The 57,671-nt window shown below is 71.9% G+C and carries 41 protein-coding genes (1 of these 41 running past the window's edge); 21 read left to right on the plus strand and 20 right to left on the minus strand.

Going from position 1 to position 57,671, the window contains the following annotated elements; all coding sequences use genetic code 11:
• The 4 genes from JL475_RS23550 to JL475_RS23565 all read left to right on the plus strand — a co-directional run.
• The coding region (locus JL475_RS23550) for a non-ribosomal peptide synthetase (RefSeq protein ID WP_202279839.1) at window positions 1–6,513 on the plus strand (6,513 nt) is incomplete at its 5' end.
• A 14-nt stretch (window positions 6,514–6,527) separates the two neighbouring features.
• Window positions 6,528–16,859, plus strand: coding sequence for a non-ribosomal peptide synthetase (locus tag JL475_RS23555; protein WP_202279841.1), 10,332 nt, complete (start codon window positions 6,528–6,530; stop codon window positions 16,857–16,859).
• A 14-nt stretch (window positions 16,860–16,873) separates the two neighbouring features.
• The gene (locus JL475_RS23560) at window positions 16,874–17,857 is read left to right on the plus strand and encodes an ATP-binding cassette domain-containing protein (protein ID WP_202279843.1); all 984 of its coding nucleotides are present in this window, start codon (window positions 16,874–16,876) and stop codon (window positions 17,855–17,857) included.
• The gene (locus tag JL475_RS23565; RefSeq protein ID WP_202279845.1) at window positions 17,854–18,645 is read left to right on the plus strand and encodes an ABC transporter permease; all 792 of its coding nucleotides are present in this window, start codon (window positions 17,854–17,856) and stop codon (window positions 18,643–18,645) included. The genes JL475_RS23560 and JL475_RS23565 overlap by 4 nt, the downstream gene beginning before the upstream one ends.
• A gap of 201 nt (window positions 18,646–18,846) precedes the next feature.
• On the opposite strand, the gene JL475_RS23570 is transcribed toward JL475_RS23565, so the two are convergent.
• Complete coding sequence (locus JL475_RS23570) at window positions 18,847–19,392, minus strand: hypothetical protein (RefSeq protein ID WP_202279847.1); 546 nt, start codon at window positions 19,390–19,392, stop codon at window positions 18,847–18,849.
• Window positions 19,393–19,858: 466 nt separating this feature from the next.
• Here JL475_RS23570 and JL475_RS23575 point away from each other — a divergent pair, with 466 nt between their 5' ends.
• On the plus strand, window positions 19,859–20,119 hold the full coding sequence (locus JL475_RS23575; RefSeq protein WP_202279849.1) for a hypothetical protein: 261 nt from the start codon (window positions 19,859–19,861) through the stop codon (window positions 20,117–20,119).
• Between the two features lie 402 nt (window positions 20,120–20,521).
• Here JL475_RS23575 and JL475_RS23580 read toward each other — a convergent pair whose 3' ends face one another.
• The 3 genes from JL475_RS23580 to JL475_RS23590 form a co-directional block, all read right to left on the minus strand.
• Entirely contained in the window at window positions 20,522–20,905 is a 384-nt protein-coding gene (locus tag JL475_RS23580) for a DUF6269 family protein (protein ID WP_202279851.1), read from the minus strand.
• 750 nt (window positions 20,906–21,655) lie between these two features.
• A complete protein-coding gene (locus JL475_RS23585) occupies window positions 21,656–22,525 on the minus strand; it encodes a DUF3558 family protein (RefSeq protein WP_202279853.1) in 870 nt (289 codons plus the stop codon).
• 131 nt (window positions 22,526–22,656) lie between these two features.
• Window positions 22,657–23,556 carry a DUF3558 domain-containing protein gene (locus JL475_RS23590; RefSeq protein WP_202279855.1) on the minus strand — a complete coding sequence of 300 codons (900 nt, stop codon included), beginning with the start codon at window positions 23,554–23,556 and terminating at the stop codon, window positions 22,657–22,659.
• A gap of 215 nt (window positions 23,557–23,771) precedes the next feature.
• Here JL475_RS23590 and JL475_RS23595 point away from each other — a divergent pair, with 215 nt between their 5' ends.
• On the plus strand, window positions 23,772–24,965 hold the full coding sequence (locus tag JL475_RS23595) for an RtcB family protein (RefSeq protein ID WP_202279857.1): 1,194 nt from the start codon (window positions 23,772–23,774) through the stop codon (window positions 24,963–24,965).
• A gap of 62 nt (window positions 24,966–25,027) precedes the next feature.
• Here the strand turns inward: JL475_RS23595 and JL475_RS23600 are convergent, their stop codons facing one another.
• Window positions 25,028–25,804, minus strand: a complete 777-nt coding sequence (locus tag JL475_RS23600) for an SDR family NAD(P)-dependent oxidoreductase (protein WP_202279859.1) — start codon at window positions 25,802–25,804, stop codon at window positions 25,028–25,030.
• A gap of 101 nt (window positions 25,805–25,905) precedes the next feature.
• Window positions 25,906–26,241: a YnfA family protein gene (locus JL475_RS23605; RefSeq protein WP_109377578.1), complete on the minus strand. Its 336-nt coding sequence runs from the start codon at window positions 26,239–26,241 to the stop codon at window positions 25,906–25,908.
• A gap of 106 nt (window positions 26,242–26,347) precedes the next feature.
• On the opposite strand from JL475_RS23605, the gene JL475_RS23610 reads away from it, so the two are divergent.
• The 7 genes from JL475_RS23610 to JL475_RS23640 all read left to right on the plus strand — a co-directional run bounded on the left by JL475_RS23610 (window position 26,348) and on the right by JL475_RS23640 (window position 33,817).
• Window positions 26,348–27,433, plus strand: coding sequence for an LLM class flavin-dependent oxidoreductase (locus JL475_RS23610; RefSeq protein ID WP_202279862.1), 1,086 nt, complete (start codon window positions 26,348–26,350; stop codon window positions 27,431–27,433).
• A gap of 5 nt (window positions 27,434–27,438) precedes the next feature.
• Window positions 27,439–28,113, plus strand: a complete 675-nt coding sequence (locus tag JL475_RS23615; protein ID WP_202279940.1) for a CE1759 family FMN reductase — start codon at window positions 27,439–27,441, stop codon at window positions 28,111–28,113.
• A gap of 207 nt (window positions 28,114–28,320) precedes the next feature.
• A complete protein-coding gene (locus tag JL475_RS23620; protein ID WP_307825134.1) occupies window positions 28,321–29,139 on the plus strand; it encodes a response regulator transcription factor in 819 nt (272 codons plus the stop codon).
• Window positions 29,140–29,262: 123 nt separating this feature from the next.
• Window positions 29,263–30,672, plus strand: a complete 1,410-nt coding sequence (locus JL475_RS23625; protein ID WP_202279944.1) for a HAMP domain-containing sensor histidine kinase — start codon at window positions 29,263–29,265, stop codon at window positions 30,670–30,672.
• A gap of 196 nt (window positions 30,673–30,868) precedes the next feature.
• Entirely contained in the window at window positions 30,869–32,137 is a 1,269-nt protein-coding gene (locus tag JL475_RS23630; protein WP_307825135.1) for an ArgE/DapE family deacylase, read from the plus strand.
• Between the two features lie 105 nt (window positions 32,138–32,242).
• On the plus strand, window positions 32,243–32,938 hold the full coding sequence (locus JL475_RS23635; RefSeq protein ID WP_202279866.1) for a hypothetical protein: 696 nt from the start codon (window positions 32,243–32,245) through the stop codon (window positions 32,936–32,938).
• Window positions 32,939–33,151: 213 nt separating this feature from the next.
• Window positions 33,152–33,817, plus strand: coding sequence for a sigma-70 family RNA polymerase sigma factor (locus JL475_RS23640; protein WP_202279868.1), 666 nt, complete (start codon window positions 33,152–33,154; stop codon window positions 33,815–33,817).
• 73 nt (window positions 33,818–33,890) lie between these two features.
• On the opposite strand, the gene JL475_RS23645 is transcribed toward JL475_RS23640, so the two are convergent.
• Window positions 33,891–36,221 carry a heavy metal translocating P-type ATPase gene (locus JL475_RS23645; protein ID WP_202279870.1) on the minus strand — a complete coding sequence of 777 codons (2,331 nt, stop codon included), beginning with the start codon at window positions 36,219–36,221 and terminating at the stop codon, window positions 33,891–33,893.
• Between the two features lie 478 nt (window positions 36,222–36,699).
• Complete coding sequence (locus JL475_RS23650) at window positions 36,700–37,671, minus strand: ferritin family protein (protein WP_307825136.1); 972 nt, start codon at window positions 37,669–37,671, stop codon at window positions 36,700–36,702.
• Between the two features lie 427 nt (window positions 37,672–38,098).
• Here JL475_RS23650 and JL475_RS23655 point away from each other — a divergent pair, with 427 nt between their 5' ends.
• A complete protein-coding gene (locus tag JL475_RS23655) occupies window positions 38,099–38,491 on the plus strand; it encodes a DUF302 domain-containing protein (protein WP_202279872.1) in 393 nt (130 codons plus the stop codon).
• Between the two features lie 140 nt (window positions 38,492–38,631).
• Here JL475_RS23655 and JL475_RS23660 read toward each other — a convergent pair whose 3' ends face one another.
• Window positions 38,632–39,207: a rhodanese-like domain-containing protein gene (locus tag JL475_RS23660; protein ID WP_202279874.1), complete on the minus strand. Its 576-nt coding sequence runs from the start codon at window positions 39,205–39,207 to the stop codon at window positions 38,632–38,634.
• Between the two features lie 296 nt (window positions 39,208–39,503).
• On the opposite strand from JL475_RS23660, the gene JL475_RS23665 reads away from it, so the two are divergent.
• Window positions 39,504–40,667, plus strand: a complete 1,164-nt coding sequence (locus JL475_RS23665; RefSeq protein ID WP_307825137.1) for an MFS transporter — start codon at window positions 39,504–39,506, stop codon at window positions 40,665–40,667.
• Between the two features lie 82 nt (window positions 40,668–40,749).
• Here the strand turns inward: JL475_RS23665 and JL475_RS23670 are convergent, their stop codons facing one another.
• A complete protein-coding gene (locus tag JL475_RS23670; protein WP_202279878.1) occupies window positions 40,750–41,067 on the minus strand; it encodes a transcriptional regulator in 318 nt (105 codons plus the stop codon).
• Complete coding sequence (locus tag JL475_RS23675; protein WP_202279880.1) at window positions 41,064–41,528, minus strand: hypothetical protein; 465 nt, start codon at window positions 41,526–41,528, stop codon at window positions 41,064–41,066. The genes JL475_RS23670 and JL475_RS23675 overlap by 4 nt, the downstream gene beginning before the upstream one ends.
• Before the next feature lie 398 nt (window positions 41,529–41,926).
• Here JL475_RS23675 and JL475_RS23680 point away from each other — a divergent pair, with 398 nt between their 5' ends.
• Entirely contained in the window at window positions 41,927–42,331 is a 405-nt protein-coding gene (locus JL475_RS23680) for a GNAT family N-acetyltransferase (protein WP_202279882.1), read from the plus strand.
• A gap of 79 nt (window positions 42,332–42,410) precedes the next feature.
• Here the strand turns inward: JL475_RS23680 and ccsB are convergent, their stop codons facing one another.
• The 7 genes from ccsB to hemL all read right to left on the minus strand — a co-directional run bounded on the left by ccsB (window position 42,411) and on the right by hemL (window position 50,321).
• The gene (ccsB, locus tag JL475_RS23685; protein WP_202279884.1) at window positions 42,411–43,571 is read right to left on the minus strand and encodes a c-type cytochrome biogenesis protein CcsB; all 1,161 of its coding nucleotides are present in this window, start codon (window positions 43,569–43,571) and stop codon (window positions 42,411–42,413) included.
• Complete coding sequence (locus tag JL475_RS23690) at window positions 43,568–45,340, minus strand: cytochrome c biogenesis protein ResB (RefSeq protein ID WP_202279886.1); 1,773 nt, start codon at window positions 45,338–45,340, stop codon at window positions 43,568–43,570. Before JL475_RS23690 ends, ccsB begins: the two co-directional genes overlap by 4 nt.
• Window positions 45,341–45,345: 5 nt before the next feature.
• Entirely contained in the window at window positions 45,346–46,140 is a 795-nt protein-coding gene (locus tag JL475_RS23695) for a cytochrome c biogenesis protein CcdA (protein ID WP_202279888.1), read from the minus strand.
• 1 nt (window position 46,141) lies between these two features.
• Entirely contained in the window at window positions 46,142–46,771 is a 630-nt protein-coding gene (locus tag JL475_RS23700) for a TlpA disulfide reductase family protein (protein WP_202279890.1), read from the minus strand.
• Between the two features lie 88 nt (window positions 46,772–46,859).
• Entirely contained in the window at window positions 46,860–48,134 is a 1,275-nt protein-coding gene (locus JL475_RS23705) for a hypothetical protein (RefSeq protein WP_202279948.1), read from the minus strand.
• 184 nt (window positions 48,135–48,318) lie between these two features.
• Window positions 48,319–49,008, minus strand: coding sequence for a histidine phosphatase family protein (locus tag JL475_RS23710; RefSeq protein WP_202279893.1), 690 nt, complete (start codon window positions 49,006–49,008; stop codon window positions 48,319–48,321).
• Window positions 49,005–50,321, minus strand: coding sequence for a glutamate-1-semialdehyde 2,1-aminomutase (gene hemL / locus JL475_RS23715; RefSeq protein WP_202279894.1), 1,317 nt, complete (start codon window positions 50,319–50,321; stop codon window positions 49,005–49,007). The genes JL475_RS23710 and hemL overlap by 4 nt, the downstream gene beginning before the upstream one ends.
• Before the next feature lie 478 nt (window positions 50,322–50,799).
• Between hemL and JL475_RS23720 the strand changes: the two genes are divergently transcribed.
• The gene (locus JL475_RS23720) at window positions 50,800–51,414 is read left to right on the plus strand and encodes a hypothetical protein (protein ID WP_109377564.1); all 615 of its coding nucleotides are present in this window, start codon (window positions 50,800–50,802) and stop codon (window positions 51,412–51,414) included.
• Between the two features lie 67 nt (window positions 51,415–51,481).
• Here JL475_RS23720 and JL475_RS23725 read toward each other — a convergent pair whose 3' ends face one another.
• Together JL475_RS23725 and JL475_RS23730 are read right to left on the minus strand one after the other, a co-directional pair.
• The gene (locus tag JL475_RS23725; protein ID WP_237408069.1) at window positions 51,482–52,825 is read right to left on the minus strand and encodes a tyrosine-type recombinase/integrase; all 1,344 of its coding nucleotides are present in this window, start codon (window positions 52,823–52,825) and stop codon (window positions 51,482–51,484) included.
• The gene (locus JL475_RS23730) at window positions 52,818–53,135 is read right to left on the minus strand and encodes a helix-turn-helix domain-containing protein (protein WP_202279898.1); all 318 of its coding nucleotides are present in this window, start codon (window positions 53,133–53,135) and stop codon (window positions 52,818–52,820) included. The genes JL475_RS23725 and JL475_RS23730 overlap by 8 nt, the downstream gene beginning before the upstream one ends.
• A 386-nt stretch (window positions 53,136–53,521) precedes the next feature.
• Here JL475_RS23730 and JL475_RS23735 point away from each other — a divergent pair, with 386 nt between their 5' ends.
• From JL475_RS23735 to JL475_RS23750, 4 genes are all read left to right on the plus strand, one after another.
• Entirely contained in the window at window positions 53,522–53,758 is a 237-nt protein-coding gene (locus JL475_RS23735) for an AlpA family transcriptional regulator (RefSeq protein ID WP_202279900.1), read from the plus strand.
• 688 nt (window positions 53,759–54,446) lie between these two features.
• Window positions 54,447–55,712, plus strand: a complete 1,266-nt coding sequence (locus JL475_RS23740) for a DUF3631 domain-containing protein (protein WP_202279902.1) — start codon at window positions 54,447–54,449, stop codon at window positions 55,710–55,712.
• Between the two features lie 319 nt (window positions 55,713–56,031).
• On the plus strand, window positions 56,032–56,550 hold the full coding sequence (gene mobC, locus JL475_RS23745; protein WP_307825138.1) for a plasmid mobilization relaxosome protein MobC: 519 nt from the start codon (window positions 56,032–56,034) through the stop codon (window positions 56,548–56,550).
• On the plus strand, window positions 56,547–57,671 hold the 5' portion of the coding sequence (locus tag JL475_RS23750; protein WP_202279906.1) for a mobilization protein. The gene runs 588 nt beyond the window's last position; 1,125 of the gene's 1,713 nt are visible here — the first part of the coding sequence; its start codon is at window positions 56,547–56,549; its stop codon lies off the right edge, out of view. Before mobC ends, JL475_RS23750 begins: the two co-directional genes overlap by 4 nt.

Consider the following 57,671-nt stretch of genomic DNA (forward strand, 5'->3'; position numbering starts at 1 on the left):
TTCGTGGTGCTGGAGGCGCTGCCGCTGACCGCCAACGGCAAGCTGGACCGCAGGGCGCTGCCGGCCCCCGACTTCGGTTCTCTGGTCACGGGGCGGGAGCCGCGCACCGAGCGTGAGGAGCTGTTGTGCGGGCTGTTCGCGGAGGTGCTGGGGCTGGAGCGGGTCGGCGTCGAGGACGGCTTCTTCGAGTTGGGTGGGGACAGTATCGTCTCGATCCAGTTGGTGAGCCGGGCGCGTAAGGCGGGGCTGGTGCTGACGCCGCGGCAGGTGTTCCAGCACAAGACGGCCGCGGCGCTGGCCGAGGTGGCCGAGGTGGCCGTGGTGGGCGGGGCGGCCGGGCCGGATCCGCTGGACGGGCCGGGGCCGGTGGCGGTGACGCCGATCATGCACTGGTTGCGGGAGCTGGGTGGTCCGGTCGACGGGTTCAACCAGTCGATGTTGGTGCGTGCTCCGGCCGGGTGTGCGCGGGCGGACCTGGTGGCGGCGCTGCAGGTGGTGCTGGATCACCATGATGCGTTGCGGATGCGGCTGGGCCGTGGGGACGGCGAGTGGTCGCCGCGGATACAGCCGAAGGGCGTGGTGCGGGCCGAGGACCTGCTGGAGCGGGTGGATGTCGCCGGGCTGGGTGCGGCGGGGCTGCGGGCTGTGGTGGCCGGGCTTTCCCGGGCGGCGCAGGGCCGGCTCTCCCCGGAGGCCGGGGTGATGGTGCAGGCGGTGTGGTTCGATGCCGGGCCTGCCGTGGCGGGTCGTCTGTTGCTGGTGGTGCATCACTTGGTGGTGGACGGGATCTCGTGGCGGGTGCTGCTGCCGGATCTGGCGGCGGCGCACGCGGCGGTGGCGGCGGGGCGGGAGCCGGTGCTGGAGCCGGTGGGCACCTCGCTGCGGCGGTGGGCCGCGCTGCTGGCCGAGTCGGCCGGCGGGCCGGAGCGGGAGGCCGAGCTGGCGGTGTGGACCGGGATGCTGGAGGGGCCGGATCCGCGGTTGTCCGCGGGTGGTCTGGATCCGGTGCGGGATGTGGCCGGGGCGGTGGAGCGGGTGTCGTTGAGCCTGTCCCCGGAGGAGACCGAGCCGTTGCTGACCCGGGTGCCGGCGGTGTTCCACGCCGGGGTGAACGATGTGCTGCTGACCGGGTTCGCGCTGGCGGTGGCGGACTGGCGGCGTCGTCGGGGGCAGGGGGCCGCCGGTGGGGTGCTGCTGGATCTGGAGGGGCACGGTCGGGAGGAGATCGCCGAGGGGGTGGACACGTCCCGGACGGTGGGCTGGTTCACCAGTCTGTTCCCGGTGCGGCTCGATCCCGGGGTGGCCGAGGGGGAGTGGGATGAGGTGTGGGCCGGGGGTCCGGCCGCGGGCCGGGCGATGAAGACGGTCAAGGAGCAGTTGCGGGCGCTGCCGGACAACGGGGTCGGGTACGGGCTGCTGCGGCACCTGAACCCGCGGACCGGTCCGGAGCTGGCCGGGCTGCCGGTCCCGCAGCTGGGGTTCAACTATCTGGGCCGGTTCGACACCACCGCCGGTGACGACGCCACCGCCGCCGACTGGTCGGTGTGCGCCGACGTCGACCTCGGCGACGGCCACGACCCGGCCGGCCGGGTCGCGCACGCCCTGGAGCTGAACGCGGTGACGCAGGACCACGCGGACGGGCCCCGGCTGGTGGCCGGCTGGTCCTGGCCGGGCGCCCTGTTCGGCGAGGCGGAGGTGCGGGAGCTGGCCGAGGGCTGGTTCCGCGCCCTGCGCGCCCTGACCGCGCACGCGGAGAAACCGGAGGCGGGCGGTTACACGCCCTCCGACCTCCCCCTGGTCAACATCACGCAGGAGCAGATCGACCGGCTGGAGTCCGAACGGCCCGGGCTCGCCGACGTCCTGCCGTTGTCGCCGCTGCAGCAGGGTCTGCTGTTCCACGCGGTGTACGACGAGCAGGCGGCCGACGTCTACACCGTCCAGTTCGCCTTCGAGATCGAGGGCGCGCTGGACGCCGGGGCGCTGCGCGCCGCGGCGGACGCCGTGCTGCGCCGCCACGCCAACCTGCGGGCCTGCTTCGTGCACGCGGACCTGGACCAGCCGGTGCAGGTGATTCCCCGCGCGGTGGAGCTGCCCTGGGCCGACGTCGACCTGTCCGGCCTGCCCGGCGAGGCCGAGCGGGAGGCCGAACTCGCCCGCTGGCTGGCCGAGGACCGTGCCCGCCGCTTCGACCTGGCCCGCCCGCCCCTGATGCGCTTCACGCTCATCACCATGGGCCCGGACCGCTACCGATTCGTCATCACCAACCACCACATCCTGCTCGACGGCTGGTCCATGCCGCTGGTGCTGGACGAGCTGTTCCGGCTGTACGGCAACGGCGGGAACGAGTCGGTACTCCCGCGGGTCACCCCGTACCGGGACCACCTGGCCTGGCTGTCCCGGCAGGACCGGGCCGCGGCGGAAGCCACGTGGCGGGAGGCGCTGGCCGGAGTGGAGGAGCCGACCCTGCTGGCCGTGCCGGATCCGCTGCGGGAGCCGGTGGCGCCGGAGCGGGTGCGGCTGGAGCTGCCGGAGGAGCTGACCGCGGCGCTGGCGGAGTGGGCCCGCGGCCGGGGCGTGACCGTCAACACCGTGGTGCAGGCTGCCTGGGCGATGGTCGTCGGGCAGCTCACCGGCCGGGACGACGTGGTCTTCGGCGCGACCGTCTCCGGCCGGCCGCCGGAGATCCCGGGCATCGAGTCGATGGTCGGCCTGTTCATCAACACCCTGCCGGTCCGCGTGCGGCTCGACGCCGCGGAGACCCTGGAGGGCCTGCTGGCCCGGCTCCAGGACCAGCAGGCCCGGCTGATGGACCACCAGTACCTGGGCCTGGCCGACATCCAGAAGCTCACCCCTGTCAGCGGTGAACTGTTCGACACCGTCGTCATCTTCGAGAACTACCCCGTCGATGCCGCCAACCTGCAGCGGTCGGCGGGCGGGCTGGGCATCGTCGACGGACAGAACCACGAGGGCACCCACTACGCGCTCAGCCTCACCGTCGGCCTCGGCAGCTCCCTCAGCCTGGACTTCGGCTACCGGCCCGACCTGTTCGACCGGGAGCGGATCGAATCCCTGGGCGACTGTCTGCTCCGCCTGCTCCGGGAGGCCGGGCCCAACGCCGGACAGCCGGTCGGCCGGATATCGCTCCTGGCACCGCGGGACGAGCAGCGGGTGCTGAAGGAGTGGAACGACACCGCCCATCCGGTGCAGCCGATTCCGCTGCTGGACCTCCTTGAGACGCGGGTGGCCTGGACTCCGGGCGCCGCCGCCGTCCTGTACGAGGACACGGTCGTGACCTACGCGGAGCTGAACGCCAGGGCCAACCGGCTGGCGCATCTGCTCATCGCCCGCGGCGCGAGCCCCGAGCGGTACGTGGCCGTCGCCCTGCCCCGGTCGGTGGACATGGTCGTGGCGCTGCTGGCGGTGCTCAAGTCCGGGGCGGCCTACATCCCGCTGGACCCGGAGCACCCGGCCGAGCGACTCGGCCACATCCTCGGGGACGCCCGGCCCTCCCTCCTGCTGACCACGGCACAGACCGCCGCGGCCCTCCCGGAGAACGAGACGCGGACACTGCTCCTCGACGTCCCGGAGACCGTGGCGGACCTGGCCGGGCGGCCCGACGGGAATCCGACGGACGCCGACCGCACCGTCCCGCTGTCCGGGGAGCACCCGGCGTACGCCATCTACACCTCGGGGTCCACCGGCCGTCCCAAGGGCGTGGTGATCCCCCGGAACGCCCTGGACAACTTCATGGCGGCGATGGCCCTGCGGGTCCCCATGGGGGCGGGCGACCGGCTGGTCGCGGTCACCACGGTGTCCTTCGACATCGCCGCCCTGGAGCTGTACCTGCCGTTGCTGGCGGGCGCCGGCGTGGTCCTCGCGAACAAGGACGCCGTGCACGACCCGGCGGCCATGGCCGCCCTCGTCGCCCGGCACGGCGGCACCGTGCTGCAGGCCACGCCGTCCCTGTGGCAGGCGCTGGTCGCACACGACGCCGAGGCCGTCCGGGGCCTGCGGATGCTGGTCGGCGGCGAGGCCGTCCCGGTCTCCCTGGCCGCGGCGATGACCGACGTCGCCGCGGAGGTCGTCAACGTCTACGGGCCGACGGAGACCACCATCTGGTCAACGACGGCCGGCCTGGACGGCGGGCCGGGCACCCCGTCGATCGGTCGGCCCATCCTGAACACCCAGGTGTATGTGCTCGACGGTGCGCTGCGTCCGGTGCCGTCGGGGGTGGCGGGCGAGCTGTACATCGCGGGTACCGGTCTGGCCCGCGGCTACCTGGGCCGTCCGGAGCTGACCGCGGAGCGGTTCGTGGCCAACCCCTTCGGCGGGGCCGGTGACCGGATGTACCGCACCGGCGACGTGGTGCGCTGGACGGACGAGGCCGAGCTGGAGTACCTGGGCCGTACGGACTTCCAGGTGAAGGTCCGCGGCTTCCGGATCGAGCTCGGCGAGATCGAGACCGTCCTGGCGGAGCACCCGCAGGTGGCGCAGGTTGCCGTGGTGGTCCGGGAGGACCAGCCGGGGGTCAAGCGGCTCGCGGCGTACGTGGTGCCGCAGCCCGGCCGGGAAGCGCCCGGGGCGGAGGAGCTGCGGGCCCTTGTGACCGGGACGCTGCCGGAGTACATGGTGCCGTCGGCGTTCGTCACCCTGGACGCGCTGCCGCTGAACACCAACGGCAAGCTGGACCGCAAGGCCCTGCCGGCCCCCGACTTCGGCACCCTGGCCGCCGGGAGGGAGCCGCGCACTCCGCGCGAGGAGCTGCTGTGCCGGCTGTTCGCGGAGGTCCTGGGCCTGGAGCGGGTCGGTGCGGAGGACAGCTTCTTCGCCCTGGGCGGCGACAGCGTCCTGTCGATCCAGCTGGTGAGCCGGGCCCGGCAGGCCGGCCTGGTGCTGACCCCGCGCGAGGTGTTCCGTCACAAGACGGTGGAGGCGCTGGCCGCCGCCCTGCCCGAGGGGCCGGGGGAACCACGGGTCCCGGAGGATCCCGAGGACGCCGACCCGGCGGTCGGTGTCGTGCCACTGACGCCGATCATCCACTGGTTGCGCGAGTCCGGCGGCCCGGTGGACGGCTTCAACCAGTCGGCCGCCTCGCCCGTCCCCGGTGACCTCACCCGGGAGCAGCTTGCCGCCACGCTGCAGGCCGTTCTCGACCACCACGACGCGCTGCGGATGCGGCTGGACCGCACCGCCGGCGAGTGGACGCTGCGGATACAGCCGAAGGGCGCGGTGCGGGCGGAGGACGTGATCCATCGCCTCGACGTGGCCGGTCTGGACGCCGACGAACTGCAGGCGGAGACGGCCCGGCAGGCACAGGCCGCCCAGGAACGGCTCTCCCCGGACGCCGGGGTGATGGTGCAGGCGGTGTGGTTCGACGCGGGCGCCGACCGGATGGGAGGGCTGCTGCTGGTCGTCCACCACCTGGTTGTCGACGGCGTGTCCTGGCGGATCCTGATGCCCGACCTGATGGCCGCACACGAGGCGGTCGTCACCGGCCGGAAGCCGGAGCTGGAGCCGGTGTGGACCTCCTTCCGCCAGTGGGCCAAGGGCCTGTCGGCGGAGGCACTCTCCCCAGCCCGGACGGCGGAACTGCCCGTGTGGACCGGGATGCTGCAGGGGGCCGAGGAGCCACCGCTGGGCACGCGGCGGCTGGACCCGGCACGGGATGCCGCGGCCACCGGCCGACGGCTCGAACTGACCCTGCCCGCCGAGTGGACGGGGCCGCTGCTCACCCGGGTGCCGACGGTGTTCCACGCCGGGGTCAACGACGTGCTGCTCACCGCGTTCGCGCTGGCCGTGGCGGACTGGCGGCGGCGCAGGGACCGGGGAGCCGGCTCCGGGGCGCTGATCGACCTCGAGGGCCACGGACGGGAGGAGATCCTGGGCGAGGTCATGCCCGACGCGGACGTCTCCCGGACGGTCGGCTGGTTCACCAGCCTCTTCCCGGTCCGGCTCGACCCCGGCGTCGGCGCCGGGGAGTGGGAAGAGATCTGGGCCGGCGGCCCGGCGGTGGGCCGGGCGCTGGAGGCGGTCAAGGGACAGCTGGAGGCCCTGCCGGACAACGGGGTCGGCTACGGCCTGTTGCGGTACCTGAACCCGCGGACCGGGCAGGTGCTGGCCGGCCTGCCTGTTCCGCAGATCGGGTTCAACTATCTCGGCCGGTTCGTGGTCGGGGCGGAGGAGAACGACGGCGGCGCCGGTGACCCGGCCGCGGGCGGAGGCTCCGGCGGCAGCGACGCTGACATGCCGTTCCGCCACGCGTTGGAACTGAACGCGCTGACCCGGGACCACGCGGACGGGCCGCGGCTGGTGGCCGGCTGGTCCTGGCCGGGCGCCCTGTTCGGCGAGGCGGAGGTGCGGGAGCTGGCCGAGGGCTGGTTCCGGGCGCTGAAGGCCGTCGTGGCACACGCCGAGCGGCCGGACGCGGGGGTTTCCACCTCGTCGGGTCTGTCCCTGATGGTCGATCTGTCGCAGGACGAGATCGACGAGTTCGAAGACGAGTTCGGGTTCTGAGCGGAGAGAGTGAAATGAAGAAGTCACGGATCGAGGACGCGCTCCCCCTCTCGCCGCTGCAGCAGGGACTGCTGTTCCACGCGCAGTACGACGAGCAGGGCCCGGACGTCTACACCATGCAGTTCGTCTTCGAGATCGAGGGCGCGCTGGATGCCGGGGCGCTGCGCGCCGCGGCCGCCGCGGTGCTGCGCCGCCACGCCAACCTGCGGGCCTGCTTCCGCTACCGCAAGAACGGCGACCCGGTGCAGCTCGTCCTGAGCGAGGTGGAGCTGCCCTGGACCGACGTGGACCTGTCCGGTCTGCCCGGCGAGGCCGAGCGGGAGGCCGAACTCGCCCGGGTGACGGCCGAGGACCGGGAACGCCGCTTCGACCTGGCGCAGCCGCCCCTGATGCGCTTCACGCTCGTCACCATGGGGCCCGGCCGCTACCGCTTCTTCTTCACCAACCACCACATCCTCCTCGACGGTTGGTCGAAGACCCTGCTCGTCGGCGAGCTGTTCGGGCTGTACGGACTGCACAGGAGCGGCGGGGACGAGTCGGCACTGCCGCGCGTGACCCCCTACCGCGACTACCTGGGCTGGCTGACCAGACAGGACCGGGCGGCGGCCGAGACCGCCTGGCGGGAGGTCCTCGGCGGCGTCGAGGAGCCCACGCTGCTCGCCGCCCCCGACCCGCTGCGGGAGCCGGTGGCGCCGGAGCGGGTGCGGATGGCACTGTCCGAGGAGTCGACCGCGGCACTGGTCCGGTGGGCACGCGACCGGGGCATCACCGTCAACACCGTGGTGCAGGCGGCCTGGGCGATGGTGCTCGGCTGCTTCACCGGCCGCGGTGATGTGGTGTTCGGCGCGACCGTCTCCGGCCGGCCGCCGGAGATCCCGGGCATCGAGTCGATGGTCGGCCTGTTCATCAACACCCTGCCGGTCCGTGTGCGGCTCGACGCCGCGGAGACCGTGGACGCGCTGGTGGACCGGTTGCAGGACCAGCAGGCCGGGCTGATGGACCACCAGTACCTGGGCCTCACCGACCTTCAGCGGTTCACCTCCGTCGGCGGTGAACTCTTCGACACCCTCCTGGTCTTCGAGAACTACCCCGTCGACGCGGAGGGGCTGCAGAAGTCCGCGGGCGGTCTGGGCATCGTCGACGGCCGGACCGAGGAGGGCACCCACTACCCGCTCAGCCTCCTGACCCACGTCGGTGCCGCGCTCGGCCTCGAGATCAGCTACCGCCCCGACCTCTTCGACCGGCACCGGATCGACGACCTGGGCACCGCCCTGCTGCGGCTGCTCGAGAGGGTTCCGGGCCACGGACAGCGGCCCGTCGGCCGGCTGTCCCTCCTTGCCCCCCGGGACGAGCAGCGCGTCCTGGAGGAGTGGAACGACACCGCCCGGACGGTGCGGCAGGTCCCGCTGCCGGAGCTGTTCGCGGCGCAGGTGGCCCGCACCCCGGAGGCCGCCGCCGTCGTGCACCGGGACACGTCCCTGGGCTACGCGGAGCTGAACACCCGCGCCAACCGGCTCGCCCACGCGCTGATCGGGCGCGGCGTGGGGCCGGAGCAGATCGTCGCCCTGGCCCTTCCCCGCTCGCCGGAGATGATCGTCGCCCTGTGGGCGGTGCTCAAGACCGGAGCCGCCTACCTTCCGGTGGACCCGGACTACCCGGCCGACCGGATCGTCCACATGCTCACCGACGCCCGGCCCGCCGTCGTCCTGACGGACCGGGAGACCGCGGCCGTCCTGCCGGAGACGGACGGCGATGCGGTGCCCCGGCTCGTCCTCGACACCCCGGAGGCCGCGGAACTCCTGCGGGACCGGCCGGAAACCGACCCGACGGACGCCGACCGCACCGCGCCGCTGTCCGTGCGGCACCCCGCTTACGTGATCTACACCTCCGGTTCCACCGGCCGCCCCAAGGGCGTGGTCATGCCCGGTGCTGCCCTGGTGAACCTCTTCGCCTGGCACGACGAGGCCCTCCCCGGCGGACCGGGTGTCAGGACCGCCCAGTTCACCGCCATCAGCTTCGACGTCTCCGCCCAGGAGATCCTCTCCACCCTGCTCTCCGGCCGGACCCTGGTCATCCCCGACAACGATCTCCGGCGGGACCCGGCCGCCTTCGTCCGCTGGCTCGACCAGTACGAGATCAACGAGCTGTACGCACCGAACCTGGTGATCGACGCGCTGTGCGAGGAGGCCAACGAGCAGGGACTCGCCCTGCCCGCTCTCCGCCACATGGCGCAGGCCGGCGAAGCACTGGTGCCCAGTGGGCAGATCCGCGGGTTCCACGCGGAAGACGGCACGGAGCGCCGACTGCACAACCACTACGGCCCCACCGAGACCCATGTGGTCACGGCGGGCACGCTGCCCGAGCGCGCGGCCGACTGGCCGGACCGCCCCACGATCGGCCGGCCCATCGCCAACACCCAGGTGTACGTGCTGGACGCCGCGCTGCGCCCGGTTCCGCCGGGGGTGGCCGGCGAGCTGTACCTGGCGGGCGTTCAGCTGGCCCGCGGCTATCTGGGCCGTCCGGCCCTGACCGCGGAGCGGTTCGTCGCCAACCCGTTCGGCACACCGGGCGAGCGGATGTACCGCACCGGCGACGTCGTGCGCTGGACGTCCGAGGGCGAGCTGGAGTACCTGGGCCGGTCCGACCACCAGGTGAAGGTGCGTGGTTTCCGGATCGAGCTGGGCGAGATCGAGACGGCACTGGCCGTGCACCAGGCGGTCGGGCAGGTTGCTGTGGTGGCCCGCGAGGACCGGCCCGGCTCCAGGCAGCTCGTCGCCTACGTCGTGCCGGCTGCCGGCCAGGAGGCTCCCGGTGCCGACGCCCTGCGCGCCCACCTCAACGGAGTACTTCCCGACTACATGGTCCCGGCCGCGTTCGTCGCCCTCGACGCGCTGCCGCTGAACCCCAACGGCAAGCTGGACCGCAGGGCCCTGCCCGCCCCGGACTTCGGCACCCTGGCCACGGGCCGGGAGCCGCGCACGGCGCTGGAGAAGGAGCTGTGCGGGCTGTTCGCCGAGGTGCTGGGCCTGGAGAAGGTCGGCATCGACGACGGCTTCTTCGACCTGGGCGGGCACTCGCTGCTGGCCACCCGGCTGGTCTCCCGCATCCGCACCGTCCTCGAGGTCGAACTGCCGGTGCGGGCGCTGTTCGAGGCGCCGACGCCGGCCGCGCTGGCCGAGCGGCTCGGCGATGCCGCCGGTGCCCGTCAGGCGCTGCGTCCCATGGAGCGGCCGGCGGAGATCCCGCTGTCGCCGGCCCAGCGGCGGCTGTGGTTCCTCGGCCGTTTCGAGGGGACCAGCGCGACGTACAACCTGCCGATGGCGGTGCGGCTGAGCGGCGGGCTGGACGTGGCGGCGCTGGCCGCGGCGCTGGGCGACGTGGTGGCCCGGCACGAGAGCCTGCGTACCGTCTTCCCCGATGTCGACGGCCGGCCCCGGCAGCTGGTGCTGGACGCGGAGGCCGCCCGGCCCGAACTGCGTGTCGTGGAGACCACCGCCGGGGAGTTGGACGCGGTGCTGGCGGAGGCGGCCGGGGAGGGCTTCGACCTGGCGACCGGGATCCCGCTGCGGGCCCAGCTGTTCGCCCTGGGCCCGGACGAGCACGTGCTGCTGGTGGTGGTGCACCACATCGCGGGTGACGGCTGGTCGATGGCCCCGCTGGCCCGGGATCTGTCGGCCGCGTATGCGGCCCGCTGTGCGGGTCAGGCGCCGGTGTGGGCGCCGCTGCCGGTGCAGTACGCGGACTACACCCTGTGGCAGCGCGAGGTCCTCGGCGACGAGGAGGACGCGGACAGCGAGCTGGCCCGCCAGGTGGGCTACTGGCGGGACACGCTGGCCGGCCTGCCCGAGGAGCTGGCGCTGCCCGCCGACCGGCCCCGCCCGGCGGAGATGAGCCACCGCGGCGACAGCGTCCCGTTCCGGATCGGCGCCGGCCTGCACCGTTCGCTGGCCGCCCTGGCCCGCGAGACCGGCACCAGCCTGTTCATGGTGATGCAGGCCGGACTGGCGGCGCTGCTGCACCGGCTCGGCGCGGGCGAGGACATCCCGATCGGTTCGCCGATCGCGGGGCGGACCGACGAGGCGCTGGACGAGCTGGTCGGGTTCTTCGTCAACACCCTGGTGCTGCGCACCGACGTCTCCGGTGACCCGACCTTCCGCGAGCTGGTGGAGCGGGTGCGGGAGGCGGACCTGGCGGCCTACGCCCACCAGGACGTGCCGTTCGAGCGGCTGGTCGAGGTCCTCAACCCGGCCCGCTCCCTGGCCCGCCACCCCCTGTTCCAGGTGATGCTGTCCTTCCAGAACAACGCCGAGGCCGCCCTGGAGCTGCCCGGCGTGCGGACCGCCGCCCGGCCCGTCGCCCTGGACGCCTCCAACTTCGACCTGTCGGTCGCCCTGGAGGAACGGCACGCCGCGGACGGCAGCCCGGCCGGTATTGACGGAGGCGTCGAGTACGCCACCGACCTCTTCGACCGGGAGACGGCGGAGGAATTGGCTGCCCGGCTGGCGCGGCTGCTCGAGGCAGTCACCGCCGACCCCGACCGCCCGGTCGGATCGGCCGAGATCCTGGACGCGGCGGAGCGCGAGCGGATACTCGTCGAGTGGAACGACACCGCTCTCGCCACCGCACCGGCCACGCTGCCGGAGCTGTTCGAGGCGCAGGCGGCCCGCACTCCGGACGCCACCGCGCTGGTCTTCCACGACACCTGGCTGTCCTTCGCCGAGTTGAACGCATGGGCCAACCGGCTGGCCCACCACCTGGTCGGTCAGGGCGTCGGCCCCGAGCAACTGGTGGCCATCTCGCTGCCGCGCTCGGTGGAGAGCATCGTCGCCCTGCTGGCCATCATGAAGGCGGGAGCCGCCTACGTGCCGGTCGACCCGGACTACCCGGCCGACCGGATCGCCCATATGCTCACCGACTCCGCCCCCGCGGTGGTACTGCGGGACCTGGCGCAGGTGCGCGACCTGCCGGAGCGGCTGTCAGGAGCCGACCTCACCGACGCCGACCGGCTCGCCCCGCTCACCCCGTCCCACCCGGCCTACGTGATCTACACCTCTGGCTCCACCGGACGCCCCAAGGGCGTGATCATCGAACACCGCAGCATCGTCAACCTCTTCCGCGCCCACCTCGAGCGGCTGCATGCGCCCGAACTCGAGGCGGCCGGCCGCCGCTACCGGGTGGCCCTGCAGGCGGCGCTGTCCTTCGATGCCTCGCTGGACCCGCTGATATGGGCGGTCGGCGGTCACGAACTGCACCTCATCGACGACGACACCCGGCACGACGCCGCGGCCTACGTCGAGTACGTGCAACGTGCCGGGATCGACATGCTCGACATAACCCCCTCGCACTTCCAGCAGCTCATGGAGCACGGACTGCTCCGTGACGGGAAGCCGGCCCCACGGTTGGTCGGACTGGGCGGCGAGGCCACCGGCGAGGCCCTGTGGGAGGAGTTGCGGCAGGTCCCCGGCCTCACCACCTACAACCTCTACGGCCCGACCGAGTTCACGGTGGACGCCCTGGGCGCCCGATTCGACGAGTCGGACCGTCCGGTGGTGGGCCGACCGCTCGCCAACGGCCGTGCCTATGTGCTCGACGCCGCGCTGCGGCCGGTGCCGCCGGGGGTTCCGGGCGAGCTGTACCTGGCCGGCGTCCAGCTGGCCCGCGGCTACCTGAACCGCCCCGGCCTGACCGCGGAGCGGTTCGTGGCGGATCCGTTCGGCGGGCCGGGGGAGCGGATGTACCGCACCGGCGACCTGGCGCGCTGGACCCGCGATGGCCTCATCGACTACCTGGGCCGGGTCGACGACCAGGTCAAACTCCGTGGCTTCCGCATCGAGCTGGGCGAGATCGAGGCGGCCCTGGCCGCCCATCCGGCGATGGGGCAGGTGGCCGTGATCGTCCGTGAGGACCGGCCCGGCATCCGGCAGCTGGTCGCCTATGCGGTGGCCGCCCCCGGACACACCGTTCCCGAAGCCGCCGAACTCCGTACCCACCTGGCCGGACAGCTGCCCGAGTACATGGTCCCGGCCGCCTTCGTCGCCCTCGACGCCCTGCCGCTGAATCCCAACGGCAAGCTGGACCGCAAGGCCCTGCCCGTCCCCGATGCCGAGGCCCTCACCACGGGCCGGGAGCCGCGCACCGCGCAGGAGAAGAAGCTGTGCGGGCTGTTCGCCGAGGTGCTGGGCCTGGAGAAGGTCGGCATCGACGACAGCTTCTTCGACCTGGGCGGGCACTCGCTGCTCGCCACCCGGCTGGTCAGCCGCATCCGCACCGCACTCGGCGCCGAACTGCCGGTGCGGGCGCTGTTCGAGGCACCCACCGTCGCCGCGCTGGCCGAGCGGCTCGGTGACGCCGCCGGCGCCCGGAAGGCGCTGACGGTGCGGGAGCGGCCGGCGGAGATCCCGCTGTCGCCGGCCCAGCGGCGGCAGTGGTTCCTCGGCCGGATCGAGGGCCCCAGCGGCACCTACAACCTGCCGATGGCGGTGCGGCTGACCGGCGGGCTGGACGTGGCGGCGCTGGCCGCGGCGCTGGGCGATGTGGTGGCCCGGCACGAGTCGCTGCGCACCGTCTTCCCCGAGGTCGACGGCCGGCCCCGGCAGCTGGTGCTGGACGCCGAGGCCGCCCGGCCCGAACTGCGTGTCACCGAGACCACCGCCGGGGAGCTGGACGCGGTGCTGGCGGAGGCCGCCGGGGAGGGCTTCGACCTGGCGACCGAGATCCCGCTGCGGGCCCGGCTGTTCGTGCTCGGGGAAGCCGAGCACGTGCTGCTGGTCGTCCTGCACCACATCGCGGGTGACGGCTGGTCGATGGCCCCGCTGGGGCGGGACCTGTCGGCGGCCTATGCGGCCCGCTGTGCGGGTCAGGCGCCGGTGTGGGCGCCGCTGCCGGTGCAGTACGCGGACTACACGCTGTGGCAGCGGGAGGTCCTCGGCGACGAGGAGGACCCGGACAGCGAGCTGGCCCGCCAGGTGGACTACTGGAAGCAGACCCTGGCCGGTCTGCCGGAGGAGCTGGCGCTGCCCGCCGACCGGCCCCGCCCCGCGAAGGCGAGCCACCGCGGCGACAACGTCCCGTTCAGCCTCTCCGCCGAGGTGCACCAGCGACTGCTGTCGCTGGCGCAGGAGAGCCGGAGCAGCCTGTTCATGGTGGTGCAGGCCGGACTGGCGGCGCTGCTGCACCGGCTCGGCGCGGGTGAGGACATCCCGGTCGGCACCGTGATCGCGGGGCGTACGGACGAGGCGCTGGACGAGCTGGTCGGGTTCTTCGTCAACACCCTGGTGCTGCGCACCGACCTGTCCGGTGACCCGACCTTCCGTGAGCTGGTGGAGCGGGTGCGGGAGGCGGACCTGGCGGCCTACGCCAACCAGGACGTGCCGTTCGAGCGGCTGGTCGAGGTCCTCAACCCGGCCCGCTCCCTGGCCCGCCACCCCCTCTTCCAGGTGCTGCTCGCCTTCCAGAACAACGGCGAGGCCACTCTCGACCTGGCAGGCGTGCAGGCCGGACCGCAGAACATCGGCCTGAGCAGCGCCAAGTTCGACCTCGCCTTCCAGCTGGGTGAGTGGTTCGGTGAGGACGGTTCGGCCGGCGGCATCGCCGGCAACGTCGAGTACGCCACCGATCTGTTCGACCGGGAGACCGTGGAGGCGCTGGCGGCCCGGCTGGTGCGCCTGTTGGAGAAGGTCGCGGCCCGGCCCGATGCCCGGGTCGGCGCGGTGGAGGTGCTCTCCGACGAGGAGCGGCACCGGGTGCTGGAGCAGTGGAACGACACCGCCCGCCGGGTGCCGACCGGCACGGTGCCGGAACTGTTCGAGGCGCAGGTGGCCCGCACCCCGGACGCCACCGCGGTGGTCCACGAGGACACCGTGCTCACCTACGCGGAGCTGGACGCACGGGCCAACCGGCTGGCCCGGCTGCTGATCGCCCGCGGCGCCGGCCCGGAGCGGCTGGTGGCCGTGGCGCTGTCCCGCTCGGTGGAGAACGCGGTGGCGCAGCTCGCCGCGGCCAAGGCGGGCGCGGCGTTCCTGCCGGTCGATCCGGCCTATCCGGCCGACCGGATCGCCTACATGCTCACCGACGCCGCCCCCGCGCTGGTGGTCACCACCACCAGCGGCGCTGCGGGCGTACTGACGGCCGGCACCGCGACCGTGGTGCTGGACGACGCCGCCACCGTGGCGGAACTGGAGCGGCAGTCGGCCATCGCGCCGCGTGACGCCGACCGGCTCGCCCCGCTGTCCGTGCACCACCCGGCCTACGTGATCTACACCTCCGGCTCCACCGGCCGCCCCAAGGGCGTGGTGGTCACCCATGTCGGAGTGGGCAACCTCGCCTCGGCGCAAGGAGAGCGGTTCGCCGTGGACTCCTCCAGCCGGGTGCTGCAGTTCGCCTCGCCGAGCTTCGACGCCGCGGTCTCGGAGCTGTACGTGGCCTGGTTCTCCGGCGCCGCCGTGGTCCTGGCCCCGGCGGACCGGCTGGCCCCGGGTGCGCCGCTGGCCGAGCTGGTCGAGTGGCAGGAGGTGACGCACGCGACCATCCCGCCCGTGGCCCTGACGGCGATGGAGCCGGAGCAGTTGACGCCGGTGCGCTCGCTGACCGTGGCCGGCGAGGCCTGTTCCGCTGAGACCGCCGACCTCTGGGCGGCGGGTCGCCGCATGGTCAACGCCTACGGCCCGAGCGAGACCACCGTCTGCGCGACCATGAGCGCGCCCCTGGCCCCCGGTGGCGGCACCCCGACGATCGGCCGGCCGATCACCAACACCCGGGTGTACGTCCTCGACGCCGGACTGGGCCCCGTGCCGCCCGGCGTGGCCGGTGAGCTGTATGTCGCGGGCGTGGGCCTGGCCCGCGGCTATCTGGGCCGCCCGGCCCTGACCGCCGAGCGGTTCGTGGCGTGCCCGTTCGGCGCGCCGGGGGAGCGGATGTACCGCACCGGCGACCTGGCCCGCTGGACCGCCGACGGTGAGCTGGAGTACCTGGGCCGGGCCGACGACCAGGTCAAGCTGCGCGGTTTCCGCATCGAGCTGGGCGAGATCGAGTCGGTGCTGCGCTCCCACGAGCGGGTGGCGCAGGCCGTGGCCGTCGTCCGCGAGGACCGGCCCGGCGACCGGCGGCTGGTCGCCTACACGGTGTCGGCCGACGGCCGGACGCCGGAGGCGGCGGAGCTGCGCGCCCACGTGGCCGCGGCGCTGCCGGAGTACATGGTGCCGGCGGCCTTCGTGGCCCTGGACGCCCTCCCGGTGACCGCCAATGGCAAGTTGGACCGGCGGGCGCTGCCCGCCCCCGACTTCTCCGCCACGGCCGTCGGACGGGGACCGCGGACTCCGCAGGAGGAAATCCTGTGCGGCCTGTTCGCCGAGGTCCTCGGAGTCGAGCGGGTCGGGATCGACGACAACTTCTTCGAGCTGGGAGGGGACAGCATCTCCTCGATCCGGCTGGTGAGTCGTATCCGCTCGGTCCTGGGGGTGAAGGTCGGTAACCGAGGCATCTTCGAGGCGCCGACCGTGGCCCGGCTGATGGAGGGGCTGGGCACCGGTGCAGGCGGGGACGGCTTCGAGGTGCTGCTGCCGCTGCGCACGGGCGGGGACCGCCCACCGTTGTTCTGCGTGCACGGCGCCGGCGGGCTCAGCTGGCCCTACGCCGAGTTCACGAAGCACATCCGCGGGGATCACCCCATCTACGGTCTGCAGGCGCGTGGCCTCGACGGGACGGAGGGGATCCCGACGACCATCGAGGAGGTGGCGGCCGACTGCATCCGGGAGATGCGTACGGTCCGGCCGCACGGTCCGTACCACCTCGTCGGATGGTCCTTCGGCGGACTGGTGGCCCACGCGATCGCCACGGAGCTGCAGGCGGCGGGGGAGGAGGTCGGCCTCCTGATCAATCTCGACCAGCCGCCCCACGACGAGGACCAGGACGAGGAACCCGTCATTCCCGAGGAGCGGGACGTCCTCGCCACGCTGCTGGACTTCGTGGGTTATGACATCTCTCAGCTGGATGACGGTCCCCTCGACCACGCGGAGGTCATGCGGATCATCCGGGAGCACGACAGCGCGCTCGCGACCCTCGAAGAGAACCACATCACGGCCTTCACGAAGGTCGGGATCAACAACCACCGGCTTGGTGCCGGATTCAGGCCCGCTCCCTTCCACGGCGACCTACTGCTGTTCGTGTCGACCGTGGGCACGGAGGACCCGGAGCGCAAGATTTCCGGTTCGGCCGCCTCATGGCGACCGCACGTGAGGGGTGAGATCTCCACCCACCCGATCGCGGCCCACCATGCGCATCTGCTGCAGCCGGGACCCGCGGCCGAAATCGGCAGGGTCGTCCATGAAAAGCTCCTCGAACTCCACTAAAGGAAAGCGCAGTTATGACAACAGCGATACTCGCGGAAGGTCTGTGCAAACGCTATGGAAAGCATGAGGCGCTGAAGGGCGTCGACCTTTCCGTACCGGCCGGGACGGTCCTCGGGGTGCTGGGCCCCAACGGCGCTGGCAAGACCACCACCGTCCGCATCCTCGCCACGCTGCTGGAGCCCGACGCCGGACGTGCCACGGTCGCCGGCTTCGACCTGGCCCGGCAGGCCCACGAGGTCCGCAAGAACATCGGCCTGACCGGCCAGTACGCGGCGGTCGACGAGCGGCTCACCGGACGGGAGAACCTCCATCTGATCGGCGTGCTGCTGCACCAGGGCCGGCGCAACGCCAAGGCCCGTGCCGTCGAACTGCTGGAGCAGTTCGACCTCACCGAGGCCGCCGACCGCCCGGCCAAGACCTACTCCGGAGGAATGCGGCGCCGCCTCGACCTGGCGGCGAGTCTGGTCACCCGTCCGAAGGTGCTGTTCCTCGACGAGCCGACCACTGGTCTCGACCTGACCAGCCGTCTGGTGCTGTGGCGGATGATCCGTGAGCAGGTGGACAACGGGGTGACGGTGCTGCTGACCACGCAGTACCTGGAGGAGGCGGACCAGCTGGCCGACCAGATCGTGGTCATCGACACCGGCCGGGTCATCGCCGACGGCACCCCGGACGAGCTGAAGCGGAGGGTCGGCGGGGACCGGCTGGAGGTCACCGTGGCCTCCCCCGCCGACCTCGCGGCGGCGACCCGGGCGCTGGCCGCGGTGTCTCTGGACGAACCCTCGGTCGACGAGACGGAACGGCGGGTCTCGGTACCGCTGGCCGGTGGTGTCAAGGCCATCGCCGCGGTTGCCTCCGAGCTCGAGGCGGCCGGTGTCGAACCGGAGGACTTCGCGGTGCGCCGCTCCTCCCTCGACGATGTCTTCCTTGCCGTGACCGGGCAGACCAACCCCGCCACCGCGGAGAACCCCGCGGAGAAGAAGGAGCAAGCGGCATGATCCAGGCGGTCGGCGACTCGTTCGCACTGATGGGCCGGCAGCTGAAGCACATCCGGCGGATGCCGGAGCAGTTGCTCGGCCTGACCATCATGCCGGTGGCATTCGTCGTGGTGTTCGGGTACCTCTTCGGCAGTGCCATGCAGGTGCCGGGTGAGGGCGGCTATCAGGAATACATCATGGCGGGCATCTTCGTGCAGGTGATGCTCAGCAACATCCTTTCCACGGCGGTCGGCGTCGTCGGCGACCTGAACAACGGGCTGATGGACCGTTTCCGCTCGCTGCCCATCGCCCGCAGCTCCGTGCTCCTCGGCCGTACGCTCTCCGACGCCGTGCTGGCCGCCTGGACCTGCGCCGTGATGGCCGGCGTGGGATACCTCATCGGATGGCGGGCGCACAACGGCATCCTGCAGACGCTGGCCGGCTTCGGCCTTCTGCTGCTGATGGGCTTCGCGATGTCCTGGGTGGGCGCCCTGCTCGGCCTGGCACTGCGGAACGCGGAAACAGTCAGCGCCATGTCCAGCGTCATCATGATGCCGCTGGCGTTCCTGTCCAACGCGTTCGTGCCGACGGACGGGCTGCCGGGCTGGCTGCGGAGCATCGCCGAATGGAACCCGGTGACCGCCGTGGTCTCGGCCTGCCGTCAGCTGTTCGGAAACGAGCTGGGCACCACCGGTGAAGCGCTCACCGCCCAGTACCCGATCCAGAGCGCCCTGGTGATCCTGGCGGTCCTGCTGGCGGTCGTGATCCCGCTGGCCGGAAAGACGTACCGTTCCGCCTCCAGCCGCTGAGCCGTACCGACCGGCACCGGGGATCGCGGTCCGTGCCGAAATGATCAGGACCGGTGCCGGTCGGCACCGGTCCTGATCGACGTTCGGCGGCGCGTGGTCCGTCCCGGGCACGACGCAGGAAGCCGCCGCGCTCCGGGCCCGACGCGAAGAGGGAGGCGTCGGCGGTGGGCGCGGCGGCTGGAAGCGGACGGAAGGGGTGGGTCAGCGGGATCTGCGGTGCCGCAGATGGTAGGAGACCGTGACGGCCATGAGCAGGGGCCCCCAGGCGAGCAGCGGCGCGTAGACGGTGCCCATCACCGTGAGGCCCGTGCCGGAGAGGTTCCCGTGGTCGACCTGGTTCCATATCAGCAGCTGACTGAACGACACCAGGGTCATGGCCAGGGCTCCGAGTGAGGCCACGACGACGGGGAACACGGGCGGGATCCTCCTCCCTCCCACGAGGGGGACGGCGCGCGGCAGCCGTTCGCCCCAAGGGCTCACGAGGCCCAGGGTGAGCAGGGCGAGGCACTCGACGAGCAGGCTGAGCCCGATCAGGTTGAGCGTCCCCCAGCCGGGGACGTCGTAGTCCCGGCGCAGTGCTTCCGCGGTGAACCCGACGGGTATGCCGACGGCCATGGCGATGCGCCACAGGCTGGAGGGCAGGGCGCACAACGGCACCGCGTGAGCGGCCCACCGGGCCCATCGTGGAGGGGGCGGGACGGCAGCGCGTGCCGCGGGGTCGGCGACGTCGTCGATCGTTGTGGTCATGAACCCAGACTCTCCTTTGCTCACCGGCCGTACAACGGCCGGGGGGACCAGTTCCTTTTCCTCCTTCAGGAGGAGGAAAAGGAGTGCCGGTCCTTCCCAGGGATCATCACAATCCCATGCTGCGACCTTTCTTTCCGGGCAGGAAAGGCGGAGTTCGCGAACAGGTTCGGATGTCGTCGCGGTCCGGGGCCCGACGACCGGCCGGTCGGGACGGCGGTCACCCGCTCGGCGAGCGCGGGTCGGCCTTCCCCGGTGAATGCAATCCGAAAACGATGACATGCAGATGTGTCCGGTAGAGGCCACGGCGGAAAGGAAAGGTTCATGTGCGCCGCTGTGAATCCTCCTGTCTTTCGGTTCGTTGTCATCTTGCGGTCAATTCGCGGGTTCATGCGGGGGAGTGCGGATCGTGCGGCTCGTAGCATCGGCCGCGGAACATTCCCTGTCGGAAGCGACCCCAGGAGGGCAGATGTCCATGCTCAGCGCGTCCGTGCGAGGACACACGCCCGGCCGCGGGCTCGTTCCCGTCGCCGCCCGGGGTGAGCCGGACCTCGAGTCCAGGCTGCTCCACCGCATCGACCAGGTGGAGGAGGCGCTCCGCGAGTGCGTCGGTGCGACGGACCCGTGCGTCAGCGAGCTCGCCGGCCATCTCATGGCCGCGGGCGGCAAGCGGTTGAGACCGCTCCTGGCGCTATCGGCCGGCACGGCAGGCGCTCGGCGCGATCTGTGACTTCGTGGCCGCCCGAAAGGGCTGCCCCGTACCGCGGGGCTGCATCATGCCGGCGAACGGCGCTGCGGTGACAGCCCGGCGGTCGGCCTCGAGGCGATGCGGGAAGAAGCGTTGCGGGGTCCTCCGGGGCGCGGCACTCCGTGGGCGGGCCGACCGCCTCGGAGCTGCTGGACCTGCTGCCCTCGACGAGAGGCCGTTCCGCGAAACGGAGCCGTTGCGGCGGCAGTCGGCGAGCGGGTGCGCGGACCACGGGAACGCCGGCGGCACACCGACGGGATGGCCACCGGGCGGAGAACGGTGCACGGCCGTCTGGGGGAACCAGCCGCGACGGTCGACAGGAGCCCGGGCGCCTGCCGACCGGTCGGCACGCGCCCGGGCTCCTGCCGGGAACGCGGTGGAACGTCAGCCGCAGCCGCCCGCGTGCCCCTCGTCGAATCCGTAGGACGTAAAGACGTAGTCGTTCGAGAGGCCCTGTACCGCCGACCGATTCAGCGACTCGACGTAGAGGGACAGCAGGCTGCTCCACGGGGCACTCGGGTCGAGATTCGGAGGCTCGCTGCAGGAAATATTCCCGGAGTCGTATCCTCCGGTGGGTCCTTCGCTCTGGGGCGAGATTTCCGCGAGTATCTCCCGGAGGGTTTCCGGATCGAGGGTCGCCTCGCTGTCCAGATTTTCCGCGAAGTCCAATCCCGCCTGGTCCAGCCAGGAGGTGAACTCATGATCGAAATTTCTCATGATTTCGGCTTCGCTCAGTATGTCCGCACGATGCGAAGACTGATCCTTCACCTTTGGCTCCCTGATTTGCTCAGGCCTCTCTGAATTCATCTCCTGAAGGGTATGCGTAGGCCAGTTGCATTGTCCACAAGGTTCTGTGAAAAGACGTCACGCATTGATGTAGATTGCATCGGGCCTGGTGTCCGACAGGTGAACACCTCCGGCAGCCGGTCGAGCCGCGCTACGACCTGGCCGCCTCGCACGCCCTCCCCCGCGTGGAAGGAACGACCTGGTCGGGCTCGCCGGGCGGGGTGCTGACAGGTCGTCCGGGGGCGCGCCCTGCCGGGCGGTGGTGTCACCACGACCAGGCGGGTACGCCTGCCCGGATCGTCGGGCGCCTCCATCTCCTTCAGGTCGAACTTCCCCACCGGGCTGCCCTCGGGGGCGTCGCAGGTGGACTGGGCGAAAGCTGCCGCCGGTCATCCTCGACCGGCCGAGAGCCCCGTACAGGGGAATCTGCCGGCCGGTGTCGGGGGCCTGGCCCATGACGGCGACGACCGTGGCCAGTTCGGGGGTGCAGCCCGTGGACGGCCTCCACCGACACCACGAACAGGACGGGGATCACCGTGCATCCCCACACCGAGCGGGTCCGGCCAGGCCGCCGCGCCGTTGAAGGCGATCGTGGCCGCCGTCAGCTCCTCTTGCGTGTTGTTGCGCGCAACAGAGTGGCACATGTGTGCGGGGGACGGGTGGCCGGTTCCGTGTCGGAGCCTCACCGCACGTTCCCGTGCACGCCTTCGTGCACGCTTCTGTGCCTGTTCGTCAGCTCTTCGACGCCGAGGGGGACGCCGGCTCCAACGACGCACCGCTCCCGGAGGCCCCGCCGTCTCCGTCGCCCTTGTCGCCCTTGTCGCCCTTGCTGTCCTTGTCGCCCTTGCTGTCCTTGTCGGCCTTGGTCCCGGTCACGGACGTCACCGCTTCGGCGGCCGCCTTCTTCGCGTCCTTCATCAGGTCGTCGGCGTTCGGCGTCTTGTCCCCGGCGAGGCCCGCCCCGTTGTAGTCGAGGGTGACGACCACGTTCTCGACGCGTGCCACCACCGTCTGCTGCTTGAAGGTGCCTTCCTTCTTCTTCAGGTCGTAGCGCACGGCCGTCGCCTCGTCGCCGGTGCCGGAGAGCGGCTCCGCCTCGACATCCTTGGCGCCGTCGGTGGCCTGGGCGTCCTTGACCTGCTTGTCGTAGTACTCCTTGGCCAGTTCGTCGCCCGCGCCGCGTGCGGTGTCCGAGTCGAAGCGCAGCATCGACACGTTCAGCCAGCGGAACTGCGAGCCGTCCACACCGTTGTCGGTGAGGCTGTCCCAGGAGCAGCCGGCCCGCGTGGCGATGTCGTCGGACTGGCCCTCCTTGCCCGACTTCGCCTTGGGCACGAGGTCGTCCAGGGTCTTCTCCGACAGGACGTCGCACGCCTCCGGGAGGTCCGTGTACACCGCCGCCCGCACCGTCGGGGACGGGCTCGCGGACGCCGACGCGGAGGTGTCGGCCGCCTTGTCCTCGCCGCCCTCGGAGCCGGAGTCCGAGGAGCAGCCGGCGGCGATCAGCATCGCGGGGACGGCCGCCGCGCAGACAAGAACGCGGTTGAGGCGCTTGGCTCGGTGGTCACGCTGTGCTCGTCGCTGCATGGTTCCTTCACTCATGACGCTCGTGTTCCCTGTGGTCGAACCTGCGGTCGAAAAGGGGTCCGAGGGGTCACCGTACGCGGTGCGCCGTTCGTGTGGTCGTCCTTCGGGTGCTTTGTGCAGGGCGGTGGAGGGAGTGTGAGCGAGGCTCAGCCGCTGAGCGAATCGGCCAGCAGGGACGCCAGTTTCCTTGCCCTGTCCTGCATTTCCTTGCTGTCCGGGACGGCACCGACGGTCGCCGGCTGCTCCGTGTACTCGATCGTCACGATCACGTTGGACGTGCGGAACGCCACAGTCACCGTGCGCTGCTCGGCGGTCGAACCGGAGCGGCTCAGCTCGTCGTCGATGAAGGCCTCGTCGCCGAACTCCTCCAGGACGCGGGGCTGGAGGCCGGAGGGCGAAGTGGACGGCGACGCGGGGGAGGAGCCGCCGGCGGACGGCGAGCCGGAAGCCGAGGACGCGGCGTCGGACGGCGCGGAGGAACCTGAAGAACCAGAGGAGTCAGAGGAACCAGTGGAATCGGGAGAGTCGGGGGAGTCGGAGGAAGCCGGCGAGGGCGATGTGCCCGGGTCGGCGGAACCGGACTCCGTGGCCGTCGGCTTCGGAAGGCCGGCCGCCTCCTGCTTCGCCGCGAAGAGCTGCTGGGCCTGGTTGTCGTCGCTGACGGCGTTGTCGTAGGAGACGACCCGCTCGAGGTCGATCACCAGGCGATCGGTGGCCTGGGACGACTCCACCTTCCAACGGCAGCCCACCTTGCGGTCGGTGTCGTACGTGAGGGTCGCCTCGCCCGCGTACGCCTTCTCGCGCTGCGCCGGGTCGGCCATCTCCCTGATGCCGGGCAGGAGTTCGTCGAGCGTCTTGGTGCCGACCGTGCCGCAGGGCTCGGGAAGCGTGGCGTACCTGCCCGGCTGGGCCGCCGGGGAGGCCGTGCCGACGCTGCCCGGGTTGGAGCTGTCCGACTGGCTTCCGCTGCCCGGACTTCCGGTGCATCCGGCCAGCAGGGCCGCGAGGAGCGCGGTGACGCCGGGTACGTATGCCCTCCGCTGCACGGCCGGGCTCCTCTCGACGGGCGGGTGCGGGCCGAAGCCCGCCGGGTCTCTCAGTGTCCCCGCTGGTTAATCGCTTGCCGCACGGGGGCGCCCCCGGCAGACAATGTGTATCGCACGCACTGCCGTGAACGCCGGTCCGAAGTCCGCTTCGTCGACCTGAGCGACGGTTTTTTCTCTTTTATGCTTATGTTGCCGTTCGGGGGAATGAGGAAGATATGTCGTACGTGGAGATGCCGGGCGCGAAGGTGCCGATCCGTATGTGGACGGATCCGGCGACGGTGGAGGAGGGCGCCCTCCAGCAGCTGCGGAACGTGGCGACCCTGCCCTGGATCAAGGGCCTCGCCGTGATGCCGGACGTGCACTACGGCAAGGGCGCGACGGTCGGCTCGGTCATCGCGATGCAGGGGGCGGTGTGTCCGGCGGCGGTGGGGGTCGACATCGGCTGCGGGATGTCGGCGGTGAGAACGTCCCTGAGGGCCGACGACCTGCCGGGCGACCTGTCCCGGCTGCGCTCGAGGATCGAGCAGATGATCCCGGTCGGGCGCGGGATGCACGACTCCCCCGTGGACCCGACCCGGCTGCACGACTTCGCGACCGGCGGCTGGGACGACTTCTGGGGGCGCTTCGACGGCGTGGCGGAAGCGGTCAGGTTCCGCCAGGAGCGGGCCGCGAAGCAGATGGGAACGCTCGGGTCGGGCAACCACTTCGTCGAGGTCTGCACGGACACCACCGGTGCGGTCTGGCTGATGCTGCACTCCGGTTCCCGGAACATCGGCAAGGAACTGGCCGAGCACCACATCGGGGTGGCGCAGAAGCTCCCGCACAACCAGGACCTGGTCGACCGCGACCTCGCCGTCTTCGTGGCGGACACCCCGCAGATGGCGGCCTACCGGAACGACCTGTTCTGGGCGCAGGAGTACGCGAAGCGAAACCGTTCGATCATGATGGCGCTGCTGAAGGACGTGATCCGCAAGGAGTTCAAGAAGGCGAAGCCGGCCTTCGAGGCGGAGATCAGCGCGCACCACAACTACGTGGCCGAGGAGCGCTACGACGGCATGGACCTGCTCGTCACCCGCAAGGGGGCGATCCGCGCGGGCTCCGGCGAGTTCGGGATCATCCCGGGCTCCATGGGCACCGGCTCGTACATCGTCAAGGGCCTGGGCAACGCCGATTCGTTCAACTCGGCGTCGCACGGCGCCGGCCGGCGCATGAGCCGCAACGCGGCGAAGCGGCGCTTCTCGACGAAGGACCTGGAGGAGCAGACGCGCGGCGTGGAGTGCCGTAAGGACTCCGGTGTCGTGGACGAGATCCCGGGCGCGTACAAGCCGATCGAGCAGGTCATCGACCAGCAGCGGGACCTCGTGGAGGTCGTGGCGAAGCTGAAGCAGGTCGTCTGTGTGAAGGGCTGAGTGAAGGGCCGGCCCGCCGCGTCGCGTAGGGCACGGCCGTCACGTCGCGTGCGGTGCGGCCGTCACGGCTCCCGGTGGACCTTCGTGTTCGACGCCTGGGCCCGGGGGCGCACGACCAGCAGGTCGATGTTGACATGGCTCGGGCGGGTCACCGCCCAGGTGATGGTGTCGGCGACGTCGTCCGCGGTGAGCGGCTCGGCGACGCCCTCGTACACCTTGGCGGCCTTCTCCGCGTCGCCGTCGAAGCGGGTGAGGGCGAACTCGTCGGTCTTCACCATGCCCGGCGCGATCTCGATGACGCGCACGGGCCGGCCGACGATCTCCAGGCGGAGGGTCTCGGCGAGGACGTGTTCGGCGTGCTTGGCGGCGACGTAGCCCGCGCCGCCCTCGTAGGTGGCGTGGCCGGCCGTCGAGGAGACGATGACGACCGTGCCATCGCCGCTCGCCTCCAGCCGGGGCAGCAGGGCCTGGGTGAGGTGGAGGGTGCCGATGACGTTCGTCTCGTACATCCGGCGCCAGTCGTCCGGGTCGCCGGTCGCGACCGGGTCGGCGCCCAGCGCGCCGCCCGCGTTGTTGACCAGGACGCCGATGGTCCGGAACGCGGTGGCGAACTCGTCGACGGCCGCGCGGTCGGTGACGTCGAGCGGGTACGCGGTCGCCGCGTGGCCGGCCGCGTTGATCTCCTCGGCGAGCGCCTCGATACGGTCCTTGCGGCGGGCGGTGAGGACGACGCGGTAACCGGCCTCGGCGAGCCCGCGGGCCGTGGCGGCGCCGATACCGCTGCTCGCGCCGGTGACGACGGCGATGCGAGACGCTGCGGACGGTGCGGCGGTGGCCATGGGCTGCTCCTCCGGGTGGATCCATGTGGACGGTGCCGTGCCGGGCCAGCATATGCGGGCCACCAGGGCGTGTCCGGGCCCGTCCGGGCGCGGGCGCGTGGTCAGCCGTTGCGCGGCGCCCACATGATCACGGCCATTCCGGCCAGGCAGATCAGGGCGCCGGTGATGTCCCAGCGGTCCGGGCGGTAGCCGTCCGCGAGCGCGCCCCACAGGATCGACCCGGCGACGAAGATGCCCCCGTACGCGGCGAGCACGCGGCCGAAGTGCGCGTCGGGCTGGAAGGTGGCGACGAACCCGTACGCGCCGAGGGCGAGGACGCCGCCGGTCGCCCACATCCAGCCGCGTTGTTCCCGCACGCCCTGCCAGACCAGCCAGGCACCCCCGATCTCCAGGATCGCGGCGAGGACGAACAGGGCGGCGGAGCGGGCGATCAGCATGCGGGCAGCTTCGCAGACCGGATGCGGGATACCGGAATAAGGGGGGAGGGGGAGCGGTTGAGCCGGTTATAGTTGAACCGTCAACCAATTTGGAGGGTGAACGGCCATGCAGTTCGGGATCTTCAGCGTCGGCGACGTCACGCCCGACCCCACGACGGGGCGTACCCCCACCGAGCGCGAGCGGATCAAGGCCATGGTCGCCATCGCGCTGAAGGCCGAGGAGGTGGGCCTGGACGTGTTCGCGACCGGCGAGCACCACAACCCGCCGTTCGTCCCGTCCTCGCCCACGACCATGCTCGGCTACATCGCCGCGCGCACGGAGCGGCTGATCCTCTCCACCTCCACCACCCTCATCACCACCAACGACCCGGTGAAGATCGCCGAGGACTTCGCCATGCTCCAGCACCTGGCCGACGGCCGGATGGACGTGATGATGGGGCGCGGCAACACCGGACCGGTCTACCCCTGGTTCGGCCAGGACATCCGCCAGGGCATCAACCTCGCCATCGAGAACTACGCCCTGCTGCACCGGCTGTGGCGCGAGGACGTCGTCAACTGGGAGGGCAAGTTCCGCACCCCGCTGCAGGGCTTCACCTCCACGCCCCGCCCGCTGGACGACGTACCGCCGTTCGTCTGGCACGGGTCGATCCGCTCGCCCGAGATCGCCGAGCAGGCCGCCTACTACGGTGACGGTTTCTTCCACAACAACATCTTCTGGCCGGCCGACCACACCAAGCGGATGATCGAGCTCTACCGGACCCGGTACGCGCACTACGGGCACGGCACGGCCGAGCAGGCGATCGTCGGCCTCGGCGGGCAGGTGTTCATGCGGAAGAACTCGCAGGACGCCGTGCGCGAGTTCCGTCCGTACTTCGACGTCGCCCCCGTCTACGGGCACGGGCCCTCGCTGGAGGAGTTCACCCGGCAGACCCCGCTGACCGTGGGATCCCCGCAGCAGGTCATCGAGAAGACGCTGTCCTTCCGCGACTACGCGGGCGACTACCAGCGCCAGCTGTTCCTCATGGACCACGCGGGACTGCCGCTGAAGACCGTGCTCGAGCAGCTCGACCTGCTCGGCGAGGAAGTGGTGCCGGTGCTGCGCAAGGAGTTCGCCAAGGACCGCCCGGCCGACGTGCCGGACGCGCCGACGCACTCCTCGCGGCTGGCCGGCCGGGAAGTGAGCAAGGCATGAACGCCATGAACATCGTCGTCGTGTCGGCCGGGCTGAGCGTGCCGTCGTCCACCCGCCTGCTCGGGGAGCGGCTGGCCGCCGCGGCCACCGGGCAGGCCCCGTCCGATGTGCCGGTGATCGAACTGCGGGACCTCGCGGTGGACATCGCGCACAACTTCACCAGCGGTTTCCCGGCTCCGGCGCTCGCCGAGGCGATGGACGCGGTGACCGGGGCGGACGGGGTGATCGTGGTCACGCCGGTGTTCTCGGCGTCGTACAGCGGGCTGTTCAAGTCGTTCTTCGACGTGCTCGGCGCGCGGGACCGGGAGGCCCTGGCCGGCAAGCCGGTGCTGATCGCCGCGACCGGGGGCACGCCCCGGCACTCGCTGGTGCTGGAGCACTCCCTGCGGCCCCTCTTCGCCCACCTGCGCGCGGTCGTCGTCCCCACCGGGGTGTACGCCGCGTCCCAGGACTGGGGCGACAAGGGCCTGGACGCCCGGATCGACCGGGCGGCGGGCGAGCTGGCCGCCCTGGCGGGCGCCCTGCCCGCCGTCGGCGACGGGACGGTCAACGGCAACGGCAGCGAGGCGGACGGCGACGCGATCCGTGTCACCCGCGGGGGCGCCGTCGACGACAAGTTCGACGCGCGCAACGTGGTGCCGTTCGAGGAGCAGCTGGCCGCGCTGCGGTCGGCCGGCTGAGGGCCGCCCCCTCAGCCCCACGACTCCCGGCGGTCTTACAGGGACAGCGGCCGCCGGGTGAGACGACCGGATCCGGTCGTTCGCGAGGGTCCGGTCGCGGGCAGGGACGCCCGCGACCGGACCGCGGCGAGGTGAGAGCGAGGTAAGAAGGCGGCCCTTCGGTCACTGCTCCGTCCGGCGGACGGCGGTGCTTGGCACACTGGCACGGTGCCCCCTACCGCGCCCCGCACCCACACCGTGCTGCTCGCCGAAGACGACCGCGCCATCCGCAACGCCCTGGAGCGCGCCCTGACCCTGGAGGGCTACCGGGTCACGGCGGTCGCCGACGGCGTCGAGGCGCTGGCACAGGCCCACCGCAGTCGGCCCGACGTCCTGCTGCTGGACGTGATGATGCCCGGCATCGACGGGCTCCAGGTGTGCCGGGTGCTGCGCGCAGAGGGCGACCGCACCCCCGTGCTGATGCTGACGGCGCTGGTGGAGACCGCCGACCGGATCGCCGGACTGGACGCGGGCGCCGACGACTACGTCGTCAAGCCGTTCGACGTCGAGGAGGTCTTCGCCCGGCTGCGAGCCCTGCTCCGCCGGGCAGTCCCCGCGCCCGCACCGGCCTCCGCGCCCGACGGGACGCCGACGGCGCAGGAGCAGCCGAACAGGCAGAACGCGCAGAACGCGCGGGAGTCGGAGGAGACGCGGAAGCCGGGGAAGACCCCGAGCACCGCTCCGGGGCGGCACATCGCCGCGGCCGGGGTGCGCATGGACCCGCAGGCACGCCGGGCCTGGCGTGGGCAGCGGGAGCTGGAGCTGACCCGCACCGAGTTCGAACTGCTGGAGCTGCTGATCCGCAACGCGGGCATCGTCCTCGACCACTCCACCATCTACGACCGTATCTGGGGCTACGACTTCGGCCCCGGCTCCAAGAACCTCGCCGTCTACGTCGGCTACCTGCGCCGCAAGCTCGACGAGCCCGGAGCGCCGCGGCTGATCCACACGGTGCGCGGGGTGGGTTACGTGCTGCGGGAGGACTGAGTGGCGTCGGACACCTCGAGCACCTCTGGCACCTCCGGCACGTCGGGTTTGCGGAAGGCCTCACACGTCTCACGCGTCCCGGACCGTGCGTACCGGCCCTCGCCGCGGGCCCGGCGGTGCCGGCTGCCGCTGCTGTCGCTGGGCACCAAGTTCGCGGTGGCGTTCGCCGCCGTGACGGCCACGATCACCGTCCTGGTCGGCATCCTGTCGTACAGCGCCGCCGCGAGACTCGTACGGGTGGACCAGCAGAGCGTGTTCGACGAGGTCGTGGAGGACCTGCGCGGCGAGGTCAGGTCGAACCGGATGTCACCGCTCGACTTCTCCTCCGCCGCCCCCGGGCACGACCTGGTGCGGCCCGCCCGGACGGACGTCCAGGTGCTGGGGCCGGACGGCCGGATCGTCGACCCGGGCGACCCGGGGCTGCCGGTGGTCGACGCCGACCGCGTGGTCGCGGGGGCCGCCACGGCCGGGCGGGTGGTCGAGCACGCGGACGTCGACGTCGGCGACGACATCTACCGCGTCGCGACCGTCGCGCTGGGCGAGGGCCGGGGCGCGGTCCAGATCGCGCAGGAGTTCAGCGACACCGAGGACCTGCTGCGGGCCCTCCAGCAGCGCACCCTCGTCCTGATGGCGGCGGTGGTGGTCGGGGCCGGTCTCTTCGGCTGGTGGCTGGCCCGGCGCATCACCCGCCGCCTGGTCGTCCTCACCGACGCCGCCGAGGACGTCGCCCGCACCCGCAGGCTCGGCATCCAGGTACCCGTCGCCGGCCGGGACGAGGTGGGGCGGCTCGGCCGCGCCTTCGACCGGATGCTGGGACGGCTCGCCCAGTCCGAGGACGACCAGCGCCGGCTCGTCCAGGACGCGGGGCACGAACTGCGCACCCCGCTCACCTCGTTGCGGACCAACATCTCCCTGCTGCGCCGTATCGACGAACTCCCGCCGGACACCCGTGAGGAACTCGTCGCCGACCTCTCCCAGGAGGCCCGTGAGCTGACCGACCTGGTCAACGAGCTCGTCGAGCTGGCGGCCGGCCAGTCCGACACCGAGCCGCCGCGACGCGTCGACCTCGCCGACATCGCCCAGGACGTGGCGGGGCTGGCCCGGCGCCGCAACGGACGGAAGATCATCGTCCAGGCGAGCGGCGACACCACGACCGACGGACGGCCCGGGATGCTGACCCGGGCGGTGTCCAACCTGGTCGAGAACGCGGTCAAGTTCGACCGGGACGGCACGGCGCCCATCGACATCACCGTCGCGGGGCCCGCGCGACCGGGCACGGTGCGGGTGGAGGTCCGCGACCGGGGGCCCGGTATCGCGGCCGCCGACCTGATCCGCGTCTTCGACCGCTTCTACCGTGCCGCCGACGCCCGCTCCCTGCCCGGTTCGGGCCTCGGCCTGTCCATCGTGCGCGAGGTGGCCCTGGCCCACGGAGGCGCACCGTACGCGGTACGCCGGGCCGGCGGCGGCACGGTGATCGGCTTCACGGTGGGCGGCGTCCCCCTGACGCACCACGACACGGAACCGGGCCCCTGACGTCTGACGGGCGACGTCTGACGGGTGACGGGTGACGGGTGACGGGTGACGGGTGACGGGCGGACGGGCGGACGGGCGGACGGGCGGACGGGTGATCGGGATCGCCACCCCGTCGCCGCGTACCGGAGGCCGGGGGTGAGCATGTATGCGGTCGGGGGTGCGCCGCACGCGCTCCCGGGAGGGGAGGAGCGGCAACGTGCTGACCGACGAGGAGGCCGCCGCGCTGGCGGCGATCGACGAGGCGGCCCTGGGGCGGACCCTGATGGAGCTGATCGCGGCGCCGAGCGTGACCGGGAGCGCCGCCGAGTCCGAACTCCAGCACCAGCTGGCCGGCCGGCTGGAACGGCTGGGGCTGGAGGTCGACCTGTGGTCCATGGACCTGCCCGCGCTGCGCGCCCACCCCGGTTTCCCGGGCATGGAGGTGCCCCGTGAGGAGGCGTGGGGCCTGGTCGGAACCACACAGGACGGCGGCGACGGACCCACCCTGATCCTCCAGGGCCACGTCGACGTCGTACCGCCCGGCGACCTCGAGGCGTGGGGGGACGGCGGCCCGTTCGTACCGCGGGTGACCGGGGACGTGGTGCACGGACGCGGCGCCTGCGACATGAAGGCGGGGCTCGCCGCGCACCTCGCCGCGCTCGCCGCGATACGGACGGCCGGGATACGGCTGCGCGGCCGGGTCGCGGCCCACTTCGTGGTCGGCGAGGAGGACGGCGGCATCGGCGCGTTCGGCACCCTGGAGCGCGGACACCGGGGCGACGCCTGCGTCATCGCCGAGCCCACCGGGGGCACCCTGATCACCGCGAACGCGGGCGCGCTGACGTTCCGTCTCGCCGTGCCCGGCAAAGCGGCGCACGGCAGTGCGCGGGAGCAGGGAGTCAGCGCCGTCGACGCCTACCTGCCCCTGCACCGGGCGCTGGCCGCCCTGGAGACCGAGCGGAACCGGAACCCGTCCCCGCTGCTCGCCGAGTACCCGATCCCGTACGCCCTGTCGGTGGGCACCGTGCGCGCCGGGGACTGGGCGAGCAGCGTGCCGGACCTGCTGGTCGCCGAGGGCCGGCTCGGCGTACTCCTGGACGAGGACCCGGCCGAGGCGCGGGCCGCCCTGGAACGGTGCGTGGCCGAGGCCTGTGCCGCCGACCCGTGGCTGCGCGACCACCCGGCGACGGTGACCTGGCCGGGCGGGCAGTTCGCGAGCGGCCGCCTGCCGGAGGGCCACCCCCTGCCGGACGTCGTCGGCGCCGCCCACACCGACGCGACGGGCGCCCCGCCGCCCCGACTGCGGGGCGCGACCTACGGCAGCGACCTGCGCCACTACACCGGCGCGGGCATTCCGACGCTGCAGTTCGGGCCGGGAGACATCGAGGTGGCCCACAGCCCCCGCGAACGGGTCTCCCTGCGGGAGACGGTGGCGGTGGCCCGGACCCTGGCCCTCACGGTGCTGCGCACGGTGGGCACCAAGTGAGGGGCGCCGGGTGATGTGAATCACCGGGACAGTGCTGAGTGCCGGGCCGGGATGGTTTCCGTACCCCCTCGTGACAGCGAGGCCGGAATGCGAGGATGAGCCGCCATGACTGCCGGGTGGTGCTTCCGCACGACACGGGCCGCGGTCTTCGCGGCCGTCTGCGTGCTGCTCGCCGCCCTGGGGCACGTCCTGATGTCGGGCACCGGGGTGCCGTGGTGGTCCCTCGCCGCCGGAACGGCGGTGACCGGCGGTGCGGCGTGGTGCCTGGCCGACCGGGAGCGCGGACCCGTCCTCGTCTCCTCCGTCGTGACGGCCGCGCAGGCGGCACTCCACCCGTGGTTCTCGTACGCGCAGGAGCTCGCGGCGACGTCCACCACGGGCGGCGCGAGCGACGGCACGCACTCCATGCTCCATGTGACCCACAGGGGTCGTGGAAGCTCCGTCGCGGAGCCGATGGGCCCCCTGGGCGCGATGGACTCCATGGCGGGGACGGGCCACACGGTGGGCCACACCGTGGACGGGATGTCCCTGTCCTCCGCGGGCATGCTCGCCGCCCACCTGCTGGCCGCGCTGCTGAGCGGGCTGTGGCTCGCGTACGGCGAACGCGCGGTTTTCCGCATCCTGCGGGCCGTCGCCGGATGGCTGGCCGCACCGCTGCGGCTGCCGCTCGCTCCCGCCGCACCACTGCGTCGCCCGCGCGTCGCCACCCGCCACCGCCGCACGGCCCACCGGCCGTACCGGCTGTTCCTCGTGTACGCGATCACTCCTCGGGGCCCGCCGGCGGGGACCGCTGTCGTCTGAGACAGCCGGTTCCCCGACACCGCCCAGGGCGCCCCGCGCCCGGACGGCGGCTCGGGCAACGGACGTACGCCGCCGTGCGCGCGTAGGTCCGCCACCCCCACGCCGACACCGGATCCGCCGCGCGCCGTGCGCGGCCGGTCCGCATGCCGGATCTCCGCTCCGTTCGCCGGGTTCCCGCATGCCGGACCTCCGGACTCCCGAGAAGGACATCAGGTGATCAGTCCTGCCCTGTTTGTCGCACCGTCTGCCGCATCGTCTGCCGCATCCGGCACGACGCCGCGCACCGCGGGAACACATGACGAGAGGACGGCCCTCGACGAGTCGACCACGACCTGGGCACTCGCCGCCCGCGGTGGCGACCCGGAGGCCGTGGAGAACTTCGTCCGCGCCCTGCACCGAGACGTCCGCCACTTCGTCACCCGCCTCAGCGCCGACCCCCAGGCCGCCGACGACCTCGCCCAGGACACCTTCCTGCGGGCCCTCGGCAGCCTGCACCGCTTCGAGGGGCGTTCCTCCGCCCGCACCTGGCTGCTGTCCGTCGCCCGGCGCGCGGTGATCGACAGCTACCGGCACGCGTCCGCCCGCCCCCGTCTCCTCGACACCGACGACTGGCAGACCGCCGCGGAGGGCGCCCAGGAGCGCGGACTGCCGGGCTTCGACGACGGCGTCGCGCTCACCGAGCTGCTGGACGCGCTGCCCGCGGAACGCCGCGAGGCGTTCGTCCTCACCCAACTCCTCGGCCTGCCCTACGCGGAGGCGGCCGAGCTCAGCGACTGCCCGGTCGGTACGGTCCGTTCCCGCGTCGCCCGGGCCCGCTCCGCACTGATCCGGGCCCTGCACGACGCCGACCGAGCCGAACCGGTGGGCGCGGCGGCCTGACGAAGGAGGCCCTGGCGCGGTCACCGCTTCGGAGCTCTCGCCCCGTGAACGACGGTCCTCCTCGCTCCGTCGTTCACGGGGCGAGGGAGAAGTAGTTCTCCTCTTCCTGGGTGAAGTGGAGGCGCAGCACGGTGTTCAGGCCGTAGAGGCACGAGCGCAGGTCGTCGAGTTGTCCGGGGGAGAGGCCGCCGTCCGCGTGAGCCAGTTGCACGTGGGTGGCGACGCGGCGGGAGAGGCGTTCGATCTCGGTGTGGGCGCGGCTCATGGTGGCGGTCGCCTCGGGGCCGCCGAGCGCCGGCGCGAGGGCGGGGTAGAGCTCGTGCTCCTCGGCGTACTCGTGCGGCAGCAGCCGTTCGGTCAGCAGCCGGTGGGTCTCCTCGACGGCGGCCAGGGCCTCGGGGCCGGGGCTGTCGGAGAGGCGGTCGGCGGCATCGCGTACGGATTCGAGGACGTCCTGGAGGTCGTCGTGTTCGGCGGCGAAGCGGTGGATGAGGGCTTCGGCGGCGGGGGTGAGGGCCGGTCGTGCGGCCTGCCCCACACGCAGGGCGCGCAGGGCGTTGACGATGACGGCGACGTCGATGCCCTCCTGGAGCAGAGCGCCTGCGGCGGGCGGGAGAAGGCCGGCGGCGGCCGCGGCCATGGCGGCCAGGGACAGCAGCATGCCGCCGAGGGCGCTTTGGACGGCGATGTGCCGGGCGCGCTGGGCGATGGTGACGGCGTCGGCCAGGCGGGCGACGCGATCGGTGGTCAGGACGATGTCGGCGGCCTCGGAGGAGGCGGTGGAGCCGCGGGCGCCCATGGCGACGCCGATGTCGGCGGCGGCGAGGGCGGGGGCGTCGTTGACTCCGTCGCCGACCATGACGGTGACGGCGCGTTCGCGTTCGGCGCGTACGGCGGCGACCTTGTCGGCCGGGCTCAGTTCGGCGCGTACCTCGTCGAGGCCGAGGACGGCGGCGACTTCACGGGCGGGTGCGGCGCGGTCGCCGGTGAGCATCAGCAGTCGTTCGATGCCCGCTGTGCGCAGGTGGCGCAGAGTGCGTGGCGCGTCGTGGCGGATGGGGTCACGCAGCAGGACGGCGCCGGTCAGGTGTCCGTCGACGGTGAGCCAGGCGACGGCCGCGCCGTCGAGGAGGGCACGGTTGTCGACCGCCCCGGCCCAGGCCGGCCGCGCGTCCGCGGTGTTCGTACGACCGATGAAGATCCGGTGCCCGTCCACGGTCCCGGTGGCGCCCCGGCCCGGTTCCTCGGTGACGTCGGAGGGGACCGACAGAGCCAGTCCGCGTTCCCGGGCGGCATCGACGATGGCCCGGGCCAGGACGTGCGGCGAGTACTGGTCGAGCGAGGCCGCCAGGCGGAGGACCTCGGCGGGTCGGGCGTCGGGAGCGGCGATGACGTCGACGACGCGGGGGCGTCCCCCGGTGAGGGTGCCGGTCTTGTCCAGCACCAGGGTGCGGGCCCGGCCGAGGTTCTCCAGCGCGCCGCCGTCGCGGATGACGACGCCGAGGCGGGAGGCGCGGGAGAGGCCGGAGACGATGGCCACCGGGGCGGCCAGCAGCAGCGGGCAGGGAGTGGCGACCACCAGGACGGCGACCGCGCGCACCGCGGAGCCGCTGATCAGCCAGGCCAGACCCGCCACCGCGAGCGACAGGGGCAGGAACCAGGCGGCATAGCGGTCCGCCAGCCGCACGACGGGCGCGGACTCGGCGCCGGCCTGCCGCGCCAGCCGCACGATCCCGGCGTACGTGCTGTCCTGTTCGGTGGCCGTGGCGCGCAGCTCGAACGCGCCCCCGGCGTTGACCACACCGCTGCGCACCGGCTCGTCCCGGGCCCGCTCGACCTGGAGGGACTCACCGGTGAGTACCGATTCGTCGAGAACGGCGGCGGGGCTCTCCACCCGGCCGTCGACGGGAACCACCTCGCCCGGACCGACGACGAGGAGATCGCCGACGGCGACCTCGGCCGACGGCACCGTGGCCACCCCGGCGTCGGTGCGGCGGCGGGCAGAACGCGGCGCGTGTTCCAGCAGGGCACGCAGATCGTGGGAGGCGCGCCGCTGGGCCGCTGTCTCCAGGGTGCGACCGGTGGCGAGCATCAGCGCGATCAGGGCACCGGCCAGGTACTCGCCGACGGCCAGGGTGCCGCCGAGCGCGAGTACGGCGATGAGGTCCACACCCGCGTGCCCGCGCCGCAGGGCGACGAGCACCCACGCCACCGCGGGGACGACGGCGGAGAAGGTGCCCAGCGCCCAGAGGAGGTCGGCCAGGCCGCCGGCGCCGGTGAGCCAGGCGACCCCGCCGGCGGTCAGAGCCACCGCGGTGACGGCCAGGAGGACGGGTTCGAGCCGTGGCGGCACGGCCGCCGCGGTCGGGCGACGCAGCCGTGTGGTGAACGTGCGGTGAGTCATGGCGTACCTCGGTCCGTCCGGCGAGGCGAGCGTGGGCCGGTCCCCTTCATCAGCATCCATCAGCTTTCATCACACCGCGCCACCGGGAGGGGGCGGCAAGGGACGTCCGGCCGGCCGGTGGCGTACCAGCCCGCCAGCAGCCGGACGCCGACGGGCTCGTCCGGCGGGGGAGCGCGGTGGTGGCCGGTGAAGGGTTCCGCGGCCGAGGAGTTCACCGCCCGGCTCCCGGGTGTCCTCCGACGGGCCTGTGGCCTGCCCGCTCATGAGCGTCACCTGCCTCCCGGACGGTGGCGCGGGCCGCGCCGACTTCTCCTGTCCTCCAGCTTGCGACGTGGCCGGGCGGGCAGGGGCCGTTCGTCCCTCGGCAGCGCCGCCCGGGTCGTGCCCCCACCCTGACGCCGGGGGTGATGCCGTGACCGGCCGGGCGGACCGTGGTCCGCCCGGCCGGTCACACCGGGATCCCCTGGGTGTGGAGCGGTCAGCCCAGCTGGTCGAGCGCCTTCTGGAAGGCGGCGCCGTGCCGGGCCTCGTCCGCGGCGGTGTCGCGGAAGAAGCGGGCGGCGGCGGTGTCACCGGCGGCGGTGGCCTGCTCGGCGAACCCCGGGTACAGGGTGGTCGCCTCGTGGCGCTCACCGGTGATGGCCTTGCTCAGGTTCTCCTTGGTGCTGCGCACCAGACCGGCCAGCACCGCCTCGCCGGCGAGGTGCTCCCGCAGTTCGGTCTCGGCCGTGCCCTCCCACAGGCGGGCCAGCGCCGGATGGCCGCTCTGCCTGGCGTGGGCGGCGAAGAGCATGTACTTGGCGTGGGCGAGCGCCTCGCCGTGCATGGCGGTGTCCAGGTTGGCCTTGGTGCGGGCGGCCTTCACCTTCGGCAGCCCCGAGGGCACCGACACCACGTCGGCCTTCAGCGGTGCCGGGACGGTGCCGTGGCCGGTGGTCACGGCAGCCAGGGCCGTGCGGAAGGCGTCGCGGTGGCGGCCCTCGTCCGCGGCGATCTCGCTGAAGAGCTTCGCGGCTTCGAGGTCCCCGTCCTGCCGGGCCTGGTCGGCGAAGCGCCGGTACATGACCTCGTGCTCGTAGGTCTCGCCGTTGATGGCCTGGCGCAGGTTGGCGGCGTTGCCGCCGACCACGCCGAGGAGGGTGGCCGCCTCGTGCAGGTGCTCGTTCAGCTCGGTCTGCGCCGTGGTGCGGAAGAGCCGGGCGACGGCCGGGAGGCCCTGGCGGTCGGCCTCGGCGGCGAAGAGGCCGTAGACGGCGTGGGCATACGCCTCGCCCTGCATGGTGGTGGTCAGGTCGGCGATGGTCTGCGCCTGCAGGGCCCGGCCGGCGGTGTGCGGTGTCGGTTGCCCTCCGGTCGGGACGGCCAGCGCCAGGGCCGGCGTCGCCGGCGCGGCGGTGGCGGCCAGTGCGCACAGACCCACTACGAGCGTACGTATCGGGTGGTGGGACACGATCTCCTCCTTTGGAGGTTTCTCGGGTGACAGCCCCTGCCTCATACGACCCGTACTCGTACTGGGCTGCCCCTTTGGGGTAGCCCCTTCGGGTGACTCACGGAGCGTGTCCGGGACTCGGCGCGCGGCACGCCCCATGCGCGTGGTAAGGCGGCATCCCGAAGGCTCCGGGCACAGGCCCGACGACCCGCTCCGGCAGTGGATCCGGTGGACCGGCAGCCTCCGGGCCTTGAGCATGACCGGCCCCGGTGCCTCGGCGAATCCGCCCATCGGGCAGAAGGCCTCGACCCAGCCCGCGGGGCGGGCGCCAAGTGCCCTCGGAGAATCGCGACGAGCGAGGTGGGTCTCGTGTCGACGGCCCCGGCCGGGTACCCGGCCGGGTGTCACGGAAGCGTCCGTCCGCCCGCATCGGAGTCAAGGAGCACACATGTCCTACGACCGCACCGTCCGCCTCGACACCGACTTCGCCACCGCGGTCACCCGGGTTCGCCAGGCCCTCGCCGACCAGGGCTTCGGCGTCCTGACCGAGATCGACGTCACCGCCACCCTCAAGACCAAGCTGGGCCGTGACATGGAGGACTACCTGATCCTCGGTGCCTGCAACCCGCCCCTCGCCCACCAGGCGCTGGAGGTCGACCGCTCCGTCGGCCTGCTGCTGCCGTGCAACGTCGTCGTCCGCCGCGACGGCGGCACCACACTCGTCCAGGCCCTCGATCCCGCCACCATGGTCACCCTCACCGGCCTGCCCGCGCTCGAACCCGTCGCCGGAGAAGCCCGGCGCCTGCTGGACGCCGCCCTCGCCGCCCTGTCGGCCACCTGACCCGCCGGGGTCGCCGGACGGGAGGCGGACCACGGAAGTCGTCTTCCCGGGACCGGTCGGGACCGGCTGCGGTCACCGAGGGCACACGGAGGGCGGGACCCGGTCCGTGCCGGGTCCCGCCCTCCGTGTGCCCCTGCGCGTCAGCGGTCGCGCAGGGCGGCCAGTGTGTTGTCGAGGTCTGCGGCCCGGGGTCGGTTGTGGGGCAGCTTGGCCAGCATGACGGCCACGCCGCAGGTGTTGGTGACGGCGGAGAAGACCAGGCCTGCGGCGATGCCCGCGGACAGGAGCTGGAAGGCGGGGTGGACCAGCAGGCCGAGGAGCAGTCCGAGGAGCACGACGGTTCCGGCGGTGAAGCGGACCTGCCGCTCCATGCCCCAGGCGGCGCGGGACGTGCCCTTCGGCCGGTGCAGGTCGTGGCCGTCGGCGGCCCAGGCGCCGGTGCCGCCGCTGAGGGTGGCGGTGGCGACGCCGTTCTCCGCGAGGATCCGGCAGGCGGTCTCGGAACGGGCGCCGGAGGCGCAGACGACCAGGACGTCGCCGCGTTCCGAAGCGTGGCGGATGTCGGGCAGGGCGCGCTGGATCTGGTCGAGGGGGATGTTGAGAGCGCCCGGGAGGTGGCCGCCCGCGTACTCACCCGGGGTGCGTACGTCGATGACGGTCAGCTCGTGCAGGCGGCTGCGTGCCTCGTCGGTTCCGAGAGCGGTGGGCGTGGTCATGGCAGATGTCATCCTTGATTCGTCGACGGTGCCCCCATCCGGAGGAGTGTAGTACCCCCAGGGGTATCTTCCGCGAGGTGTCGCTTGTCGCATCCGGCAGCCGCTGCGCAGGGGCGCCGGCGCCGCGACCGACGGCCGGAGAGGGGGGCGAACCGGGCTCGCGGTCTCGGGGTGGTTCTCGCGGCCTGGGAGTGGTTAGGGTCGGCCTTCGGTCGTAGCGCGCGAGAGCAGAGGAACAAGACATCGGTCCGGGGGCAGCGGTGAACGTCGGTGTGCAACGCGGAGCGATCGCTGCCGTGCAAGTGCTCGGTCTCGCCGTGTGGTTCTCCATGTCGGCGGTGGTGCCCAGCCTGCGGAACGACTGGGGGCTCACCGCCGGCGGCGCGGTATGGCTGACGGCCTCCGTGCAGTTCGGCTTCGTCGCCGGGGCCGTGGCCTCGACCGCCCTGAACCTGGCGGACCGCGTCCCGCCCCAGCGCCTGCTCGCCGCCAGTGCCGCGGCAGCCGCCGCCTGCACCGTGGTGCTGGCCCTGTCCGCCGACCGGCCGGCCGTCGCCGTCCCGCTGCGATTCATGACCGGGATGTTCCTGGCCGGGGTCTACCCCACCGGCATGAAGCTCATGGCCTCCTGGTCCGGCAGCGCCGGACGGGGCAGGACCATGGGCGTCCTCATCGCCGCCCTCACCCTCGGCTCCACCCTGCCCCATCTCATAGCCGGCGTGGGCTCACTGCCCTGGCGCGGTGTTCTGCTCGCCGCGGCGGCAGCCGGGCTCCTGGGCTCCGTCATCTCCCTGGCCCTCATCCGGCTCGGCCCCCACGCGGCACCGACCGCACCCGCCCGCAACCCCCGGTACGCGCTGACCATGTTCACCGAACGCGGGCCGCGCCTGGCCAATCTCGGCTACTTCGGACACATGTGGGAGCTCTACGCCCTGTGGACCTGGATTCCGTCCTTCCTGCTGGCGGCCTCCGCCGGGAGAGGACTCCCGGGCTCGGTGGGGATCACGGTGTTCCTCAGTATGGGAATCGGCGGGGCGGTCGGCTGCCTGCTCGGGGGCTGGGGCGCGGACCGCTTCGGCCGCTCTCCCGCCGCCCTGGCGGCGCTTCTCCTCAGCGGCCTGTGCTGCCTGCTCTCCCCGCTCTTCTTCCACGCTCCGCCGCTGCTCCTGTTCGCCTTCTGCGCGCTGTGGGGCGCTGCCGTGATCGCGGACTCAGGGGTGTTCTCGACATCGCTGAGCGAGGTCGCCGACCACCGCTACATCGGGACGGCGCTCACCGGCCAGACCGCGATCGGCTTCGCCCTCACCGTCATCAGCATCCAGCTCACCCCCCTGCTGGCCGAGGCCATCGGCTGGGAGTACGCCTTCCTCCTGCTCGTGCCCGGACCCCTCGCCGGCGCCCTCGCCATGCGCGCCTTCGGTAAAAGCGCCGCCTCCGCCCCCTCCCCGCAGGGCACCTGACGGCCTGACGGCCTTTTCCCGTCACGGGAGAGGGCGGGAACAGCCGGCCGGGGCCAGTTCTGACGAGCGGGCGGAGACGGCTTCACGCTGGAGGGCTTTCGGACGGAGTCGTGGCGTCGGCGACGATTGCCCGCAGTGCCGCGATGTGGCCGTTGAAGGCGTCCCGGCCGGCGCCGGTGAGCCGGGCGCGTACCTTCCGGCGGCTGCCGCTGAGGCGGCGTTCCGTGGCGACGTACCCGGCTTCTTCGAGCGTCGCGAGCTGTTTGGACAGCGCCGAGTCGGACAGTTCCAACCGGTCCTTGAGGAAGGTGAACTCGGCCCAGTCGGCCGCCGCCAGTGTCGCCACCAGCGACAGGCGGGTGCTGGGATGGATCAGTTCGTCGAAATGCGCCTTGGTCATGCTCGCACCCAACGACGCAGAACGCGCAGGATCTCCGGTCCACCGAGCCCGACGACGACCGCGACCAGCACCGCCGCCCAGAGACCGGCATGGTCGGCGCCGTCGGCGTCGAGCGCGAGCGCCGCAAGGACGGTGACTCCGATGAGCCCGAGCAGCATGCCGACCACAACCAGTGGAACGCGGCGGCCGGCGACCGCAGCGCTCACCTGCAGCCGATCCGTGCGCCGGCGTCCGTCGAGCAGACGTGACGCGAGTACTGCGTGCCCCATGCCGAAGCCCACGGTCGCGGTCCCGGCCAGCCACGGTGGCGCCACGCTGCTGAGCACGCCCAGCAGGATCCAGTCGGCCGCCATCGTCCACCAGTAGCCGCGGGGCAAGCCGACTTCCTCGGCCACCTGGCGTCGAGCACGGTCAGCTGCGTCGAGGGCGGTGCGAGCCTGCTCCGGAGCGATGTCGTCCACAGCGACACCTCACTTTCCTGGTAGGAAAGTGAGAGTCTCACTTTCCTACCAGGAAAGTCAAGAGCGGAGGGAGGCGGCGTCGCGGGTCGGGGTCGGACGTGCCGCCCGGCGGCCTCGACGTGGCGCTGCCGGGCCACGCGTCCACGCTCCGGGGAGGACGCACCGTCCCAGAACCGTGAGCACTTCGGCCGCCACTGTCCTGATAGCGCTCGTTTGAGCGCTCACGTGACACATGCCCGCCGACTGCTCACGGTTTTCGGCACGGCACCCGTCTCCGGCCCCGCAGTGCAGGAACCGCAGAGGCCCCCGCACCACATGGCGGGACATGACCCGCCGGTGCCCCGGGCGGTTGGGGAGACCGACGTGACAGGCGGTGCCCGCTGAGGACGACTCGTGTCGTGCGCGAGCGTGTGGATGCCTCCTCCGGCCTGGTGCTGCGGAGATGGAGGGCCGAGGACGCCCGGGCGGTGATGACCGCGTTCGCGGATCCGCTCATGCGTGGCCAGGCCGACGAGCCGGTTGACTCCCTCCAGGCCGCCGAGCGGTGGACGACGGCCCGTGGCAGAGGCACGGCTTCCCGCGCCTGCCGTGCTGTGGCCCGCTGGGCCTTCGACGACACGGAACTCTTCCGGCTGGAGCTGGGGCACCGGGTGAACGATCCCGCCTCGTGCACAGGGGCGCGCGCCGCCGGCTTCGCGGTGGAAGACCGGCAACGGCAGAAGCTCGAATACGACGGTGTCCGGTACGACGTGGAACTCCACGCCCGCCTGGCGACGGACACGGAGCCCGTGTCGTGGTGGTGACGACGGCCGGTCGCCGCGACCCGGGGATCGGAGATCGGGTCGCGGCGACCGGCCGTCGTGGGCGGTGCGTCGGGGTCGCTCAGAAGCCGACGGAGGACAGGACGCCCAGGCCGACGTCGGCGTAGGAGTGCTTGCCGGAGACGAAGATGTTCACGCCGTAGTAGTTGAACAGCCAGCAGGCGAAGGCGGCCAGTGCCAGGTAGGCGGCCTTGCGGCCCTTCCAGCCGGCGGTGGCGCGGGCGTGCAGGTAGCCGGCGTAGGCGACCCAGGTGATGAAGGACCAGGTCTCCTTGGGGTCCCAGCCCCAGTAGCGGCCCCAGGCGTCGCCGGCCCAGATGGCGCCCGCGATGATCGTGAACGTCCACAGCGGGAAGACGGCCGCGTTGACGCGGTAGGCGAACTTGTCGAGGGAGGCGGAGGCGGGCAGCCGCTCCATGACGGAGGTGGCGAAGCCGCCGGGTTTGCCGCCGCGCGCGAGCTTGCCCTCGTAGGAGTCCTTGAACAGGTACAGGATCGTGCCGACCGCGCCGACGTAGAAGACCGCGCCGCACAGGATCGCGGTGGAGACGTGGATGTACATCCAGTACGAGTCGAGCGCGGGGACCAACTGGTCGCTCTCGGTGTACAGGACGGTGATGGCGACACCGAGGTCGAGCAGCACGGTCGTGGTCAGGAACAGCCCGAGCCAGCGCACGTTCTTCTTCAGCGCCAGCAGCAGGAGGTACACGCCGACGGCGGTGGTGGTGAAGGTGATGTTGAACTCGTACATGTTGCCCCAGGGCGCCCGCTGCACGGACAGCGCCCGGGTGAGCACACCACCGAACTCGATCGCGAAGGCGAGCACCGTGAAGGAGATGGCGATCCGTCCGAAGAGGTCGCCCTGCTCGTCCCCGCCGTGCGCCCCGGGCCCGTCGGGCACGTCACGGGTGCCGGCCCCGGCCCGTACGACGACCTTCGGCCGCTCCAGCACTGCGGTGCCGCCCGCCTTGTCGACGGTGACGGCGGGGGCCTTCCAGGCCGCCTTCCCGGCCGCCTGCGCCCGGGGGGTGAGCGCGGCGGCGGTGCGGGCGACCTTGCTGCGACTGCCGAAGATCCATTCGGCGATGTACGCCAGGAAGGCCAGGGTGTAGACCGCCATCGCGGAGTAGATCAGCACATTGCTGATCTCCGCGAGGTTCTCGTTGTTCGCGGCGGCCAGGCTCGTGGCGGTGGCCAGATCGGTTGCGGCGGCGAGAGTCAAGGCTTCTCAGCCCCTTCGGCAGATGCGGCTTGGGGGTCGGGGGAATCGGCGGATGCCGCGGGGGCGGCGTCATCGGCGTCGGGGACACCGGGGGCCTGGTCGTAGAGGATTCCGGCCAGGTCGCCGAGTTCCTCGGGCACCTTGGCGGACTCGCTGCGGCCGAGCCCGGCCATCTCGACGACGGTGACGCCGTCGGGGCCCTCGACCGCGCGCACCCACACGCGGCGCCGCTGGACGAACAGGGAGCAGGCGAGGCCGCCGATCGCGAAGAGGGAACCGGCGAGGGCCCAGCCGCCGCCCGGCTCCTGGACGACCTGGAAGCCGGCCCACTCCTTGATCTCCTTCTCGAAGGTGACCGAGCCGGCACCGTCCGGGAGGGTCATGGTCTCGCCGGGCATCAGCAGCTTCTTGAACTGCTCGCCCTCGGAGTCCTTGAACTCCTTCATCTTGGTCTTGTCCATCTGGTAGACGCTCTGCGGAATGCCGGCGTCGGCCTTCAGGTCGCCGCGGTAGGCGTTCAGCGCGAGCACCGGATAGTCCAGCGCCGGGAACTGGGAGACCATGGGGCCGCTGCCCGGGCCGCCGAAGGTGGGCACGAACCAGGCCTGGAAGCCGAGCTGTTCCTTCTTGCCATCCGGGTTGCGGTAGCCGTCGAGGACCTTGACCACGCCCTGGGAGGTGACGTTGGCGTCGAGCGGCAGCAACGGCACGGCGTCCTTGAAGACGACCTCGCCCTCGCCGTCGCGGACGGTGACGACGGGCGCGTAGCCGTGGCTGACGAGGTAGACCTTGGCGTCGCCGACCTTCAGCGGCTTGTTCACCTTGACGGTGGTCGTCTTCTCCTTGCCGTAGGCGCCCTCGCTGTAGATCAGCTCGGTCTCGTACGTGCGCGGGGTGCCCTTGTTGGGGCCGGCGGGCTCGTACGTGCCGGTGAAGGACTTCACGGTGAAGCTGAACGGCTCCAGACCGGCGACGTCGAAGAGGTTGCCGGACTTGAAGTCGTCGTACTGCGTGAGCGTGTTGGCGAAGCCCTGCCCCTCGACGATCAGCTTGTTGCCCTCGTACTTGAACAGCTGGCCCCAGGCGAAGGCGATCAGCATCACGATCAGGGCGATGTGGAAGGTGAGGTTGCCGACCTCCCGCAGATAGCCCTTCTCGGCGGCGACGGCGTCACCGGCGAGGTGGGCGCGGAAGCGGCGCTTCTTCAGCAGGGCCAGGGCGGCCTCACGGACCTGCTCGGGCTCGGCCTCGGTGCGCCAGGTGGTGTAGGCGGGCAGCCGGGTCAGCCGCCGGGGGGCGCCCGGCGGGCGGCCGCGCAGCTGGCCGACGAACTGCCAGGTGCGGGGCACGATGCAGCCGATGAGGGAGACGAACAGCAGGATGTAGATCGCCGAGAACCACACCGAGCTGTAGACGTTGAACAGGCCGAGCTGGTCGTAGATCGGTGCGAGGACGTCGTGATCCGCGCGGAATTTGTCGACCCGGGCCTTGTCGATGCCGGTCTGCGGGATGAGCGAGCCGGGGATCGCGGCGAGCGACAGCAGGAGCAGCAGCAGCAGCGCGACCCGCATGGACGTGAGCTGCCGCCAGAACCAGCGGACCCAGCCGATGACGCCCAGGGCGGGCAGGTTCGGCGGCTCCTCCGCGGGCGCGGTGGACAGCTGGGAACCGGCGGCACCCAGCTCCTGGTCGCCGGTGCCGGAACCGGCCGCGGCCTTCTCGGGCCCCGCCGGGGTTTCTTCGGACCCGGTCTTGGAAGTCGTGCTCATCGCCGTCAGATCCCCACAGTGAAGCCGTTGGACCAGGTCTGCATCTGCGTCACGAGGCTGTCCCACACGCCGGTGAGCAGCAGCACTCCGGTCACGATCATCATCGTGCCGCCGATCCGCATGACCCATACGTAGTGCCGCTTGACCCAGCCGAAGGCGCCGAGCGCCTTGCGGAAGGCGACGGCCGCGAGGACGAAGGGCAGACCCAGCCCCAGACAGTACGCGACGGTCAGCACGGCCCCGCGCCCGGCGCTCTCCTGTTGCGCGGAGAGCGTCAGTACGGAGGCGAGGGTGGGGCCGATGCAGGGGGTCCAGCCGATGCCGAACAGGGCGCCGAGGACGGGCGCGCCGGCCAGGCCGGCCGCCGGCCGCTTGTGGAAGCGGAACTCGCGCTGGGTGAGCCAGGGCATCATCCCCATGAAGAAGACGCCCATGAGGATCATGAAGACGCCGAGCACCTTGGTCAGGATGCCGGACTGTTCCTGCAGCGTCTGGCCGAAGTAGCCGAAGAAGGCGCCGCCGGAGACGAACACGACGGTGAAGCCGAGGACGAACAGCGAGGCGCCGGTGACCATCCGGCCGCGCCGGGCCTCGGCCAGATCGGTGCCGGACACGCCGGTGACGTAGGAGAGGTAGCCGGGGACCAGCGGCAGGACGCAGGGCGAGAAGAAGGAGACGAGCCCGCCGAGCAGGGCGATGGGCAGCGCCACCAGCAGGGCGCCGTTGAGCACCGTGCCGTTGTAGCCCGTCTCGGCGGCGAGGAAGGCCGTGTCGGCGGCGAGCGTGGTGAGGGGGGTCACGTCACTTCTCCGCGACGACCGGCTCGAGCATCTTCAGCAGCCGTTCCTCGCTGAGCGCGGTCAGTGAGCGGGACGCGATCTTCCCGTCGCGGTCCAGGATCAGGGTGGAGGGGATCGCCTGCGGGTTGAGGGTGCCCTTCTCGAAGCGGAGCATCAGCTTGCCCGTGGGGTCGTACAGGCTCGGGTAGGTGATGCCGAAGTCCTTCTCGAAGGCGAGCGCCGCCCCGGTGCTGCTGTCGCGGGTGTTGATGCCGACGAACTGCACGCCCTGGTCGGCGTACTCCTCGGACACCTTGGCGAAGTACTTGGCCTCCGCGCGGCACGGGTTGCACCAGGAGCCCCAGACGTTGAGGACGACGACCTTGCCCTGGAAGTCGGCGACGTCGAGGGGCTCGCCCTCGAGCGTCTCGCCGGACAGGTCGGGCGCGGCGACGCGCTCGCCCTTGGCGACGGTGGAGATGCCGTCGGCGCCGGTGACGAAGTTGGTGTTGCCGCCTCCGCCCGAGGTTCCGCCGGAACCGCATGCGGAGACCAGCAGGGCGGTCACGGCGGTGCCGACGGTCAGGAGGGCACGGCGGCGGACACGGGTGGCGCGACTCGAGCGCTGGGGGGCACGGCTGGCGGCACACATGTGAAAAGTTTCGCATGCCCGTTCTGGGGATCTTGCCCACCCCCCTTGCGGACGGAAACCCGCATATCGGCGCGGCTCGGATGCCCCGTCAGGCGCCGCTCGGTTCCCCGGTCCCGGCGGTGCTGCCGGCGTCCTTCAGGAAGCCCTGCCAGCCACCGGCCGGTTCCTGCCCGACGTCCAGGGTGCGCAGCCGCTCCAGCACCTCGGGCCGCTGCGCGTCCAGCCAGTCGGTGAACTGGCGGAAGGAGACGATGCGCACGTCGCCGCCCTTCTCCTTCGCCCGCGCGATGTGCTTGAGGGCCTCCTCCACCGCGTCCATGTAGATGCCGCCGTTCCACTGCTCGAAGTGGTTACCGACGAAGAAGGGCGCCCTGTTCGTCTCATATGCCCGCTCGAAGCCCGATATGTACGCCTGGGCTGCCTGCTTGCGCCAGCCCGGGTGGTGGTGGGCGGGGGCGTTGGTGGAGTTGACGGACTGGTTGGCGAGGATGTTGTAGTCCATCGACAGGACCTCGAAGGAACGTCCGGGAAAAGGTATCTGCTGCAGCGGAAGGTCCCATATGCCGTCCCGCTTCGACGGCCAGACCTGACGGCCGCCGGGCGAGGAGGCGTCGTAGCGCCAGCCGAGCTCGCGGGCGGTGGTCAGCAGGTTGTCCTGGCCGAGCAGACAGGGCGTACGGCCGCCGACGAGTTCCTTGTCGTAGTCGAACGGCAGCGACGGCAGGTCGGTCCAGCCGGAGTTGGTCCGCCACTCCTTCACGAACGACTTCGCCTGGTCTATCTCGCTGCGCCACTGCTGCGGCGTCCAGTTGCCGACGCTGCCGGAGCCGGCGCAGAAGTGGCCGTTGAAGTGGGTGCCGATCTCATGGCCCTCGAGCCAGGCGCGGCGGACGTTCTTCAGCGTGTCCCTGATGTGGTCGTCGGTGAGGTAGCCGATGTCGGAGGCCCCGCGCGGGTTGTTCGGCGGGTCGTACAGCCGCTTCTTCGACTCGGGCAGCAGATACAGCCCGGAGAGGAAGAACGTCATGTGCGCCTCGTGCTCCTTGGCGAGGTCCAGGAAGCGCGGGAAGAGTCCGTTGCCGACCTCGCCGGCCCCGTCCCAGGAGAAGACGACGAACTGCGGCGGGGTCCGACCCGGCTCCAGCGGCACCGGCCCGGCGGGCTGGTGGGGCTGCTTGCCGGTGAAGGCGGTGGAGCCGTCGCCGATCGGCCGGGCGGTCTTCGTCGGCTTCGGCGTGCCCGCACGGCCGCCCCCGCCGCTCCCGTCGGAACCCTCGGCGTGGCTGGTACCGCTCGGGCCGGTGGCGTCGCCGCAGCCGGCCAGCGACACCGCCGCGGCGGCCCCCGCGCCGAGCCCGAGCATTCCCCTGCGGGTGAGAGTGCGCATGACATCCCCGTCCGTCACGTCCTCTGGTGGTCACTCATTCAGAGGACGTGACGCGAACGGGGGTTCCCGGGAAGTGCGGAGGTTTGGCAACGATCGCCACGGGGGTGTCATACGGCCGCCGGAACGCCCACCCTGCCTGAGGCCCTGGGCCCCTGGGCCCCTAGGCCCCGAAGGCCTTCCCCTTCCCCTTCACCGGCTTGGCACCGGCGAGGAGATGGACGGGGACGAGATCGCGGGCCGGCTCGCTGTAGCCGACGGAGACGATCCTGTCCCCCCGGTAGGTGAAGGTGGTCAGCGAGGCCAGCGTGCACTGCCGCTTGCGCGGGTCGTGCCACAGCCGCCGCTTCTCGACGTAGGACCGCACGATCCAGATCGGCAGCTGATGGCTGACCAGCACCGCCTCGTGACCGCGCGCCGCGTCCTTGGCCGCGTCCAGCGCGCCCATCATGCGGACGACCTGCTCGATGTACGGCTCGCCCCAGGACGGCTTGAACGGGTTGACGAGGTGCTTCCAGTTCTCGGGCCGGCGCAGCGCGCCGTCGCCGACGCCGAAGGTCTTGCCCTGGAAGACGTTCTCGGCCTCGATCAGCCGCTCGTCGGTGGCGATGTCCAGGCCGTGCACCTTGGCGATCGGCTGGGCCGTCTCCTGCGCCCGCTCCAGTGGGGAGGCGCCGACATGGGTGACGTCCCGGGAGGCGAGGTGCTCGCCGACCCGTTCGGCCATCCGCCGGCCCAGCTCGGAGAGCTGGTAGCCGGGGAGCCGGCCGTAGAGGACGCCGTCCGGGTTGGCGACCTCGCCGTGCCGCAGCAGGTGGACGACGGTGAGGTCGTTCTTGTCCCCGTCGCTCACGCCGTCGCCTCCGCCGCCGCTCGGGCCGCCGCCGGGAGGGCGTCGGCGATCCGCTGGACGGCCCGGTCGTCGTGCGCGGTGGACACGAACCAGGCCTCGAAGGACGAGGGCGGCAGGTGGACGCCGTTCGCGAGGAGGGAGTGGAAGAAGGCGGTGTAGCGGAAGGACTCCTGTGCCTTGGCGTCCTCGTAGGTGCGCACCGGCCGGTCGGTGAAGAACACGGAGAACATGTTGGAGGCGTTCTGCAGCGTGTGCGCCACGCCCTCCTTGGTCAGCGCCTCGGTGACGAGGGACTGGATCCGCGCGGAGACGGCGTCGACCTCGGCGTAGGCGGCCTCGTCGAGCAGCCGGAGCTGGGCGAGCCCGGCGGCGGTGGCGACGGGGTTTCCGGAGAGGGTGCCGGCCTGGTAGACGGGCCCGGCGGGGGCGAGGTGCGCCATGACGTCGGCCCGCCCGCCGAAGGCCGCGGCCGGGAAGCCGCCGCCCATCACCTTGCCGAAGGTCATCAGGTCGGGCCGCACACCGTCGACGCCGTACCACCCGGCGCGGCTGGTGCGGAACCCGGTCATCACCTCGTCGGAGATGTACAGCGCGCCGTTCGCGGCGCAGGCGTCCTTGAGTCCCTGGTTGAACCCGGGCAGCGGCGGTACGACGCCCATGTTGCCCGGGGAGGCCTCGGTGATCACACAGGCGATCTCGCCGGGGTGCGCGGCGAAGGCCGCGTGCACGGCGTCGAGGTCGTTGTACGGCAGGACGATCGTGTCGCCGGCCTGGGCACCCGTGACACCGGGGGTGTCCGGCAGCGCGAACGTGGCGAGACCCGACCCCGCCGCGGCCAGCAGCGCGTCGACGTGGCCGTGGTAGCACCCGGCGAACTTGATCACCTTGGCGCGCTGCGTGAAGCCGCGGGCGAGCCGGATCGCCGACATGGTGGCCTCGGTGCCGCTGGACACCAGCCGGACCTGCTCCAGCGGCTCGACCCGGGCGACCATCTCCTCGGCGAGCGCGACCTCGCCCTCACCGGGCGTGCCGAAGGAGGTCCCGCGCGTGACGGCCTCCTGCACGGCGGCGACCACCTCGGGGTGCGCGTGCCCGAGGATCATCGGCCCCCAGGAGCAGACCAGGTCGACGTACTCCCGGCCGTCGGCGTCGGTCAGGTACGGGCCGGTGCCGGACACCATGAACCGGGGCGTGCCGCCGACGGCGCGGAAGGCACGCACCGGCGAATTCACGCCACCGGGGGTGACGGCCGCGGCACGATCGAACAGCGCCTGCGAGGCTTGGGCTTCGTATGGGTATGGCAGTTCGCTCATGACCTGCGACTTCTCCGACCTCTCCGACATCTCGGACTCGGGGTGCGAGTGACCTGTTCAGGGTAGGCCAGGCGGGGGCGGGGGCGGGGGGCTGGAGGCCGGGTCACGGAGCGGGTCCGGGCGGGTCCGGGCGACCGTCGGCCGAGTCGTCGGCGGGCCCGTCGGCTGAGTGATCCGCCCCGCCCGTTCGTACAACCATTTCGTACGCCTGTTTCGTACGGTCGCCCCACACGGCCGGCCACGGGCTCGGGTATCCGGCCACCTGCGGGGACATCCGGTCCCGGATCGCCCGTGATCTGCGAAACTGGCGTCCGAGTAGACACAGCTCACCCGGCCCGGAGCGGCCGGACGCTGGGAAGGTCCCGCGGGCAGATGCAACACCGCACGTTTCGGCGGGCGGCCGTGGGGGAGGTCACTGACACGATGATCGGGTTGCGTGGCGGCGCCACGCGGCCTAGAAAAGCAGTCGGGTGGAGATATGCATCGCGGTGGCGGACTGGGCGAGGGGACTGACGACCTCGGTCCTCGACGTTCCCGGCGGGGAAGGCACCGGCGCGAGGCGGAAGAGGTGGACAAGGCCCGTCGGGCACACGGTGCTCCGGGCGAGGCCGAGTCGATCGACCCGTCGAGCGCGGGGAGCAGGAATGGTGGTCGAGTGGGGGTGACCTACAAGTATTTCGGCGCGCCGGACGGCGCCACCGCCGCCCGCGTCCCGATCTCGATGCGCCCCGAGGAACTCGGCGGCGACGAGCTCGGCATGGGGGGCATGTTCACCAAGATCAAGCCGGAGACGATGGCCGCCATGGTCCTCACCGGCATCGAGGGCGTCCCCCTGCACAAGGTGCCGCCCCTGGAACTGGTCGTCCTGCACCCGGACTACGCGGTCGTGAAGCTCCCCATGACGGTCGTCGACCCGCTCCGCGGCATAGGCGAGGAGGCGGTGGGCGCGGCGGCCTTCATCTGGTCCACGGTCCCCGACCGCGGCGGCCCCAACGACGCCTTCAACGTCTACCGGCTGCTGCACGAGTGGCAGGACTTCAGCCACCGGCTGCACGAGGCGGGGCACCAGGCGTACTGCCTGGTGTGGCCCTGACCTGGGGTTTTACTGGTAGCGGGCGAGGTCTTCGGGCCTCGCCCTTTTCAGTGCCGGAGAGGGGCCGTCAGGCGGTCAGGGCACATTGAGGGCACATCGGTTTCGCTGGGGGTGCTGATGTGCCCTGGGCGGCGGGCGGAGCGCCGTCGTCTTCGGCTTCTTCGGCTTCGGTGAAAGCGTCGTCGATCGCCTTGCGGGTGCGGGTCTTGCTGGACGGCAGAAGGTGCGTGTACGTCCGGAGCGTGAAGCCGGGGTCCGAGTGGCCGAGGTACTCGGAGAGCGCCTTGATGCTCTCCCCCGCGTCCAGGAGCACGGAGGCGTAGACGTGCCGGAGGGCGTGCATGCCGTCGTCCGGCGCCGCCTGAAGGTACCTCGCCCCACGCTCTCGGGGAGGGATCACGCCGGCGGCGGCCAGCGCGAGCTTCCAGGCACCCATGTTGAAGACGCTGCGGTTGTAGGCCCGGTCCTTCTCGTCGACGAAGAGCAGGCGGAAGGTCTTGGGCTCGCCGTCGGGCTTCGCCCAGGGCAGAGTGACCGCCGTCGGCGGGAATTGCCTCATGTGGGCCTTGAGGGCAGCCGCCAGCTGAGTCGGCAGCGGCACTGACCGGATCTTGTTGCCCTTGGGCAGGGCGAAGACAGGCTTCGTGCCGACGAGTCGCACTTGCCGGTTGACGTGAATCCAGCCGCCCTTGAAGTCGATGTCCTCGACGGCGAAGCCGAAGACCTCGCCCTGGCGCAGACCGCAGCCGAAGGCGAGCTTGCCGCCGGCCTGGGAGCGTTTGGGCAGCCCGGCTATGACGGCGCGTACGCGATCCAGGGACCAGGGGACGATCTTCTTCTTGGTCGCGGTCGGCAGCTTGACCGCCTTCGACTTGCACGGGTTCTTCGGCAGCAGCCCGTCCTCCACAGCCATGCCGAGGATGCTGGAGAGGATGTCGAAGATGCCCTCGATCGTCGACACTTCGAAGCCACCGTCCTGAAGCGTGCGGATCCAGCCCTGAATGGTCGAGGGCTTGTTCAGGGACCGCAGCTCGCGCCGGCCGAGGTGGGCGACGATGTGGTTGCGGACGGTGGCCTCGTAGCGGAGGGCCGTGGTCGGGCCCACCGAGTTCGCGTCGAGCCACTTCCGGGCGTAGGCGCCGAGCGTCTGCTTCGTCTCGGCGGGGACGACGTAACTGCCGCTCCGGATCTCGACGTCGACCTCGGCCGCCCGCTTGTCGGCTTCGGCCCTCGTGTGGAAGTTCTCCTTGCGCTGGTGGCCGTCCAGGTCGCGATACCGGACCTGCCAGCGCTTGCCGATCCCATGATCCGATGTCGGCACCATTCGCCGGGTGCGGCTCTTGTGCTCGCCGCACTGAGTCTCGTCCGGCTTGGGGTGGGACTTGTGCCAGCGGTCGTATACGTCAGCCAAGAAGGGCCTCCTGCGCTCGGCCGCGGGCATCTGCTTCGGCGTGGCGAGGAGGGGCGGGGCGGGCCCCAACGGGCAACAGAGCCGTCGGCGGGACACCGAGGGCTGCGGCGATCACGGCGAGGTCGTCGATGTCGCAACGCCGATGGGCGCGCTCGGTACGGCTGAGTGCGGTGTTGGTCATCGGGCGTCCCATCGCGGTGCAACGGGCGGCCAGTTGATGCTGGGTGAGGCCGAGCGCCAGTCGTATGTGTTCGATGGCGCGGGCGGCGTGTAGGCCGGCGGGGCCTATTTCGAGAGGTCGAGTTGCCATGACAGGTAGCTGTAACTTGCAGCCGGAGCCTTTGGCAATAGTTGGTTCACGAACTCTACAGAAGTCTCCGCCCGCCGGGTCGCGAATTGGTCCGGAGATTACTCGACACAAGACGCCCGAAAGTCGCACTGCGGTTTTGGCGCGATTTAGAAAGCGAGCGCAGTGTAGCTTGCAGCAGCATCCGGTGGGGGGCACCACCTGCGGTTACGAGCCGCCCATCGCACCAGCACTAACTTTTTGGTTGACCGGCGATTCGCCCTTACGGTTATGACTCCCCGGCCGCCCAACGGGAACTGCTGGAGAGTTTTAGAACCAACTCTGGACTTCTCCGCCCGGGATGTGGCCGTGTTGTCCACACTGTTGTCCGAAACCGAAAATGGAGCCCTATGCCGAGCCTTTCCCCCCGTCCTGCCCACACCGCCGCCGACGCCTCCCGACGCGGCCCCCTGGCCACCCCGGCGGAAGTCGCCGAGTACCTCGGGGTGCCGGTGAAGACGCTCTACCAGTGGAAGTACCGGGGCATCGGCCCCAACGTGCACAAGGTCGGCCGTCACCTGCGCTACCGCTGGCACGAGGTTGACGCCTGGCTCGACCGGCAGACCGCGTACGACCTCACGGCATGACTCACGGGGGAACAGAGCGACCCCCGGCGCGCCAACGCCGAGGGCCGGAGATTCCCCTGCGCATCGCCCATCCCTGAACGAACGAACCGGTGAGGGGCGGGACCTTGCCCGTCCTGTCCCTCACCAGAGAGGAACGTCTATGGAGGACCCTACGTCCTCGGACGCCGCGAGTGCGTCCGCCGGCGCGGAGGCCGGGCCCAAGGTCGTCTGGCCGCCCGTAGCAGTCCCCGGGCAGGGGACGGTCCCGCGCAACGGAAACCGAGCCGAGTCACGGTCCCCACGTCAGGGGACCAGGGCCGGCCCCCGCGTCGAATCCGAAGACGGTCCCCGCAGTGGGGCCCGTCCCTTGGGACCGAACCCCCGGGGCCGGCCCCCTCATACGGGGACCGGGGACCGACCGCGCCATGGAGCTGCTCCGTGGTCGTCGGAGGGTGCGGTCCCGTCCCACGACCGGGCACGGGCCGGGGACCGGATATCCGTCGGTGTGGGAGAGATGCAGGCCGGCGGCGTGGGGACCGGACCGCAGGCCGGGGACCGTGCCGGTCCGGGCGGACCGGTCCCGTCCCCGGAGCGAGACCAAGAGCCCGGTCCCGGCCACCTGGTCCCCGAGGTGGGGACCGGTCCCCAGGATGCGGGCATCGCCCGGGGGGCCGCGGGGACCGGGACCGGGCAGGCGAAGGGCGGGAGCGTGGTCCCGGACGACGGTCCGGGGGCCGGGGGACGTGGAAGCGCCGGCGGCGGGGCGGCGGAGGACGGGGCCGGGTTGCTGGACGAGGTGCGGGCGGCGATCGGCCGGTACGTGGTGCTGCCGAGCGAGGAGGCGCTGACCGCGGTCACCTTGTGGGTGGCGGCCTCCCACATCCAGCCCGCCCTGCAGCACGCGCCACGGCTGGCGGTGGTCGGTCCGACCAAGGGGTGCGGCAAGTCCCGCGTCCTGGACGTGCTCCACGAGACGGTGCACCAGCCGATGATGACGGTGAACACCTCCCCCGCGGTGGTCTTCCGCGTCATCGGCAAGAACCCGCCGACGCTGCTGGTGGACGAGGCGGACACCATCTTCGGCCCCAAGGCGGGCGAGAAAGAAGACCTGCGCGGCCTGCTGAACGCCGGGCACCAGCGCAACCGGCCCGCCTGGCGGATCTCCGGGCCGGAGCACAAGCCGACCGCGTTCCCCACCTTCGCCATGGCCGCGCTCGCCGGGATCGGCGACCTGCCCGACACGATCATGGACCGGGCGGTCGTGCTCCGCATGCAGAAGCGCAAGCCCGGCGAGCGGATCACCCCGTTCCGCTCGCGGTACTCCGTGCCCGAACTGAACGCACTGCGCGACCGGCTGGCCGCGTGGCTGACCCCGCTGCGTGGCACGGCTGCCGCTCTGGTGCCGGCGATGCCGGTCGAGGACCGGGCCGCGGACACCTGGGAGCCGCTGGTCATCGTCGCCGACCTGGCCGGCGGCCACTGGCCCACCAGCGCCCGTACCGCCTGCCTGGCGATGACCCGGCACGAAGCCGTCCAGGACGAGCAGACGACCCTGAAGACGCGACTGCTGCGCGACATCCGCCGCATCTTCGAACAGGAGGGCAACAAAGAGGCCCTGCGCTCGCAGGACCTGCTCGCCGCGCTACTGACGGACGCCGAGTCCCCATGGCCGGACTACGGCTCCAAGGGGCTGAACGCCTACCACTTGTCGGCACTCCTCAGGGACTTCGGCATCCGCCCGGCCAACTACCGCTTCGAACAGGGCCGTCAGGCCAAGGCATACGCCCGCAACCAGTTCCTCGACGCCTGGGCCCGCTACTGCCCCGACCCCACCACCACTCCCGCGCAGCCGGCCCACGCAGGTGGGCACGAGTTCATGCCCGCACGTCCGGCCCCGGGCAAACCGCCCACTCCTCCGGCCGGGTCGCTGCCCATCGGCCTACCCGGCACCACCGGCCCCAAGCACGCCCGCTGACCCGCCTCCCTCTGGGACCGTCTCAGTCCGTCCCATCCGTCCCCGCGCAGGTCAGCGCGGGGACGGACTTCCTCGCCGCAACGGATCGATCCGTACCTGCATGCCGGTCCGTACCCGTCCTGACCAGCCACGGGACGGATGCGACGGACGTGACGAAGCCCTGCCCACACACCACTGGAGCACGACTATGCACGATGACCCCGCAGACGACGCCCCCTTCCGCCCCCGCGGGGAGCTCCTCGGGCCCGCCCACCGAGCAGCAGCAAGGTATGCCGCTGGACCGTCCAAAGGTCGGTCCAACGGGGACTCCGCCCCAGGGGTGGCGGAGATCCTCGGGCGCCAGGGGGCGCCCGAGGAGGAACAGCACGCCAAGGCCGCGACCGTCGTCCTGCCGCGCGCCGCCGAAGCCGCCGCCCTGCACCGCATCGCCCGCCGCCGCAAGCGCAAAGACACCCAGCGCAAGGAGCGTGTCGACGTGCGCTACAGCGTCGAAGAGAAGACCGCCATCCTCGCCAGGGCCCGGTCGCTCAACATCGCCGGCGCCCACTACGTGGGCGCCGTCGTCATGGCCCACCTCCACGGTGACCTCGCCCTGCCAGGCCAGCGCACCCCGCTGGACGACTACATCGACGAGCTGACCGCCCTGCGCGAGCAGGTCGCCAAGATCGGCAACAACGCCAATCAGATCGCCCGGAAGCTCAACTCCGGCGGCCATCCACATCCTGGGGATACCACCGCCCTGGACCAGACCGAACGCACCCTGGGCGCGGTCCGCGCTGCCATCAGCGCGATCGCGGCAGCCTCGAACCAGGCCACCGCCAAGAAGGCCGCCCGGTGATCGCCAAGATCAGCAGCGGCAAGGACACGGCGGGCCTGATCCGCTACCTGTTCGACACCACGAAGGCCAAAGACCACACCGACCCCCACCTCGTCGCCTCCTGGGACGGCTTCGCCCCCGACCCCGGCCGCACCGACGACTTCACCGCCACAAGGAAGCTCCTGGTGGCCGACCTCGACCTGCGCGTCAAGCAAGCCCGCCGACTCGGCCGAGCCCCCGAGCGGCACGTCTGGCACTGCTCCCTCCGCGCCGCCACAACCGATCGCCACCTCAGTGACGAGGAGTGGGCCGACATAGCCCGCCGCGTTGTGGCCGCCACCGGCATCGCGCCCCAGGACGACCCGGACGGCTGCCGCTGGGTCGCCGTCCGTCACGCCCCCGACCACATCCACATCGCCGCCACCAAGGTCCGCGGTGATCTGCGCACCGCACGTCACTGGAACGACTACCTCACCGCCGACCGCGAACTCGCCACCATCGAGAAGGAATACGGCCTCTTCCAAGTCGTCCGCGGAGACCGCACCGCTGCCAAGCGAACCTCTCGCGCCGAACAGGAAAAGGCCCGCCGCCAAGGCCCGAGCAAGCCCGCCCGGGAACGTCTGCGTGCCATCGTCCGCACCGCCGTGGCCGCCACCACCAGCACCGAGGAGTTCGTCCGCCTGCTCAGCCTCACCGACGGTGTGCTGGTCGAAGTCGTGTACTTCCCTTCCGGCGACATGCGCGGCTACAAGGTCGCCAGCGAAGACAACACCACCGCCGGCAAGGGACCCGTCTGGTACTCCGGCTCCGAACTCGCGCCGGACCTGTCCTTCCCCAAGATCCGAGCACGCCTGGAAGCCACCGACCCGCAGCCGACCATCCAGCCGGGCAGGCGCAGGCCCAACCCCTGGCACCAGGCCACCGCCGCCACCGAACGCATCCCCCGGCACCTCACCGGAAACGACGACCGAGCCTCCCAGGCCCACCTCGCCGCCTTCGGTGAAGCCCTCGATGCCCTGCCCCTCCTCGCCCCCGCAGCCATCCGCGCCCAGCTCCGCGAGGCGGCCTCCGCGTTCGAGCGCGCCACCCGCTCCCGCGTCCAGGCCGAACACCACCACGCCCGCGCCCTGCGCGGCGCCGTA

Origin of the sequence: Streptomyces sp. M2CJ-2 (genome assembly GCF_016757295.1) — a bacterium.
In the GTDB taxonomy this organism is placed as follows: domain Bacteria; phylum Actinomycetota; class Actinomycetes; order Streptomycetales; family Streptomycetaceae; genus Streptomyces.

Bases quoted from the DNA above. Each gene is read 5' to 3' on its own strand.
- JL475_RS23720 (WP_109377564.1), top strand. From the start codon at position 50,800: ATGCATCGCGGTGGCGGACTGGGCGAGGGGACTGACGACCTCGGTCCT.
- JL475_RS23600 (WP_202279859.1), bottom strand. From the start codon at position 25,804: ATGGCCACCGCCGCACCGTCCGCAGCGTCTCGCATCGCCGTCGTCACC.
- JL475_RS23670 (WP_202279878.1), bottom strand. From the start codon at position 41,067: ATGACCAAGGCGCATTTCGACGAACTGATCCATCCCAGCACCCGCCTG.
- JL475_RS23565 (WP_202279845.1), top strand. From the start codon at position 17,854: ATGATCCAGGCGGTCGGCGACTCGTTCGCACTGATGGGCCGGCAGCTG.
- JL475_RS23700 (WP_202279890.1), bottom strand. From the start codon at position 46,771: ATGTGTGCCGCCAGCCGTGCCCCCCAGCGCTCGAGTCGCGCCACCCGT.
- JL475_RS23705 (WP_202279948.1), bottom strand. From the start codon at position 48,134: ATGCTCGGGCTCGGCGCGGGGGCCGCCGCGGCGGTGTCGCTGGCCGGC.
- JL475_RS23605 (WP_109377578.1), bottom strand. From the start codon at position 26,241: ATGCTGATCGCCCGCTCCGCCGCCCTGTTCGTCCTCGCCGCGATCCTG.
- JL475_RS23595 (WP_202279857.1), top strand. From the start codon at position 23,772: ATGTCGTACGTGGAGATGCCGGGCGCGAAGGTGCCGATCCGTATGTGG.
- JL475_RS23735 (WP_202279900.1), top strand. From the start codon at position 53,522: ATGCCGAGCCTTTCCCCCCGTCCTGCCCACACCGCCGCCGACGCCTCC.
- hemL (WP_202279894.1), bottom strand. From the start codon at position 50,321: ATGAGCGAACTGCCATACCCATACGAAGCCCAAGCCTCGCAGGCGCTG.
- JL475_RS23635 (WP_202279866.1), top strand. From the start codon at position 32,243: ATGACTGCCGGGTGGTGCTTCCGCACGACACGGGCCGCGGTCTTCGCG.
- JL475_RS23660 (WP_202279874.1), bottom strand. From the start codon at position 39,207: ATGACCACGCCCACCGCTCTCGGAACCGACGAGGCACGCAGCCGCCTG.
- JL475_RS23575 (WP_202279849.1), top strand. From the start codon at position 19,859: ATGTCCATGCTCAGCGCGTCCGTGCGAGGACACACGCCCGGCCGCGGG.
- JL475_RS23730 (WP_202279898.1), bottom strand. From the start codon at position 53,135: ATGGCAACTCGACCTCTCGAAATAGGCCCCGCCGGCCTACACGCCGCC.
- JL475_RS23615 (WP_202279940.1), top strand. From the start codon at position 27,439: ATGAACATCGTCGTCGTGTCGGCCGGGCTGAGCGTGCCGTCGTCCACC.
- JL475_RS23585 (WP_202279853.1), bottom strand. From the start codon at position 22,525: ATGAGTGAAGGAACCATGCAGCGACGAGCACAGCGTGACCACCGAGCC.
- JL475_RS23570 (WP_202279847.1), bottom strand. From the start codon at position 19,392: ATGACCACAACGATCGACGACGTCGCCGACCCCGCGGCACGCGCTGCC.
- JL475_RS23560 (WP_202279843.1), top strand. From the start codon at position 16,874: ATGACAACAGCGATACTCGCGGAAGGTCTGTGCAAACGCTATGGAAAG.
- JL475_RS23555 (WP_202279841.1), top strand. From the start codon at position 6,528: ATGAAGAAGTCACGGATCGAGGACGCGCTCCCCCTCTCGCCGCTGCAG.
- JL475_RS23690 (WP_202279886.1), bottom strand. From the start codon at position 45,340: ATGAGCACGACTTCCAAGACCGGGTCCGAAGAAACCCCGGCGGGGCCC.
- JL475_RS23610 (WP_202279862.1), top strand. From the start codon at position 26,348: ATGCAGTTCGGGATCTTCAGCGTCGGCGACGTCACGCCCGACCCCACG.
- JL475_RS23645 (WP_202279870.1), bottom strand. From the start codon at position 36,221: ATGACTCACCGCACGTTCACCACACGGCTGCGTCGCCCGACCGCGGCG.
- JL475_RS23655 (WP_202279872.1), top strand. From the start codon at position 38,099: ATGTCCTACGACCGCACCGTCCGCCTCGACACCGACTTCGCCACCGCG.